Consider the following 57,671-nt stretch of genomic DNA (forward strand, 5'->3'; position numbering starts at 1 on the left):
CCGCCCCCGCCGTCTTCAACGCCGCCAACGAGGAGTGCGTGGACGCCTTCCTCGCCGGAAGGCTGCCGTTCAACGGAATCATGGATACGGTCACCCGAGTCGTCACCGAGCACGGCACCCCGGACCGGGGAACCTCGCTCACGGTGTCGGACGTCCTGGAAGCGGAGACCTGGGCAAGGGCCCGGGCCCGGGAACTCGCGGCGAAGGCAATCGCGGAGGCGCGCGCATGACCGTTCTCTTGTACGTACTGGGCCTGGTGCTGTTCGCCTTCGGCCTGCTCGTCTCCATCGCCTGGCACGAGCTCGGCCACCTCTCCACGGCCAAGCTGTTCGGCATCCGCGTGCCCCAGTACATGGTCGGCTTCGGCCCCACCATCTGGTCCCGCAAGAAGGGCGAGACCGAGTACGGCTTCAAGGCGATCCCCGCCGGCGGCTACATCCGCATGATCGGCATGTTCCCGCCCGGCAAGGACGGCAGGATCGAGGCCCGCTCGACCTCCCCGTGGCGCTCCATGATCGAGGACGCCCGCGAGGCCTCCTTCGAGGAGCTCCAGCCCGGGGACGAGGACCGGCTCTTCTACACGCGCAAGCCGTGGAAGCGCGTCATCGTGATGTTCGCCGGACCGTTCATGAACCTGGTCCTGGCCGTCGCGCTCTTCTTCGGCAGCGCCATGGCCATCGGCTTCGAGGCCCAGACCACCAAGGTGGCCGGCGTCCAGAAGTGCGTCATCCCGCAGTCCACCAAGCGCGAGGCCTGCCAGACCGGCGACCCGGTCTCGCCCGCCTTCGCCGCCGGCCTGAAGCAGGGCGACCGGATCCTCGCCTTCAACGGCACCCCCGTCGAGGACTGGAACACCCTCTCCGACCACATCCGCGACACCATCGGCCCCGCCACCATCACCGTCCAGCGCGGCGACCAGCGGATCGACCTGCACCCCACCCTCATCAAGAACGAGGTCTACAAGAAGGACGCCGACGGACGCGTCGTCCAGCCGCTGCAGACGGTCCCCGCCGGCTACCTGGGCTTCGCCTCCAAGACCGAGGTCACGCCGCTGACCTTCGGCCAGTCCGTCACCCGGATGTCCGACCAGCTGCAGGCCGGCGTCGAGTCCGTCATCGCGCTGCCCGGCAAGATCCCCGCCCTGTGGGACGCCGCCTTCGGCGGCGGCGAGCGCGCGCAGGACTCGCCGGTCGGCGTCGTCGGCGCCGCCCGCATCAGCGGCGAGCTGATGACCGTCGACGCGCCGCCCCAGACGATCCTCGTCTGGTTCATGAACCTGCTGGTCATGTTCAACGTGTCGCTGTTCCTGTTCAACATGCTCCCGCTGCTCCCGCTCGACGGCGGCCACATCGCCGGCGCCCTGTGGGAGTCGATCCGCCGCCACACCGCGCGGATCTTCCGGCGCCCCGACCCGGGCCCCTTCGACGTGGCCAAGCTGATGCCGGCCGCCTACGTCGTGGCAGGCGTGTTCGTCTGCTTCACGCTGCTCGTCCTCGTCGCCGACATCGTCAATCCGGTGAAGCTGACCTGAGCCGCACGCGGCCGGAACCCGTGCGGTGTCCGGCCGCCCGCCCGCGGGGCGGTAATCTCGAAGACCTGAGCCCGATGAACCACACCCTGGGGTTGTACAGCTGATGACCGCCATCTCTCTCGGAATGCCGTCCGTCCCGACCAAGCTGGCCGAACGGCGCAAGAGCCGCCAGATCCAGGTCGGATCGGTGGCCGTCGGCGGCGACGCCCCCGTGTCGGTGCAGTCCATGACGACCACCCGCACCTCGGACATCGGCGCCACGCTCCAGCAGATCGCCGAGCTCACCGCCTCCGGCTGCCAGATCGTGCGCGTGGCCTGCCCGACCCAGGACGACGCCGACGCCCTCGCGACCATCGCGAAGAAGTCGCAGATCCCGGTCATCGCCGACATCCACTTCCAGCCGAAGTACGTGTTCGCCGCGATCGACGCCGGCTGCGCCGCGGTCCGCGTCAACCCGGGCAACATCAAGCAGTTCGACGACAAGGTCAAGGAGATCGCCAAGGCGGCCTCCGAGACCCGGACCCCGATCCGCATCGGCGTCAACGCCGGCTCCCTCGACGCCCGCCTGCTCGCGAAGTACGGCAAGGCCACCCCCGAGGCGCTCGTCGAGTCCGCCCTCTGGGAGGCCTCCCTCTTCGAGGAGCACGGCTTCGGCGACATCAAGATCTCGGTCAAGCACAACGACCCGGTCGTCATGGTCAACGCCTACCGCCAGCTGGCCGCCGCCTGCGACTACCCGCTGCACCTCGGCGTCACCGAGGCCGGCCCGGCCTTCCAGGGCACCATCAAGTCCGCCGTCGCCTTCGGCGCGCTCCTCTCCGAGGGCATCGGCGACACCATCCGCGTCTCCCTCTCGGCCCCGCCGGTCGAGGAGGTCAAGGTCGGCAACCAGATCCTGGAGTCGCTGAACCTCAAGCCGCGCCGCCTGGAGATCGTCTCCTGCCCGTCCTGCGGACGCGCCCAGGTCGACGTCTACAAGCTGGCCGAGGAGGTCACCGCCGGCCTGGAGGGCATGGAGGTCCCCCTCCGCGTCGCCGTCATGGGCTGCGTCGTCAACGGCCCCGGCGAGGCCCGCGAGGCCGACCTCGGCGTCGCCTCCGGCAACGGCAAGGGCCAGATCTTCGTGAAGGGCGAGGTCATCAAGACCGTCCCCGAGTCGAAGATCGTCGAGACCCTCATCGAAGAGGCCCTCAAGATCGCCGAGCAGATGGAGAAGGACGGCGTCGCCAGCGGCGAGCCGACCGTCGCCATCGGCGTCTGACCACCGCGCTCCCGAGGCCCCTCCGCCCCCAGGGCGGAGGGGCTTCGCGCACCCCGGGCCGCGGGGGACGGGGGTAAAGTGCGGAGACCAGCAGAAACCGCACGGTGAGGCCCCCCTCGTGTTGACGCAGACCTCCACCCGGGTCCTCGAACCCGCCGACCTCGGCGCCGCGCTCGCCGTCCTGGAGAGCGCCCCCGTCGAGAACGCCTTCGTGACCGCCCGCGTCCAGATCGCCGGCCTCGACCCCTGGCGCCTCGGCGGCGAGATGTGGGGCTGGTACGCCGACGGGCAGCTGCGCTCGCTCTGCTACTCCGGCGCCAACCTGGTCCCCCTCTGCGCCACCCCCGAGGCCGTCCGCGCCTTCGCCGACCGCGCCCGCCGGGTCGGCCGCCGCTGCTCCTCGATCGTCGGCCCCGCCGAACCCACGGCCCAGCTCTGGCGGCTCCTGGAGCCCGGCTGGGGCCCCGCCCGTGACGTCCGCGCCCACCAGCCCCTGATGGTCGCCGAGGGGCCCTCCACCACCGTCGCCCCCGACCCGCTGGTCCGCCGGGTCCGCAAGGACGAGATGGAGGTGATCATGCCCGCCTGCGTCGCCATGTTCACCGAGGAGGTCGGGATCTCCCCGATGTCCGGCGACGGCGGCCTCCTCTACCAGGCCCGCGTCGCCGAGCTCGTCGGCTCCGGCCGCTCCTTCGCCCGCATCGAGGACGGCAAGGTCGTCTTCAAGGCCGAGATCGGCGCCGCCACCCGCCAGGCCTGCCAGATCCAGGGTGTCTGGGTCGCCCCCGAACACCGCGGCCGCGGCCTCTCCGAGACCGGCATGGCCGCCGTCCTCCAGTACGCGCTCGCCGACGTCGCCCCCCTGGTCAGCCTCTACGTGAACGACTACAACACCCCTGCCAGGGCCGCGTACCGCCGTGTCGGCTTCGACGAGGTCGGCGCCTTCATGAGCGTGCTGTTCTGAAGCACCCGCACGGCTTGTAGGGTGCGGCGCATGGATGACACGAAGGTCGTGATCGGGCCCGTCAATCTCGCCGCGCGCGTGGACGAGGCGCTCGACGTGCAGGCCCAGGCCTTCGGGCTCGAAGCGGACGAGATCGTCGTGCGCCGCCACATCGTGCTGCGCCACCTGCTCAACCCCGGCGCCTGCGCCTTCGGGGCGACCACGCCCGACGGCAGGCTCGTCGGCTTCGTGTACGGGATGCCCAACGACCGCACCCACTGGTGGTCCACGATCGTCGAACCGTATCTGCGCACCAGCGGCAGCCAGGGCTGGCTCGACGACTCCTTCGTCATCACCGAGCTGCACGTCCACCCGGCCTTCCAGGGCCGCGGCATCGGCCGCGAGCTGATCACCACCATCACCGACGGCTCCGAGCTGCCCCGCTCCATCCTCTCCGCCATCGACACCGACAGCCCAGCCCGCGGCCTGTACGCCTCCCTGGGCTACGTCGACCTCGCCCGGCAGGTCCACTTCCCCAGCGCGCCCCGCCCGTACGCGGTCATGGGCGCACCCCTGCCGCTCAGGCGCGGGAACTGATTTCACCGACCCGCCCCCGCCCGGCTAACCTCCTAGCCAAGACCCTTACCCGGCAGGAGTACGAGAACCATGGCCAACGCACCGGTCCAGCGCATGTCGAAGTTGATGGCGAAGACGCTGCGCGACGACCCGGCGGACGCCGAGGTCCTCAGCCACAAGCTGCTCGTCCGCGCGGGCTACGTCCGCCGCACCGCCGCCGGCATCTGGAGCTGGCTGCCGCTGGGCAAGAAGGTCCTCGCCAACGTCGAGCGCGTCGTCCGCGAGGAGATGGACGCCATCGGCGCCCAGGAGGTCTCCCTGCCGGCCCTGCTGCCCCGCGAGCCCTACGAGGCCACCGGCCGCTGGGACGAGTACGGCGCCGAGCTGTTCCGCCTCCAGGACCGCAAGGGCGGCGACTACCTCCTCGGTCCGACCCACGAGGAGATCTTCACCCTCCTGGTGAAGGACCAGGCGTCCTCCTACAAGGACCTTCCGGTCATCCTCTACCAGATCCAGTCGAAGTTCCGCGACGAGGCCCGCCCCCGCGCCGGCATCCTGCGCGGCCGCGAGTTCCTCATGAAGGACTCGTACTCCTTCGACACCGAGGACGAGGGCCTCGCGCACTCCTACGCCCTGCACCGCCAGGCGTACCAGCGCGTCTTCGAGCGCCTCGGCCTCGACTACCGCATCTGCGCCGCCACCGCGGGCGCGATGGGCGGCTCGAAGTCCGAGGAGTTCCTCGCCCCGGCCGAGGCCGGCGAGGACACCTTCGCCGACTGCCCGAACTGCGACTTCGCCGCCAACACCGAGGCGATCACCTACGCGCTCCAGGCCGTGGACGGCTCCGCGGTCCCGGCCGCCGAGGAGATCCCCACCCCCGACACCCCGACCATCGAGACCCTCGCCGCCTCCCTCGGCGTCCCGGCCTCCGCCACGCTGAAGAACCTCCTCGTGAAGGTCGACGGCGAGATCGTCGCCGTCGGCGTGCCCGGCGACCGCGAGGTCGACCTCGGCAAGGTCGAGGCCCACTTCGCCCCCGCGGCGGTCGAGATGGTCACCGAGGCCGACTTCGCCGAGCGCTCCGACCTGGTCCGCGGCTACGTCGGTCCGCAGGGCCTGGGGAAGGTGAAGTACATCGCCGACCCGCGCGTCGCCCCGGGCACGGCGTGGATCACCGGCGCCAACAAGGCCGGCACCCACACCAAGAACGTCGTCGCGGGCCGCGACTTCGAGGTCGAGGAGTACGTCGACGTCGTCGTCGTCCAGGACGGCGACCCCTGCCCGAAGTGCGGCACGGGCCTGAAGCTGGACCGCGCGATCGAGATCGGCCACATCTTCCAGCTCGGCCGCAAGTACGCGGACGCGCTCAAGCTGGACGTCCTCGGCCAGAACGGCAAGCCGGTCCGCGTGACCATGGGCTCCTACGGCATCGGCGTCTCCCGCGCCGTCGCCGCCCTCGCCGAGCAGACCGCCGACGACAAGGGCCTGTGCTGGCCCGCCGAGATCGCCCCGGCCGACGTCCACGTCGTCGCGGCCGGCAAGGCCCAGCAGATCGAGCTCGCCCTGGAGGTCTCCGACAAGCTGGCCGCCGCCGGCCTGCGCGTCCTCGTCGACGACCGCGCGGGCGTCTCCCCGGGCGTCAAGTTCACCGACGCCGAGCTCATGGGCGTCCCGAAGATCCTCGTCGCCGGCCGCCGCGCCGCCGAGGGCATCGTCGAGCTGAAGGACCGCCGCACCGGCGACCGCGAGGAGCTCCCGGTCGACGAGGCGATCGCCCGCCTGAGCGCCTGAGCGCCTGAGCCTCTGAGCCACAGGCCTCCGCCCCGCCGTTCCCCGGCGGGGCGGAGGCCTTTCAGTGCGGTCAGGGACCCCCGTCGCCCTTCTGCGGCACCGGCTCCACCGACGCCCCCGTCAGATCCTCGATCCCCTCCGCCGCGTCCGCCGCGCCCTTCAGGTACGCGTCGGAGGGCGGCAGCACCGCCGGTGGGGGCGGTGGTGCCGGCTGCGGCGCCTGCGCCTGCGCCTGTGTCTGCTTCTGCGCCTGTGCCGGCTCCGCCCCGCCGCCCGCGCGTTCCAGGAAGCGGAGGAGTTCGACCGGGATCGGCAGGACCAGGGTCGAGTTCTTCTCCGCCGCCACCGCCATCACCGTCTGCAGCAGCCGCAGTTGGAGCGCGGAGGGCGCGTCCTCCATCTGGTGCGCCGCCTCCGCCAGCTTCTTCGAGGCCTGCAGCTCCGCGTCCGCGTTGATCAGCCGGGCACGCCGCTCCCGGTCCGCCTCGGCCTGCCGGGCCATCGAGCGCTTCATCGTCTCCGGCAGCGAGACGTCCTTGATCTCCACCCGGTCGATCGCGACGCCCCAGCCCATCGCCGGGCTGTCGAGCATCAGCTCCAGGCCCTGGTTGAGCTTCTCGCGGTTGGACAGCAGGTCGTCGAGGTCGCTCTTGCCGATGATCGACCGCAGCGAGGTCTGCGCCATCTGCGAGACGGCGAACTTGTAGTCCTCCACCCGCACCAGCGCGTCCGCCGCGTCCACGACCTTGAAGTAGACGACCGCGTCGACCCGCACCGTCACGTTGTCCCGGGTGATGCCCTCCTGGGCCGGCACGGGCATGGTGACGATCTGCATGTTGACCTTGTGCATGCGCTCGACCAGCGGGACGATCATCTGGAAGCCGGGCTGGCGCTCCCTGTCGACGAGCCGCCCGAAGCGGAACACCACACCGCGCTCGTACTGTTTCACCACCCGCGCCGCGGCGCCCGCGTACACCGCGACCGCCGCCCCCGCCCCCACGACTGCCATCAACAGCTCTTGGATCATGACGGGCCCCCTAGAAAGGGTTACAAGAAGGGTATTCCCCTACAGCCAGCCCGCGAACTCCAGGAGCAGCTCCGCATCCGCCGTGCGCCCCGCGTCGAGCGCGCGCGTCGCGGACTCGACCGCCCGGAACAGCGTCCAGCCGCGCAGCCGCTCCCGGTCCATGTCCAGCGCGTCCGCCAGCTTGTTCACCCGCCGCCGGGCCGCCGAGGCCCCCGCCGACGCGGCCACCAGGTCCTCCACCCGGTCCCGCACCAGCCGCGCCAGGTCGAAGGCCCGCTCGCCCACCAGCGGCTCGGGGCCGACCGCGAGCCACGGCACCCGGTCACCCGCGAGGACCTTGCCCTGGCGGAAGCAGCCGTGCAGCAGCAGCGCCTCGGCGTCGCCCGCCAGCAGCTCCTCGCGGGCCGCGAGCGCGGCCGTCACCAGCGCGCCGGCCTCGTCGTCGGCTCGGTGCGCGGCCATCGCGGCGGCCTGCCGCCCGGTCCGCTCGGCGACCGACTCGAAGCCGTGGTCCGCGGGCGGCTCGACCCACAGCCGCCGGACGGTCCCGGCGGCCTCCAGGAGCGCCTTCGCCTCCGGCAGCGAGCGCAGCGAGACCTCGGGGTGCAGCCGCTCCAGGAGCAGCCCGCCCTCCTCGGTCCCGCCGAGCAGGCGCACCGCGCCCCAGCCGTTCCAGTGCGCGAGCGCGTCCCGCTCCAGGTCGGGGCGGGCGACGGCGGGCGCCAGCTTCAGGGCGGCCTGCGGGACGAGGACGACGAGGCTGCTCCGACCGCCGGGGGCCATCACCCGTTCGGCGACCAGACCGGCGTGCTCCAGCGCGTCGCGGGCGAGCTCGGGGAGCGTCCCGAGCCACTCGGCCGCGACGGCCTGCCCGTACGTCTCGCCGAGCGCCCGCACCAGTCGCTGCGGCGGTTCGAAACCCATGCGTGGCTTGTTCCTTCGTTTCCTCGGTGTCGGGCGGGTACTACGCCCGTTCGGCGAGCCCAGGAAAGGTTACGTCGCTGCCGCGCCAGCGGACGGCCCGGACCGCCGCCTCGCGCAGCGCGGCTGCCGCGTCCTTGCGCAGCGGCCCGTCGGCGGAGCGCACCAGATCGGAGTAGACCCCGGCGACCCGGTCCTCCAGGACGGCCGCGAGGCGTATGGCCGCGGCGGTGTCCGGGACGTCGAACGGCAGCTCGTACGCCGCGGCCGCGGCGACCGGCTCGCCGCCCAGGTCGCGGACGGTGCGGCGCAGCGCGTCCCGGCGGGCGCGGTGGCCCTCGTAGGCGGCGGTGGCCTCGGCGCGCCGGGCCTCGCCGACGCGGGCGCCGACGACCCCGTACCCGTACACGGCGGCGTGCTCGGCGGCGAGTGCCGCCTGGGCCGCGTCCAGCGCGGTCATCCGCGGCCCCCTTCGGTGAGCAGGTAGGCGTGGGCCGCGCCGGCGGCGGCGACGGAGGCGAGCAGCCGGGCGTACTCGGGCGGCGCCGTCAGGAGCGTGGCCGTGTGGGTGTCGGCGGTCGCCCGTTCGGCGGCGGCCAGTTCGGTGAGCGCGACCGCCGGATCGGCCGGTACGGGCGCGGGCGCGGCGGGGGAGTGGGGCGCTGCGGACGCCGAGGCCACGGAGGGCTTCGGGGCCGGTGCCGGGGGCGTGCCGCCCTCGCCGAGCGCCTTCACGTGGGCCGCGACCGAGTCCCGCAGCGGCGTGAGCCGGCCGGCCAGCGAGGGGTGCGCGGTGAGCACCGCGTCGTACCGGCCGAGCAGCGTGCGGCCGGTCGCCGCCGAGCGGGCGCGCAGCGCGGCCTCGGCGCGCGCGGCGCGTTCGGCGGCACTGGGCGGCTCGGGGCGCGTGTCGCCGGAGGAGGTGCAGCCGGTGAGCGCCGCAGCGCTGCCCGCCGCGCCCGCGGCCAGGAGCGCGCGCCTGCCGATGGTCTTCACGCCTTCTCCCTCACGCTCAGATATTCGAAGATCACCGCTGGCGAGCGTACCCGCGGCCCCCGGCCCGGTGGACGGCAACACCCTTCTGGACCGGATACCCTTTGGTCTGACACGCGACGAACCCACAACAGCACACGCGGCCGAGGAGTCACCCGGATGAGCACCACCCAGAGCGAACGGCTGCGCGGTCTTCTGGAGCCGCTCGTTCACGAGAAGGATCTCGACCTCGAGGAGATCGAGGTGTCCCGGGCCGGCCGCCGCGGACTGCTGAGGGTCATCGTCGATTCGGAGGAGGGCGTCGAGCTCGACGCCTGCGCCGAGCTGAGCCGCGTCATCTCCGAGAAGCTGGACGAGAGCGACGTGATGGGCGAGGGCGAGTACGTCCTCGAAGTCAGCTCCCCCGGCGCCGACCGCCCCCTGACCCAGCACCGCCACTACGTGCGCGCCATCGGCCGCCTGGCGAAGCTGCAGCTGGAAGAGGGGGGCGAGCTGGTCACCCGGATCCTCGCCGTGGACGAGGACGGGCTCGACACCGAGGTGCCGGGCGTGAAGGGCCGCAAGGCCACCGCCCGCCGGGTCGAGTTCTCCGAGATCACGAAGGCGCGTGTCGAGATCGAGTTCAACCGCAAGGACAAGAAGGAAGAGGAGGCGTAGCCGTGGACATCGACGTGAAGCTCCTGAAGGGCTTGGCACAGGAGAAGGAAATCTCCTTCGAGATGCTGGTCGAGGCGATCGAGTCGGCCCTCCTCATCGCCTACCACCGCACCCCCGACGCCCGCCGCCACGCGCGCGTGGAGCTGAACCGGGCCACCGGGCACGTGACGGTGTGGGCGAAGGAAGACCCGTCCGACCTGGAGGAGGGGCAGCAGCCCAAGGAGTTCGACGACACGCCGTCGGACTTCGGCCGGATCGCGGCGAGCACCGCCCGCCAGGTCATCCAGCAGCGCCTTCGGGACGCCGAGAACGACGTCACCTTCGGCGAGTACGCCCGCCGCGAGGGCGACATCGTGGCCGGCCAGGTGCAGCAGGGCAAGGACCCGAAGAACGTCCTCGTCAAGCTGGACGACAAGCTGGAGGCCATCCTTCCGGTGCAGGAGCAGGTGCCGGGCGAGGACTACACGCACGGTCTGCGGCTGCGCACGTACGTCGTCCGGGTGGCCAAGGGTGTCCGCGGTCCGTCCGTCACCCTGTCGCGCACCCACCCCAATCTGGTGAAGAAGCTCTTCGCCCTGGAGGTGCCGGAGATCGCCGACGGCTCGGTCGAGATCTCGGCCATCGCCCGTGAGGCCGGTCACCGCACCAAGATCGCCGTCCGTTCCACCCGTTCGGGCCTGAACGCCAAGGGCGCCTGCATCGGCCCGATGGGCAGCCGGGTGCGCAACGTCATGGCCGAGCTGCTCGGCGAGAAGATCGACATCGTCGACTGGTCGGACGACCCGGCCGAGATGGTGGCGAACGCGCTCTCCCCGGCGCGGGTCTCCAAGGTCGAGATCGTGGACCTGGCCGCCCGTTCCGCCCGGGTGACGGTGCCGGACTACCAGCTGTCGCTGGCGATCGGCAAGGAGGGGCAGAACGCCCGTCTGGCCGCCCGCCTCACCGGCTGGCGGATCGACATCCGTCCCGACACCGAGGTCTCGGACCCCCGGGACTGAGTCCGTATTTGGCCAACAGCTGTTCGATTTTTGCCCCGAACGGGTGAGGTCGGTACGGGGAGGTAGACTTAACGTGTCTGGCCGGACGCATGCCCGCGCGTGCCCTGAGCGAACCTGTGTGGGATGCCGGGAGCGAGCGGCCAAGAGCGACCTGCTGCGGATCGTGATGAATAAGGACGAGTGCGTCCCCGATCATCGCGGTACGCTGCCCGGCCGGGGTGCGTACCTGCACCCCGCCGTGGTCTGTCTCGACCTGGCGGTCCGCCGCCGAGCTTTCCCCAGGGCCTTCAAGGCCCCAGGGCCGCTCGACACGGCGGCACTCCGCCACCACGTCGAACAGGTGGCACCGCAGTGAACAAGAAGTACGGCACGGAATCCCGTGCGGTCAGGTACCTCGCGAGTTGGAAGTAGGTCGAGATTGCGATGAGCACTCGATGAGTACGCGATGAGTACGCCCATGAAGTAGCGACGGTCCGGCGGTAACCGGACCTAAAAGGAGCGAAGTGGCTAAGGTCCGGGTATACGAACTCGCCAAGGAGTTCGGAGTGGAGAGCAAGGTCGTCATGGCCAAGCTCCAAGAACTCGGTGAATTCGTCCGTTCGGCGTCCTCGACGATCGAGGCGCCGGTCGTGCGCAAGTTGACTGACGCTTTGCAGGGTCCCGGCGGCAACGCCGGCAAGACCGCTGCCAAGCCCGGCGCGCCCCGCAAGGCGGCGCCGTCCCCCGCGAAGCCCGCAGCGCCGTCCCCGGCCGCCGCGGCTCGTCCCGCTGCCCCCAAGCCCGGCGCCCCGGCCCCCAAGCCGGCCCCCGCCGCGCCTGCGGCGCCGGTCACTCCGGCCGCGCCCGCGAGCAGCACCCCCTCCGCGGCTCCGGCCGCCTCGGGCCCGCGTCCGGGTCCGAAGCCGGCCCCGAAGCCCGCGCCCGCCGCGCCGGCTCCGACCACCCCGGAGTTCACGGCCCCCCCGACGGCTCCGACGGCCCCGGCCGCCGGTCCCCGTGCGGGCGGTTCCGCCCCCGGCCCGCGTCCCGCCGCTGCCCGTCCGGGCCAGCAGGCGCCGCGTCCGGGTCAGCAGGCCCCCCGCCCCGGCCAGCAGTCCCCGCGTCCGGGCGGTCGCCCGGCCGGCCCGCGTCCGGGCAACAACCCCTTCACCTCCGGTGGCTCCACCGGCATGGCGCGCCCGCAGGCGCCCCGTCCGCAGGGTGGCGCTCCGCGTCCCGGCGGTGCCGGTGCTCCGGGCGGTGCCCCGCGTCCGCAGGGCCAGGGCGGCGTTCCCGGCGCCCCGCGTCCCCAGGGCGGCGCCGCGCGCCCGACCCCGGGTGGCATGCCTCGTCCGCAGGCTCCCCGTCCGGGCGGCGCGCCCGGCGGTAACCGTCCGAACCCGGGCATGATGCCGCAGCGTCCCGCTGCCGGCCCGCGCCCCGGTCCCGGCGGTCGTGGTCCCGGTGGTCCCGGCGGTCGTCCGGGCGGTCCCGGCGGCGGCGGTGGCGGTCGTCCCGGCTTCGCCGGTCGTCCGGCCGGTCCCGGCGGTGGCGGCGGCGGCTTCGCCGGTCGTCCCGGCGGTCCGGGTGGCGGCGGCGGTCGTCCGGGTGGTCCCGGCGGCGGTGGCGGCGGCTTCGGCGGTCGTCCCGGCGGCTTCGGTGGCCGTCCCGGCGGTCCGGGTGGCCGTGGTGGCACGCAGGGCGCCTTCGGTCGTCCCGGCGGTCCCGCGCGTCGTGGTCGCAAGTCGAAGCGTCAGAGGCGCCAGGAGTACGAGGCCATGCAGGCCCCGTCCGTGGGCGGCGTGATGCTCCCCCGCGGTGGCGGCGAGATCATTCGCCTGTCGCGCGGTGCGTCCCTCACCGACTTCGCCGAGAAGATCGGCGCCAACCCGGCGTCGCTCGTCGCGGTGATGATGAACCTCGGCGAGATGGTCACGGCGACGCAGTCGGTCACCGACGACACGCTCGTCATGCTGGCCGAAGAGATGAACTACGTCGTTCAGATCGTCAGCCCCGAGGAGGAGGACCGCGAGCTGCTCGAGTCCTTCGACATCGAGTTCGGCGAGGACGAGGGCGGCGAAGAGGCGCTCGTGTCCCGTCCGCCGGTCGTGACCGTCATGGGTCACGTCGACCACGGTAAGACCCGACTCCTCGACGCGATCCGCAAGACCAACGTGGTCGCGGGCGAGGCCGGTGGCATCACCCAGCACATCGGTGCCTACCAGGTCGGTACCGAGGTCAACGGCGAAGAGCGTCGCATCACCTTCATCGACACCCCGGGTCACGAGGCGTTCACCGCCATGCGTGCCCGTGGTGCGAAGTCGACCGACATCGCGATCCTCGTGGTGGCGGCCAACGACGGTGTGATGCCCCAGACGATCGAGGCGCTGAACCACGCCAAGGCGGCCGGTGTGCCGATCGTGGTCGCGGTCAACAAGATCGACGTCGAGGGTGCGGACCCGGTCAAGGTCCGTGGCCAGCTGACCGAGTTCGGTCTGGTGGCCGAGGAGTACGGCGGCGACACCATGTTCGTCGACATCTCCGCCAAGCAGGGTCTGCACATCGACTCCCTGCTGGAGGCCGTGGTCCTCACCGCCGACGCCTCGCTCGACCTTCGGGCCAACCCGAACCAGGACGCGCAGGGTATTGCGATCGAGTCCCACCTCGACCGTGGCCGCGGTGCCGTCTCGACCGTCCTCGTCCAGCGCGGAACGCTGCGCATCGGCGACACGATGGTCGTCGGCGACGCGTACGGCCGCGTCCGGGCGATGCTCGACGACAAGGGCAACAACGTCGAGGAGGCGACCCCGTCGACTCCGGTCCTGGTCCTCGGTCTGACCAACGTTCCGGGCGCCGGCGACAACTTCCTCGTCGTCGACGAGGACCGTACGGCCCGCCAGATCGCCGAGAAGCGCGCTGCGCGTGAGCGCAACGCCGCCTTCGCCAAGCGCGTCCGCCGGGTGTCCCTCGAGGACCTCGACAAGGTGCTCAAGGCCGGTCTGGTCCAGGAACTCAACCTCATCATCAAGGGCGACGCGTCCGGTGCGGTCGAGGCTCTCGAGTCCTCGCTGCTCCAGCTCGACGTCGGCGAAGAGGTCGACATCCGCATCCTGCACCGCGGTGTGGGTGCGGTCACCGAGTCCGACATCGACCTGGCCATGGGCTCCGACGCCATCGTCATCGGCTACAACGTCCGTGCGGCCGGCCGTGCCGCGCAGATGGCGGAGCGCGAGGGCGTCGACGTCCGGTACTACTCGGTCATCTACCAGGCGATCGAGGAGATCGAGGCGGCGCTCAAGGGCCTCCTCAAGCCGGAGTACGAAGAGGTCGAGCTCGGTACGGCGGAGATCCGCGAGGTCTTCCGCTCGTCCAAGCTGGGCAACATCGCCGGTGTCCTCATCCGCTCGGGCGAGGTCAAGCGCAACACCAAGGCGCGCCTCATCCGCGACGGCAAGGTCATCGCGGAGAACCTCAACATCGAGGGTCTGCGCCGCTTCAAGGACGACGTCACCGAGATCCGCGAGGGCTTCGAGGGTGGTATCAACCTCGGAAACTTCAACGACATCAAGATCGACGACGTCATCGCGACGTACGAGATGCGCGAGAAGCCGCGCGCCTGACGTACAGCGTTGATCCGGGGCCGGTCGGCGGAAGGAATTCCGTCGATCGGCCCCGGCCGTTCCGTGTACGGTTCTGATGTCCCTGCCAAGCGGTTGGCGGGGCCATGAACCCGAACCGGCGGGACATCCGGACATACATGTATGTGGGGACGCTGTCCTTCGATCTGCTCCTCGGCGACGTCCGGTCGCTGAAGGAGAAGCGCTCCGTCGTCAAGCCGATCGTCGCCGAGCTCCAGCGGAAGTTCTCCGTGAGCGTGGCGGAGGTGTCGGGCCAGAACCTCCATCGGCGGGCCGAGATCGGCGTCGCGATGGTGTCGGGCGACCAAGGGCATCTCAGCGACGTACTGGACCGGTGCGAGCGCCTGGTCGCCGCCCGGCCGGAGGTGGAACTGCTGTCGGTTCGACGCAGGCTCCACACCGACGAAGACTGAACTCAGCAAGCAAGGCAAGAAAGAGGAGAAGGACCAGTGGCCGACAACGCGCGGGCGAAGAAGCTGGCGGACCTCATCCGGGAGGTGGTCGCCGAGAAGCTGCAGCGCGGCATCAAGGACCCGCGCCTGGGTACGCACGTGACCATCACGGACACCCGCGTCACCGGTGACCTGCGGGAGGCCACGGTCTTCTACACGGTCTACGGCGACGAGGAGGAGCGGGCCAGCGCCGCCGCCGGCCTGGAGAGCGCCAAGGGCGTCCTGCGTTCGGCCGTCGGCCGGGCCGCGGGCACCAAGTTCACCCCGACGCTCACCTTCGTGGCGGACGCCCTCCCGGAGACCGCCAAGAACATCGAGGACCTCCTCGACCAGGCGAGGGCCTCGGACGCCAAGGTGCGCGACGCGTCCTCGGGCGCGACGTTCGCCGGTGGGGCGGACCCCTACAAGAAGCAGGGCGAGGACGAAGCCGCCGAATGAGCACCGCACAGAAGACGCCCGGCGGCGCCTCCCGGCCGGAGGCCACGGGAGGGCTTGTCATCGTCGACAAGCCGCCGGGCTTCACTTCGCACGACGTCGTGGCCAAGATGCGGGGGATCGCCAAGACCCGCCGCGTCGGCCACGCCGGCACGCTCGACCCCATGGCGACGGGCGTCCTCGTCCTCGGCGTGGAGCGGGCGACCAAGCTGCTCGGTCACCTCGCGCTGACCGAGAAGGAGTACCTGGGCACCATCCGGCTCGGGCAGACGACGATCACCGACGACGCCGAGGGCGAGATCACGGCGTCGGTCGACGCTTCGAAGGTCACCCGCGAGCAGATCGACGCCGGGGTCGCGGAGCTCACCGGCGCCATCATGCAGGTGCCGTCGAAGGTCTCGGCCATCAAGATCGACGGCAAGCGGTCCTACGCGCGCGTGCGCGGCGGCGAGGAGTTCGAGATCCCGGCCCGTCCGGTGACCGTCTCCTCCTTCCGCGTGTACGACGTGCGCGAGGCCACCGCGGAGGACGGCACCCCGGTCATGGACCTGGTGGTCTCCGTCGTCTGCTCCTCCGGCACGTACATCCGGGCGCTCGCCCGTGACCTGGGCGCCGGGCTCGGCGTGGGCGGCCATCTGACCGCCCTGCGCCGCACCCGGGTCGGCCCGTACAAGCTGGAGTCCGCGCGCACCCTGGAGCAGCTCCAGGAGGAGCTCACGGTCATGCCGGTCGCCGACGCGGCCGCGGCGGCGTTCCCGCGCTGGGACGTCGACGAGAAGCGGGCCCAGCTCCTGCTGAACGGCGTCCGCCTGGACATGCCGGAGTTCCCGCCGGGCGCGGTCGCGGTCTTCGGCCCGGGCGGCCGGCTGATCGCCCTCGTCGAGGCGCAGCGCGGCAAGGCGAAGAGCCTGGCCGTCTTCGGCTGAGCAGCGACTCCCTCGTGGGGCGGGCACGCGCGCGTGCCCGCCCCACGATCCCCCTCCGCCCGGTTCCTGTCCCGCCCGTGATCGCGTATTCACCCGTTCGGGCAGGCGCTTGAAGTGAACGGGGGGAGCGTGAGGGGGCGCGTTCGGTTCTGAGCTTTTCTCCGTGATCACCGTCGACCTACCGTCGCATCCATGGGGAGAGGGGACCTGGCGGAGCTGGTGCGGATCGAGGATCCGGCCGGCCGGCCGTGCGGCACCGGATTCCTCGCCGACCACCAGGGCACGGTGCTCACCGGCCACGAGGTGGTCGACGGCCGCACCGCACTCCTGCTGCGCACCCCCGACGGCCGCACCCTCCGGGTCGGCCCCGACGACCTCACCCTGCTGCCCGACAGCGGGCTCGCGCTCGTCCGCGCCGAGGGACTGACCGCCCGCCCCCTGCCCCTGGCCGCCCGCCAGGGCATCGAGCCCGGGACGTACGTACGGATCCCGGCGCACGGCTGGCGCGAGGCACGGGTCCTCGGCGGCACCGCGGGCCCCGCCCTCGAACTGGCCATCGGCACCGAGGGCGCCGAGGCCCTGCAGGCCGGCGGCCCGGCCGTCGGAGGCCCCGTCCTCGACCCCGTCACCGGAGCCGTCCTCGGCGTCCTCGGCACCGCCCTGCACGGCGACCGGCGCGCCGCCGGACACGCCCTGCCGATCCCCTGCCCGCCCTCCGCGGCCCCGTGGGCCCCCTCCGCTGCCTCCTCCCCGACTTCCTCCGCCCCGCCCCCGGCCCCGCCGCTCCCGCCCGCCGGTCCGCTCGCCGCGCTGCTGCTGCGCAACGCCGCCACCGTCCCCGCCTACGGCCGCGACCTCAACCTGGCCGGCGTCCTGGAGCTGACCGCCACCACCACCGGCACCCGCGAGGAGCTCCCGGCCGGGCGGGTCCGGGACGACGGCGAGTCCCTCGTGCTCGCCGTCGTCGGTGTGCCCGGCACCGGCCGCAGCACCGCCCTCGCGGGCCTCGCCGCCCGGCGCGCCCGGGGCCCGGCCCCGGCGCCCACCGTCTGGCTGCGCGGCGCCGACCTGCGGTCCGACGACCGCTCCGTGGCCGACGCGATCGGCCGGGCCCTCCACCGGGCCGGGCGCGTCGCCGCCGCCTCCGGCACCCCCGGCGACCCCGCGGGCGCCACCCCGGAGCAGGCCGCCGCCCTCGCCCGCGCCGCCCACCGGCCGCTCCTGGTCCTCCTCGACGGCCCCGAGGAGATGCCGCCGCTGCTCGCCCACCGCCTCCCCTCCTGGACGGCCGCCACCGAGCAGTGGCTGGCCGCCCACGGGGCCCGGCTGGTCACCGCCTGCCGTCCGGAGCACTGGGAGCAGGCCGGACCGCTGTACGTCACGGAGCCGAGGACCGTCGCCCTGGGCGGGCTCACCGAGGCGGCGGCGCGCGAGGCCCGGCGCCACCACGCCGTCCCCGACGACGGGATCGCCGAGGAGGACGCCCGGCACCCGCTGGCCCTGCGGCTCCTCGGCGAGATCCGCGCCGCCACCCGCGGCGAGGCCGCCGGCCGCCCCGGCCGGGACGAGGTCTTCGCCGCCCACCTCGCCCTGATGTGCCTGCGGGTCGCGGTGCGGATCGCCGCGGGCAACCGGCCCGTGGTGCGCGGGTCGGGGGTGCGGCGGCTCGCCGCGCGGGTCAGCGGCCAGGTCCACGAGGCCGCCCGCCGCTGCCTCGGCCCCGGGCAGGGCGAGCTGGACCGGGAGTCCTTCGAGGAGCTCTTCCCCTGGTCCACCGGCTGGGCCTCCGCCGTCCTCACCGAGACCCTGCTGGTCCCCGCGGGCCCCGGATACCGCTTCGCCCACGAGGAGCTCGCCGACTGGCTCCAGGGCGCCCACCTCGACATCGACCGCGCCCTCCACTCCCTGGTCCGCCAACCGGCCCCGCACGCCGGCCTGCCGGTGCCCCGCCACCGCATCGGCCCCGTCCTCCAGGCCCTCCACCACCTCCACCACGACCAGGGCCCGGAGGCCCTGTCGGCCCGGCTCGTCACGCTGGCGGACGCGCTCGCGGACTTCGCCGACGCGGGAGCGGCCGGCCCCGCCCGGGACCACGCCCGTGCCACGGGCCCCGTCGAGGCCGTCGAGGGCGTCTGGTGGGCCTCGCGGCTGCTCGCCGGAGCCCTGGACGGGATCCGCGACCTGAGGCCGTACCTGCCCGTCCTGCGCCGTCTCGCGGACCATCTCGGGTCGCGGCCCGGGGCCCAGGACGCCTTCCCCGCGTTCGGGGCCCGCTTCTGGGCGGGGCTGCGGCTGCCCGACGGGGAGCGGGTGGACCTGCTGCGGCGGCTGGTGCCCGCGGACCCGGCCCCCGGGGCGGGCGCCCCGCCCCGCTTCCTCGACGCCGTCGCCGGGCTGCTCGCGGCCGACCCGCGGGGCGTGCAGCCGCTGCTGTGCCGCTGGTTCGGGGACGAGCGGCCGCTGGCCGCCGCCCCCGGGGCCACCGTCGGCACCGCCGCGCAGGCCGTGCTGCACACCCACCGCGGGCTCGCCGTCGACGACCTGTGCGAGGCCCTGGTGGCCACCGCCCACCCGCTCGCCGAAGGGCTGCTCGGCGCGCTCGCCGAGGACGAGCCGGGCGCGCTCTGCCGGGCCGTCGACCGCTGGGCCCACGACGACGGGCGCCCCGAACGGCGCACGGCCGCCGCGGCGTACGGGCGGCTCGTCGCCCCGCGCCTCACGAGCGACGCCGAGCGGGCCACGCTGCGCTTCGCGGCCCTCGCCCTGCTCGCCCGGCCCGCCGACCGCGCCCTGCACGGGCCCGCGCTCGCCCTGCTCGTCCGCGACCCGGACTCCCGCGCCCGGCACCTGCCGCGCGCCCTCGCCGAGCCGTCCGTGCCCGTGGACGCGCTCGGCGCCGCCCTCACCACCCACCCCGAACCCGTCCTCGACGCCCTCCGCGGCCGCCTGCACGGCCACGAACCCGCGGCGGTCCTGCGGCTGCTCGCGGCCGTCCCCACGCCCCGTCTGGCGCGCCGCGCCGCCGAGCTCGTCGCCGAGTACGCCGAGCGGCACCCGGAGGGCGCCGCGCTGGTCGCGGCCTTCGTCGACACCCGGCTCGAAGAGGGGCCGGCGGCCCGCTGCGTGCTCCACCCCCTGGTCGTCCGGCTGCTCGCCGGGCCGCAGCCGGCCGTCCGCGCCGCCCTCGCCCCCGTCCTCGCCGCACCCGGCACCGGAGCCTCCCGTTTCCTGCGCGCCGAACTCCGTGAGGTCCTGTGCGCCGGGCCGCACGCCGTAACGAAGGTCACCTCACCCATGCCGATGCCGACGTGGCCGCATGCTCATGGCAGTCTTAGACCTGCGCCAACAGGCGTACACGCGGACTTGGGTACAGGCGGACGAGGAGCGGTCACAGTGCAGCGCTGGCGTGGCTTGGAGGACATCCCCCAGGACTGGGGGCGCAGCGTCGTCACCATCGGCTCCTACGACGGGGTGCACCGCGGGCACCAGCTGATCATCGGGCGGGCCGTGGAGCGCGCCCGCGAGCTCGGCATCCCCTCGGTCGTCGTCACCTTCGACCCGCACCCCTCCGAGGTGGTGCGCCCCGGCAGCCACCCGCCGCTGCTCGCCCCGCACCACCGGCGCGCCGAGCTGATGGCGGAGCTGGGCGTGGACGCGGTGCTCATCCTGCCGTTCACCTCCGAGTTCTCCCAGCTGTCCCCGGCGGACTTCATCGTGAAGGTCCTGGTCGACAAGCTGCACGCCAAGCGCGTCATCGAGGGCCCGAACTTCCGCTTCGGCCACCGGGCCGCCGGTAACGTCGACGTCCTGGCCGAGCTGGGCACCACGTACGACTACGACGTCGAGGTCATCGACCTGCGCGTGACCGGTGCGGCGGGCGGCGGGGACCCGTTCTCCTCGACGCTCACCCGGCGCCTGGTCGCCGAGGGCGACATGGCCGGCGCCGCCGAGATCCTGGGCCGCCCGCACCGCGTCGAGGGCATCGTCGTCCGCGGCGCCCAGCGCGGCCGCGAGCTGGGCTTCCCGACGGCCAACGTCGAGACCCTGCCGCACACCGCGATCCCGGCCGACGGCGTCTACGCGGGCTGGCTGACGGCCGCCGGCGAGCGGATGCCCGCCGCGATCTCGGTGGGCACCAACCCGCAGTTCGACGGCACGGAGCGGACCGTCGAGGCGTACGCGATCGACCGCGTCGGACTGGACCTGTACGGCCTGCACGTGGCCGTCGACTTCCTGGCGTACGTGCGCGGCATGCTCAAGTTCGACACCCTCGACGACCTGCTCGCGGCGATGGCCGACGACGTCAAGCGCAGCCGCGAGCTCACCGAGACGTACGACCGGGGCTGACGCCCTCGGCCGCCGGCCGACGAGCGCCTTCCCGGCCCGCGGACCGCACACGCCCCGGGACCGGGACACCGGCTCCCCGGGCCCGCGGACGCGGCCGCCCGGTGGGGCGCGGCGCGGCCGCCGACCGGGCGCACGGCCCCCCGCGCCGGCGCGCCCGTTCAGCCCCGCAGCGCCTCCCGTCCCGCCCAGTGGCAGGCCGCCGCCGGGTCCCCACCGCCGCCCAGGAGCGGGAGGTCCTCCGTACGGCAGCGGTCCGCGACCTCGGCGGCACGCCCCGCCGCGAGCACCTGGCAGCGGACGTGGAAGCGGCAGCCGGACGGGACGCGCGCCGGGTCCGGGGGCTCTCCGGTCAGCACCACGGGCTCGCCCCCGGACTCGGGCAGCACCGACAACAGCGCCTGGGTGTAAGGGTGCTGAGGATCCGTCAGGACGGACTCGACCGGGCCGGTCTCCACGATCCGGCCCAGGTACATCACCGCCACCCGGTCCGCGATGTTCCACGCGAGGCCCAGGTCGTGCGTCACGACCAGCGCCGACAGGCCCAGCTCGTCGCGCAGCCGCAGCAGCAGCGCCAGGATCTCGCCGCGCACCGACGCGTCCAGCGAGGCGACCGGCTCGTCCGCCACGATCAGCTCGGGTTCCAGGACCAGCGCGCCCGCGATGACCACCCGCTGCCGCTGCCCGCCGGACAGCTCGTGCGGATAGCGCAGCAGGAACCGCTCCGGCGGCCGCAGCCCCGCCCGGGACAGCGCCTCGCAGACCGCGGCCCGCTCGTCGCCCGCGTAGCCGTGGATGCGCAGCCCCTCCGCCACCGCGTCGTACACGGTGTGCCGCGGGTTCAGCGAGCCGCTCGGGTCCTGCAGCACCAGCTGGGCCCGCTTGCGGTAGGCCTTGAGCGCCTTCCCCGAGTACGCGAGCGGCGCCCCCGCGAACGCCACCCGGCCCCCGCTCGGCCGGACCAGGCCGAGCAGCGACCTGGCCAGCGTGGTCTTGCCGCACCCGGACTCGCCGACCAGGGCCACGATCTCGCCCGCGCCGATGTCGAGGTCCACCCCGTCCACCGCCCGCGCGGCCGGTCCGCCCCGCCGCCCCGGGAAGACGACCCGCAGCCCGCGCGCCGACAGCAGCGGCTCCGGCTCCGGCGTGCCCGTGCCCGCGCCCGTACCCGTGACCGTGCTCAAGTGGTGCTCCCCACGTGTACGCAGGCCGCCCGGCGCCCCGCGCCCGCGTCCCGCAGCTCCTGGTCCTGCTCCGCGCAGAGGTCCACCGCCACCGGGCAGCGGGGGTGGAAGGTGCAGCCGCCCGGCAGCCCCGCCGGGTCCGGCGGGTCGCCCGGCAGGCCGCGCGGGGCCCGCCGGGAGGCCGGGTCGCCGATGCGCGGGAACGCCCCGGACAGCGCCCGCCCGTAGGGGTGCGCGGCGGCCTCGTACACGGCCTTCGCCGGCCCCTCCTCGACGACCCGCCCCGCGTACATCACCGCGAGCCGGTCGCAGGTGTCGGCGAGCACGGCCAGATCGTGGCTGATCATCAGCAGCCCGATGTCCTGCTCGGCGACCAGCTGCTCGATCAGGCGCAGGATCTGGGCCTGGATCATCACGTCCAGCGCGGTCGTCGGTTCGTCCGCCACGATCAGCCGCGGATCGCAGGCCAGCGCCATCGCGATCATCACGCGCTGCCGCTGCCCGCCGGACAGCTCGTGCGGATAGGCGGCCGCCCGCGCGGCCGGCAGTCCCACGTGCTCCAGGAGCTCCCCGGCCCGGCGGCGGGCCGCCGCCGGAGTGGACCGGCCGTGCACGAGCAGCGGCTCGGCGATCTGGTCGCCGATCCGCCGGACCGCGTTCAGCGAGTGCATGGCGCCCTGGAAGACGATCGACGCGCCCGCCCAGCGCACCGCCCGCAGCCGCCCCCAGTTCATGGTGAGGACGTCCTCGCCGTCGAGCAGGATCTCCCCGGACATCCGCGCCGACGCGGGCAGCAGCCGCAGCAGCGCGAGCGCCATCGTCGACTTCCCGCAGCCGGACTCGCCGGCCACCCCCAGCTTGCTCCCGGCGGGCAGGCTCAGGTCGACCCCGCGCACGGCGGGGACGGCCGCCGCCCCCGACCCGTACGTCACGCTCAGGTTCCGTACCTCCAGAAGGGTCATCGACCCACCCCCAGCTTCGGGTTGAGCACGGCCTCCACGGCCCGCCCGCACAGCGTGAACGCGAGCGCGACCAGCGCGATGGCGATGCCGGGCGGGGCCAGGTACCACCAGTGGCCGGACGAGACGGCGCCCGCCTCCCGCGCGTCCTGGAGCATCCCGCCCCAGGAGACGACGGTGGGGTCGCCGAGCCCGAGGAAGGCCAGCGTCGCCTCGGTGAGGATGGCCGTCGAGATGCCGAGCGTGGTCTGGGCGAGCACCAGCGGCATGACGTTCGGCAGCACGTGCCGGGTCATCACGTGCCCGTGCCCGCCGCCGAGCGCGGTCGCCCGTTCGATGTACGGGCGGGACTCCACCGCGATGGTCTGCGCCCGCACCAACCGGGCCGTCGTCGGCCAGCTGGTCACGCCGATCGCGAGGACCACCGTCCACATCGAGCGGGACATCACGGTCGCCAGGACGATCGCGAGGACCAGCGTCGGCATCACCAGGAACCAGTCGGTGATCCGCATGACGACGGTGGAGAACCAGCCGCCGTAGTGCCCGGCGATGATCCCCACGAGGGTGCCGATGGCGACGGACAGGGTCGCCGCGAGCAGTCCGACGAGCAGCGAGATCCGCGCCCCCCACACCAGCAGCCCGAGCAGCGAGCGCCCGAACTGGTCGGTGCCCAGGGGGAACGCGGCGCTCGGCGGTTCCAGGGCCGTGCCCGGCGCGTTCGTCACCGACTGCACGTCGGCGCCGACGGTCAGCGGAGCGGTCAGCGCGAGCAGCGCGATCACGGCGAGCCCCAGCAGGCCGTAGAGGCCGGCCCGGTGGGCGCGGTAGGACTTCCAGAAGCGGGCGACGGTGCCGCGCCTGCGTTCCCAGGTCAGAGAGGTCATCGGCCCACCCGGGGGTCGAGCAGCGGATAGAGCAGGTCGGCGATCAGGTTCATCACGATCATCGCGCCGGCGAAGACCACGAACAGGCCCTGCACCAGCGGCAGATCGGGCACGCTCAGGCCCTGGTAGAACAGCCCGCCGAGCCCCGGCCAGGAGAAGACCGTCTCCACCAGGATCGAACCGGCGACCACGTGCCCGAGGTTGATGAAGACCATCGTCACCGTCGGCAGCAGCGCGTTCGGTACGGCGTGCCGGCGCCGTACGACGTCGTCGCGCAGCCCCTTCGCCCGCGCGGTGGTCAGGTAGTCGCCGCCCATCTCGTCGAGGAGCGAGGAGCGCATCACCAGGAGGGTCTGCGCATAGCCCACGGCGACCAGGGTCAGCACCGGGAGCACCATGTGGTGGGCCACGTCGAGCGCGTACGCGAAGCCGGTCTCGCCGGTGCCCGACTCCATGCCGCCGGTCGGGAAGAGCCCCGGGATCGGGCCCATGCCCACCGAGAACACGATGATCAGCAGCAGTCCGAGCCAGAACGACGGCACCGACCACAGGGTCAGCGCCACCCCGGTGTTGAGCCGGTCGCCGAGGCTGCCGTGGCGCCAGGCGGAGCGGGTGCCGAGCCACAGGCCGAGCGCCGAGTAGAGCACCACGGCCGTGCCGGTGAGCAGCAGGGTCGCGGGCAGCTTCTGGGCGATGAGCTCGCCGACCGGGGCGCGGAACTGGAAGGACGTGCCGAGGTCGCCGCTGAGCGCCTTGGCGCAGTAGTCGGTGAACTGCTGCCACACCGGCTGGTCGAGGCCGAACTGGTGGCGGAGCGTGGCCAGTTGCTCGGCCGAGGTCGGCAGCCCGTGGGTCATCGCCTTGACCGGGTCGCCGGGGATGATCCGGAAGAGGAAGAAGCTGGTGACCAGCACGGCGAGGAGGGAGACGGCCGCGCCGGCCACCTTCCCCGCCGCGTGGCGCAGATACGCGAGAGCGGTGGCGGACCGTGGTGCGCCGCCCTCCGTGGCGCGGACCGGTTCGGTCCGTGCCACGGAGGCGGGAGTGCTTGCGCTGGTCACGGGCTACTCGCGGTCGTCGGAGGTGGAGCGGCGGCGCATGCCCAGGAAGATCCCGATGCCGACGAGCACCACCACGGCGGCGCCGATCCCGACGATCACCCCGGTGGGGGAGGAGCCGGACGTCTCGTCGGAGGCCTGGGCGGCGGGTACGGCCGACCACCAGCTCCAGTAGCCGTCCTGGCCCCAGAGGTTCCCGGCCGCCTCGGGCATCGTCGTGATGGAGCGGATCTGGTCGGTGCGGTAGGCCTCCAGGGCGTTCGGGTACGCGATGACGTTCATGTACCCGGTGTCGTAGAGCCGCGCCTGCATCTGCTTGACCAGCGCGGACCGCTTGCCGGCGTCGTACTCGACGGCCTGCTGCGCGTACAGCGCGTCGAAGCGCGGGTCGCAGATGAAGTTGTCGGTGGCGCCGGAGTCCTTCGGGGTCGAGGGCAGCGCGCCGCAGGTGTGGATCGACAGGACGTAGTCCGGGTCGGGGTTGACCGACCAGCCGTCGAAGGCGAGGTCGTAGTCGCCCTTGACCCACGGGTCGGAGACGCTGTCGAGACACTCGACCTTCAGCCCGATGCCCAGCTTGCCCCACCACTCCTGGAGGTACTTGCCGATCGCCTTGTCGTTCGGGTCGGTGGCGTGGCACAGGATGCGGAAGTCGAGCGGCCTGCCGTCCTTGCCGACCCGCTTGCCGTCGCCGTTCTTCCGGTATCCGGCGGTGTCGAGGACCTGCGCGGCCCTGGCGGGGTCGTACCCGCGCTTCTGCCCGGCGGAGGGCTGCCAGAAGTACGAGCCGAACCGCGGCGGGATGTAGCCCTCGCCCTCGACGGCGTGGCCCTGGAAGACCTTGTCGACGAGGGTGGCGCGGTCCACGGCGAGGAAGAGCGCCTTGCGCACCTCCGGGTCGAGCAGCGCCTTGTTCCCGTTGCCGAAGGTCTTGCCGTCCTTGGCCCGGGCGCCCGGGTTGGTGGCCAGCGCGAAGAAGCGGCGGCCCGGGGCGTCGTTGACCTTGATGTCCTTCTGGGTCTTCAGCGCGTCGGCCTGGGCCGGCGTCAGGTTCGGTACGAAGGACACCTCGCCCTTCTGGAGGGCGGCGACGGCCGCGTCCCCGTCCTTGTAGTACTTGAAGACCAGCTCGTCGAACTTGGGCGCCCCGCGCCAGAAGTCCTTGTTGGGCTTCAGCTTGATGTACTGGTCGACCTTGTAGTCCGTGATGACGAACGGGCCGTTGCCGACGATCGGGAACTGCCGGTCGTTGTTGAACTTGGAGAAGTCGGAGACCTTCTCCCAGACGTGCTTGGGCACGATCGGCACGTCCAGCGCCGTCATCGTCGCCTGCGGCTGCTTCAGCTCGATGACGAGGGTCTGCGGGTCGGGCGCGCTGACCTTCTTGAAGTTGGCCGTGAAGCTGCCGTTGGCCGTCGCCGCGTTCGGGTCGGTCATCATCTTGTCGAAGGTCCACGCCGCGTCCTCGGCGGTGGCCTGCCGCCCGTCGGACCACTTCGAGTCCTTGCGGATCGTGTACGTCCAGGTGAGTTTGTCCGGCGAGGACTTCCACGCGGTCGCGAGGCCCGGGACGGTGCGCGCGTCCTTCGGGTCGTAGTTGGTCAGGTACTCGTAGGCCAGCCGGTGGATGCTGGTGGAGACCAGCTTCTGGGCCAGGAAGGGCGACAGGGAGTCGACGCTCTGCGAGACGGCGACGGTGAGCGTCGTGCCGGAGCCCGCCTTGCCGTCCTCCGCCCGCGCGGCCTGCGCCGCCTGCGGGACGGCCACGAGCGAGGCGGCGGCGACTCCGCCGGCGACGAGGAGACGGAGAGCTCTGCGGGTGGGTGCCGGACGGGGTGGAGCCTTCGTGACCATGACCATGGGACGTGACCTCGCGTCGGGATGCGTGCGTCGTGGGAAGTGCCGTGGATCTTGGGCTGACGATGGATGAAGCGAAGGTGTATCAGCGGTGGTCTGCCGTCGTCAACGATGTCTCAAACCCCGTGTGGGCTGCGGGAATGCCAAAAGGCCCCGTACCGGAACACCGGTTCGGGGCCTCATTGGTCTACTCCTGTGACGCCTTACTGCTGAGGGGCTGGCGGCGCCTGCGGAGGCTGCTGCTGCGGCCAGTTGGGCGGCGGGACCTGCCCCTGCGGGTCGGTCTGCGGCGGGAGCGGCTGCGCCGGCGGCTGCTGCCAGCCCTGCGGCACCGCGGGCTGGCCCGGCTGCGACCCGTACGCCTGTCCGGGTGCGGGCGGTGCTCCGTACGGCTGACCCGGCTGTCCCGGCTGCGGGTAGGGCTGACCCGGGTACGGCTGGCCCGGCGCGGGCTGCCCCTGCTGCGGGTAGGGCTGCTGGGGCGGGTACGGCTGACCGGGCATGGGCTGACCGGGCATCGGCTGGCCCGGGGCGGGCTGGCCCTGCACCGGCTGGCCCGGCATCTGGTGGCCGGGCATCGGCGGGGCCATGTGCGGGGGCAGCCCGCCCTGACCGTCGCCGGTCCACAGCCCCTGCGCCTGCTGGGCCCGTACGAAGTCCTCGGCCACCATCGCCGAGAGGTGGAAGTACGCCTCACGGGTCTTCGGCCGCATCATGTCGAGGTCGACCTCGGCGCCCGCGGCCAGGTGCTCGTCGAACGGCACCACGACCACCCCGCGGCAGCGGGTCTGGAAATGCTGCACGATGTCCTCGACCTTGATCATCTTGCCGGTCTCGCGGACCCCCGAGATGACGGTGATCGAACGCTGCACCAGCTCCGCGTACCCGTGCGCGGAGAGCCAGTCGAGGGTCGTGGAGGCGCTGGAGGCGCCGTCCACGGACGGCGTGGAGATGATGATCAGCTGGTCGGCCAGGTCGAGCACCCCGCGCATCGCGCTGTACAGCAGACCGGTGCCGGAGTCGGTCAGGATGATCGGGTACTGCTTGCCCAGGACGTCGATCGCCCGCCGGTAGTCCTCGTCGTTGAAGGTCGTCGAGACGGCCGGGTCCACGTCGTTGGCGAGGATCTCCAGGCCGGACGGCGCCTGCGAGGTGAAGCGGCGGATGTCCATGTACGAGTTGAGGTACGGGATCGCCTGCACCAGGTCGCGGATGGTCGCCCCGGTCTCGCGGCGCACCCGGCGCCCGAGCGTGCCGGCGTCCGGGTTGGCGTCGATCGCCAGGATCTTGTCCTGCCGCTCGGTGGCCAGGGTCGCGCCGAGCGCGGTGGTCGTCGTGGTCTTGCCGACGCCGCCCTTGAGCGAGATGACCGCGATCCGGTAGCAGGAGAGCACCGGCGTCCGGATCAGCTCCAGCTTCCGCTGCCGCTCCGCCTCCTCCTTCTTGCCGCCCAGCTTGAACCGGGCCGAAGCGCCGGGATTGCGGCTGGACTTGGCCTTCTGCTTGTTGTTGCGCAGCAGCCGGTCGGAGGAGAGCTCGACGGCCGCGTTGTACCCGAGCGGGGCACCCGGCACGGACCGCTCGCGCTGGTCGTGCGTCACGGGCGTGGGCCACGCGGCCCCGGTCCGGGGGTCGACCGGCGCGGGCGGCACGACGTAGTCGGGCGGCAGGCTCCCCGGCTGCGGGGCCTGCGGCGGCACGGGCGCGGGCGGGCCGTCCTGCGGCTGCGGCTGACCGGGGTGCGGGAAGCCGTAGCCCGCCTGCGGCGGCTGGGCCTGCCCGGGGAACGGCTGCGGCTGGCCCGGCTGCGGGAACCCGTAGCCGCCCTGCGGCGGCTGGGGCGCCTGCGGCGGTACGGGGGCGGGCGCGGGCTGGCCGCCCTGGGGCAGCGGCTGCGGCTGACCCGGGTGCGGGAAGCCGTACCCACCCTGCGGCGACGGGGCCTGCCCGGGGAAGGGCTGCGGCTGGCCCGGCTGCGGGAAGCCGTAGCCACCCTGCGGCTGCGGCTGCTCGCCGACCGGGGGCTGCGGGAAGCCGTAACCGCCCTGCGGCGGCTGCGGCGGCGCCGGGACCGGCGGCGCGGGCCAGGACGCGGCGGCGGGCAGCGGCGCGGCGGGCGGCTGCTCGGCCGGAGCCGTCTGTGCGGGCCACTGCGGCGCGGGCGCGGGCGTCGCGGGCTGGAACGAGGGCGGCAGCGGCGGCAGCCCGGTGCTCTGCGGCGGTACGGGAGCCGCGCCGGGCCCGGGCTGGGCGGGCGGCAGCCCGGGGCCGGGCAGGAGGTCCTGCGGCTCGGCGGGCGCGGGTGCGGCGGGCGGGAGGCCTTCGGAGGGCGTGGGCGCCACCGGCGGCAGGCCCTCGGAGGGCGCCGGCCGGACGGGCGGCGGACCGGCGACGAGGTCTTCGGGGGGCGTGGCGTCCCGCACGGCGGCCGGGGCGGGCTCGTCGGCGTCCTGGACCGGCGGGACGGCCTCGGCGACGGCGGGCTCCTGGGCCTCGGCCTCCGGCGCGGCCGCTGGCTCGGGCTCCGGGGCGGTGGCCGCGTCCTCGGCCGCCGCCACGGGCGTCTCGTCGGCACCGTCCGGCGCCGCCTCGGCGTCCGTCCTGACGGCCTCGCCGCTCGGAGCGGCCTCGTCCGGGGCCTCGGCGACCGGCTCCGCGGCGTCCGTGACCGGCTCCGGGACGTCCGTGCCCGTTGTCACCGGCTCAGGCGCTGCCGCCGCGGCCTCGGGCGCCCCGTTCGTGTCCATGGACGCGACGGGTGCGGCGACGGGTGCGGCGGCGGGCGTGGCGACCGGGGTCTCGGCCGGGGCCGGCTGGCCCGCGGCCTGGTCGCGCTCCGCCATCTCGCGCTTCAGCGCGGCGGGGGAGAAGCGCATGGTCGCACCGCTCTCCACGTCGCCACCGCCGAACGGCGCGGGTGCCACGGGCTCGACGTGTGCGGGTGAGACGGGTGCGGGCGGGATCGGGGCGGGAGCGACCGGCGCCACGGGCGCAGGCATCGGAGCCGGAGCCGGAGCCGGAGCCGGAGCCGGAGCGGGGGCCGGAATCGGTGCGGCGGGCGGGGGCGTAGGCGTCCAGGTCGGCTCGAAGCCGCCGCCCGTCGGGAGGCCGGGCACCGCGACCGGCGCGCCGGTCGGCGGGGGAGGCGTGGGCGCGCCACCGGTCGAACCGCCCGACGCGTTCTGGGTGTACCAGGCCGGAGGGGTGTAGTCGATGGTGAACTCACCCGTCATCTCGGCGGCGTCCGCGTCGGACTGATCGTCGACGGGCGGGTTCCAACCCCCGTTGATCTCGTCCCGATCGCCGTTCACTTTGCCTCCTGGTGTGGTCGCGCACCCTTGTGCCGTCGTGGGCGGGCCTTTCCCACCCTAAACGCCAACCGTGCCCGTCGGGCAGGGCCGACGGCCCCCCGCCGCGCCCCGCGCGGAACACGCCCGGGCCCCAAGTGACCCACGCGTACCGGAGCGTGAAACCCCCGGTGAATCAAACCCATATATAAACGGACAGCTTGGGCTGTTTCGCCAGCCCGTCCCGCCCTCGTCGGACGCTCAGTCCATCCGCCGCGCGCTGCCCAACAATCCGGTCTCGGCGTCCGTCGCCTGCGTCATCACGAACTGGCGGTCGTTCGGCGTGCACCACAGGGTCACGCCGTCCGCGAGCGTCGACAGGGCTTCCGACTCGGAGCGCTGCAGGCCCATGATGCGCCCGATCTGCGTGGCCTCGTCAGGGGAGACCCGCTGGACCCCGACCAGTGAGGACTTCTCCAGGAGCCGCGGGGCCACCGGGCTCAGATAGGGGAGCAGGGTCACGACGGACTGCCAGGGCCCGGACACGACCCGGCCGCGCGGCGGCCGCATGCCGCAGTCGCGGATGACGACCACGGGGCTGCCTGCCGAGGCGCCCTGGGGCGGGACCCGGCCCACGTCGTGCAGGGTGATGCAGGGCTGTCCGCCGCCCGCCGCCTGGGCGAGCGCCGTCCACGCCTGCCCGCGGCCGGTCTCCACGGCGATGCGCGCGCCGGTGGCCGCCGCCCGCAGCGCCAGCACCTGCGCGGTCCACAGACCGCCGATGAGCGTGACGTCGTACGGACTCGGCCGGTTGATGCCGAGCACGGCGGGCCGGCCCTCGGCGTCGACGCCGACGACCAGGCCGTCGTCGCCCACCGGCAGGGCCAGCGCCCCGAGTTGGTCGAGGGGGACGGAGTGGCGGTCCCGGCGCGGCCCGATCAGGCCGAAGCCGAAGCGGGGCTTGGTGCCCCGCCCCGTACGCCGTCCGGCACCGCGCGCACCGCTGCCGGCGGCCCGCCGCGCGGGCGCCCCGGCCGGGCGTCCGCCGGACACCCCGGGACCCGCGGCGCCGGGCATCCCCGGCACACCGCCGCCCGCCACGGGGCCCTGCCCCATCGGCTGGCCCGCCATCTGCCCGGGCTGACCCACCGGCTGACCCGCCGGCCGGCCCGAGGCCGATCCGTTCGTCGGAGTCGTCATCAGCGCGCACCCCCCAGCGGCAGCGTCGCCAGCATGCCCGGGACCTGTTCGCGGTCGAGCCGCACCAGCCCCGTCTTCACGCCGCGCGCCGCGCGCTCCAGTTCGTGCCGGGCGGCCACCAGTTCCTCGTCGCTGCGCCCGGTGATCCGTACGTGTCCGGTGACCGTCACCTCCTGACGGTCACCGCCGCTCAGCGTCAGACTGAACGTCGTCGCCAGCGCGGGCAGCGAGGTCAGCAGCGCCACCAGCTGGGGCATCGAGGCCCCCGCGCCGCCCGCGCCGCCCAGCTGGGGCCAGCGGCCCACCCAGTACGTCGTGTGCCGCCGGTCGTCCACGCGCCAGGTCCGCGCCGTCTCCTGGGTCCGCCGCGCCTGCGCCTGCCCGCGACCCGCCTGCGCTATCGCCATCGGGCTGGCGCAGGTCGAGGTGGCGAGCGCGGCGGTGAGCTCCTGCTCGGTGAGGACGGTGGCCCGGAACCCGGCGCCGGCCAGTCGGCTCGCCAGCTGGTCCACCGCCCGCACGAGGCACTTCTGCGCGCCCTCGACGCCGCCGCCGCGCGCCTCCACCGCCTCCGGGCACAGCTCCGGGTCCAGCTTGAGCGCGATCCAGGTGATGCGCAGCGCGGGCGAACCCGTCTGCGCCTGCAGCGGCGCGTAGTTGCGGGTGGCCATCGCCTGTGCGGGCAGGTGCGGCGCGGGCGCCGGCTGGGTGTGCTGCACGATCTGCGCCGACTCCAGTCGGATGCCGTCCACCGACAGCACGTCGCGGACGAGCCCGACCGGCAGCGGCCGCGCCGAGCGGTCCGGCCGCAGCGCCGTGGCCTCGGACTCGACCCGCACCACCGCCGTGAGGAAGGTGCCGTCGCCGATCATCCCGACCGGACGCCGGTCGCGGTCGCTGTACGCGTAGGTCCGCAGTGCCGGGTCGCACTCGACGACCGGGGCGAGCCCCGGCTCGGTGCCCTCCGGCACGGTCAGGGAGCCCGCCCGACGGGTCCGGGCGCGCAGTGCGAGGAAGGTGGAGAGCCACTCCGGCAGCGAACGCCGGTGCCTGCGCACCACGGCGAGCAGCACGAGCAGCGCCGCGACCACGCCCGCGGGGACCAGCATCAGCTTGTCGACGACGGCGGCCACGAGCAGCAGAGCCGCCGCGACCTCGATCAGTACGAGCTGTTGCAATCGGAACGCACCGAAGTGTCCCGGACGCGCCTGGAGGCGCGGTGAGACCGAGGACGGAACGGACGAACCGGGCCCCGGAGAAGGGGAGACGGAGGGCGTGGAAGAGGACGCGGCGGCAGAAGGCCGCGCCCGCGTCGCGGAAGCCATGATGGAGAATCCCCCTCAATTCATCCCGATCGCCCTGGCCGGCCAGGCCATTGGCGGCTGGATCACCCTACCCGCCCCACGAGCACGGGCGGACAGCAGGCATAGTAGGGGGCCGGTCCGACGGCCGGGGCCCGGGCGCCATGCTCCCCGGACTCCCGAGCGGAGACTGCGCCTGACGAAAATGGGGACTCATGGCATCACGGCGGGACGAGCTCAACGCGTACACCTTTGCGAAGAAGCGCACGGTCGCGGCATTCCTCCAACCCTCTCCCTCGGGTACGGAGGAGGGGGCGCCCAGGCCGCTGCGCGCGGTCGTCCCCGGCCTGATCATCGGCGCGCTGGTGGTCGCCGGATTCGGTGCCTGGGGGATGTTCAAGCCCACGGCGCCCAAGGGCTGGGACAAGCCCGGCACCAAGGTGATCGTCGGCAAGCAGTCGACCACCCGCTACGTGGTGCTCACCACCGGCGAGGGCAAGGGCCGCAAGACCCTGCTCCACCCGGTGCTCAACCTGGCCTCCGCCCGACTCCTCCTCAACCCGGACGACTTCCAGGTCATCCAGGTCGACGACAAGGAGCTCGACAAGGGCAAGCCGCCGCGCGGTCCGATCCTCGGCATCCCGTACGCCCCGGACCGCCTGCCCGCCGCCGAGGACGCGGGCACCGCCAAGCGCTGGGCCGTGTGCGAGCAGCCCGGCGGCGGCAACGGCGGCGGCGTGCAGAAGGCCACCTTCCTCTTCGCCGAGCGCGACCTCGGGCGCACGGACGACAAGTACAAGCTGGGTCCGGGCCAGGTCCTGTACGTGAAGGGGCAGAAGGAGAGCGCCCAGTACCTCGTCGACCACACCGGCACCAAGTACCGGGTCAACGAGAAGGCGCCGAACCTCACCACCGCCCTCTTCGGCGTCAACCGGCAGCCCCAGCAGGTGACCGACGACTGGCTGGCCACCCTGAAGACCGGCACCCCGGTCGACTTCCCGCAGATCCCCGGAACGATCGGCACCGACGCCGGCGTCAACGGCGGCCTCACTCAGGCCCAGGACCAGGTCGGCATGGTGCTGCTCGCCCAGACCGGCTCCGGCCCCCAGCACTACGTCGTGCTCCAGGGCAAGGTGCAGCCGGTCAGCGCCTTCACCGCCTGGCTGCTCATCAACTCCCCGCAGACCGCGGACCTCCACATGAACGGCTCGCCCAGCGGCGTCAGCCTGGGCCAGCTCAGCCCCGACGCCGCTCCCTTCGCCGCCGACCGCCGCTGGCCCGAGCGGAAGCCCGACCAGGCCAACTCCGTCGGCGGCCCGAACGCCCGCGACACGATCTGCTCGGTGCTGCAGAGCGTCGGCGACAAGGGGCAGACGACCCTGACGACATGGGCGGGCACCAAGTACCCCGCCGACATCACCGCCGGCGGCACCAGCACGTACGTCACCCCCGGCACCGGGCTGCTCTACACCCAGATCCAGGGCCGGCAGTCCGCGCCCGGCGGCTCGCTCTTCCTCGTCACCGACACCGGGCTGCGCTACGCGGTGCAGGCCAACGGAGACAGCGACAAGGGCCGTTCCGACATCGGCGCGGCGCACCAGCAGCAGACCGACGGACGCCCGGAACCCTCCGACGCGCAGAAGCGTCTCGGCTACGAGAAGGTCACTCCGGTGCTCGTCCCGATGGAGTGGTCGGAGTTCCTGTCCAAGGGCCCGCGCCTCGACACCAACAGCGCGCGCCAGCCGCAGGGTTCGTGAGGGAGGTGGAGCGGATGACGACGTACCGCACGGGGGCGCTGCTCGCCGCGACGACCCTCGCCGGCCTGCTCGCGGTGCCGCCCGCCGCGTACGCCGAGGGGATCCAGCGGCCGGCCGGTCTGGACGGCAGCGGCGAGTGCACGTTCCCGATGAAGAAGCAGATCGAGGGCATCCCCTGGTCGCTCCAGCGGGTGCTGCTCGACGAGCTGTGGCAGGGCAACAAGGGCAAGGGCGTCCGGGTCGCGGTCATCGACACCGGCGTCGACGACGTCAACCCGCAGCTGAAGGGCGCGGTGGACGCCAAGGCGGGCAAGGACTACCTGAAGCCCGACAAGGAGAACCCCGGCCCCGGCGACGACAAGCGCGGCAAGACCGACGGCACCGTGGACGAGGTCGGTCACGGCACCAAGGTCGCCGGGATCATCGCCGCCCGTTCCCGCACGGGCACCGGCTTCGTCGGCCTGGCCCCCGAGGCCACGATCATCCCGATCCGACAGAACGACGAGAAGAACAGCGGCAAGTCCGACACGATGGCCCAGGCGATCGACTACGCGGTCCTCAAGGGCGCGCACGTCATCAACATCTCCCAGGACACCACCCAGCCGCTCGGACCGGACTCCGCCATGGCCAAGGCGGTCGCGCGGGCGATCGCCGCGAACGTGGTGGTCGTCGCCTCCGCGGGCAACGACGGCGTCGACGGCAAAGACAAGAACACCTACCCCGCGGCCTTCCCCGGGGTCCTCGCCGTCGCCTCCTCGGACCGCGACAACGAACGCGCCGCGTTCTCCCAGTCCGGCCCCTTCGTCGGGGTCGCCGCACCCGGCGTCGACATCGTCTCGACCGTCCCGGGCGGCGGCCAGTGCGTCGACAACGGGACCAGTTTCTCCGCCCCGTACGTCTCCGGCGTCGCCGCCCTGCTGCGGGCCAAGCACCGGGACTGGACCGCTGCGCAGATCGTGACCAGGATCGAGCAGACCGCGGTCCGCTCGGTCAACGGGCGTGACAGGCACGTGGGTTGGGGCGTCGTCGATCCGGTGCGGGCGCTCGCCGACGGAGCCGACGACACGGCCCCGCCGAGCAGCCCGACGCCGGACCCGGGACCGCCGAGGCCGCCGGCGCCCGAACCGGCCCACATGGCGATGTCGGAGACTCCCCAGGAGCGCTCCGAACGGCTCGCCACCTATGCGTTGGGGATCGGCGCGGTCCTGGTGGCCGTGGTCGCCGGCGCCGCCGCCGTGATCCGCGACAGCCGTCGCCGGAGACCGGTCCGGTGAGCCAAGTATCCGGTGGGTACTTTGCAGTTGGAACTACCGTCCCCAATGGCTAGAGTGACGGTCGGGGGCACGGTAGTGCGATCCCAGCACGGGGGCGGCATCAAGAGATACCCGTCCGTATCGCGATCGGAAGGCCCGGCGGCCTGACCGCCGCTCGCCACCGTAGGAAGAAGGGGCAAGATGTCGAAAGACCTGAACGTAACCAGTGCCGAACAAGTCAAGCTGGCCGGCCGGATCCAGGACTTCCACGACGAGCTCCAGGCTCGCATCACCTCCCTCAACGGCGTCGTGGACCGCATCCAGGCGGGCTGGCAGGGCGCCGCGAGCAAGGAGTACGACCGGGTCCAGAACGACCTGAACCTGCGTCTGCGCAACATGCGCGTCGAGCTCGTGAAGCTGGAAGAGGTCATGCGCATGAGCGCCGACGGCTTCACGCAGGAGGAGGAGGACCGCATCCGGTCCTTCCGCAAGATGGACGACACCACGGCCGGCCAGAGCGCCATCCTCGGCATGGCCTGAGCCTCGCCCTCCTCCCGCGTCTCAACACTCCAGGAGCCACGAAGATGACTACTGCGGTCAATTACGACACCGTGACCCAGGCGGCGGGCGACGTCCGCCTGACCTCCAGCCAGCTCAGCCAGAAGCTCGAGGACCTCATGGCCGAGGTCAACCGCGTCGCCTCCAACTGGGACGGCGAGGCGAAGGTCGCGTACCGCGAGAGCCAGGACCGCCTGACCAAGGACATGGCGGCCATGAACCAGGACCTGGCGCGCATCGCCCAGCTCCTCGACGAGTCGGTCGTCGGCTACCGGGACACCGACAAGGGCAACGCGGCCCGCTTCCGCATGATGATGTGATCCCGCGTCAGTGACGCCTGAGGGGGTGGCCCGTTCTCACGGGCCACCCCCTCACGCATGTCCGGCTCCCACTACCGCAGGTCGAACTCGCCGTCCCGCGCGCCGAGCACGAACGCGTCCCACTCGGCCTTCGTGTACCGCAGCACGGTCTCCTTGTCGAGCGAGGAGCGCATCGCCACCCCGCCGCCCGGCAGATACGCGATCTCGACCCGCTCCTCGTCCGGACTGGTCCCCGGCGCCCCCTGCCACTCGACACCGGAGATGTCGAGGGCGTAGAGCTCTTCCTTCACGCGTTCCCTGTCCTGGGCGTCAGCCATCGGCGCGTTCCTTGTCTGTGCTGATCAGTACGGTGCAACCCTGCCGACCACCCTAGCGACGCCCCCGTCCCCGTACACCGGAAACCGGAAGCACGGCCCCCGTCACGTCCGGTCCGGCATCCATCCCAGCTGGACCAGCGGCGCCCCGCGCTTGCGGGAGACGAAGGTGCCGCGGCCCGGAGGCATCTTCCTGGCGCGGACGTTGCCGAGGATGTCGCCCTCGCCGTGGTCGCCGGAGAGGATCACGCCCTGCGCGCCGAGCTCCTTCGCGCGCTGCATGAACGGCTCGTACATCGCGCGGGAGGCGCCGGCCGCGTTGCGGGCCACGATGAAGCGGATGCCGACGTCGCGCGCGAACGGCAGGTTCTCCACCAGGACCTGGAGCGGGTTGCCCGAGTTCGTCGCGACCAGCTCGAAGTCGTCGATCAGGACGAAGAGCTGCGGACCCGTCCACCAGCTGCGGTCGCGCAGCTGCTGCGGGGTGATGTCCGGCTTCGGGGCGCGCTTGGTCATCACCGTGTTGATGGCGTCCATGTGCATCTGCATGGCCGAGGCCATCGGCGCGTACTCCAGCAGGTGCGAGGGCGCCACCGCCTCCAGCATCGTGCGCCGGTAGTCGCCGACGACGATCCGGGCCTGCTCCGGGGTGTACCGCTCGCACAGCTGCTTGGCGATCAGACGCAGCAGCGCCGTCTTGCCGGACTCGCTCTCGCCGAAGATGAGGAAGAACGGGTCCGTCTCGAAGTCGACGAACACCGGCTCCAGGTTCGTCTCGTCGATGCCGATCGCGATGCCGTGCTGCGGGTACTCGAAGCCCTTCGGCAGCTGCTCCGCCGGCAGCCGGCGCGGCAGCAGCCGCACGGCCGGGGCCGCGGCACCCGTCCAGGCGGCCTTCGCGGCCTGGACGAACGCGGCCGTGCCGTCGGACAGGTCCACCGCCGAACTCGCCCCGTCGATCCGCGGCAGCGCCCCCATGAAGTGCAGCTTCTCCGGCACCTGACCGCGCCCGGGCACGCCCGGCGGCACGTTGGCCGCGACCTTGCGGTCGAACTCGGAGTCCATGACGTCACCGAGCCGCAGCTCCAGACGCCCCAGCATCTGGTCCTTGAGGGCCGCCCGCACCTCCATGTAACGGGCCGCGGTGATCACCACGTGGATGCCGTAGCCCAGACCCCGCGCCGCGAGGTCCGAGACGACCGGCTCCAGCATGTCGTAGTCGTTGCGGAAGCCGCCCCAGCCGTCCACGACCAGGAACACGTCGCCCCAGGCCTCGCCGGGCAGCTCGCCGGCCGCGCGCTTGCGCCGGTAGGTGGCGATGGAGTCGATGTTGTTGGCGCGGAAGAACTCCTCCCGCCGGTTGAGCACGCCCATCACCTCGGCGACCGTACGCCGCACCCGCTCCGGGTCGAGCCGGGACGCCACACCGCCGACGTGCGGCAGATCGGCCAGCGAGGACAGGCCGCCACCGCCGAAGTCCAGGCAGTAGAACTGCACCTCGGCCGGCGTGTGCGTGAGCGCGAACGACGACACGAGCGTGCGCATCAGCGTCGACTTCCCGGACTGCGGACCGCCGACCACCATCATGTGGCCCGCCGCACCCGAGAAGTCCCGGTACAGCACCTCGCGCCGCTGCTCGAAGGGCTTGTCGATGAGACCCAGTGGCACCGTGAGACCGCCGGGGCGGCTGTACTCCGTCGCCGTGAGCCCCCGGTCCGCGGTCTGCGCGAGCCCCGGCAGCAGGTGGTCGAGCGTCGGCGCCTGGTCGAGCGGCGGCAGCCACACCTGGTGGGCCGGCACGCCCTGCCCCTCCAGCCGGCGCACGATCACGTCGAGGACGGTGTCCGCGAGCGCGTCGTCCTCCTCGGCGCGCTGCGCCGTCAGGTACGCCGGGTCGGGCGCCGCGTAGACCACGGGCACCGGCGAGGCCGTGAACAGCGCGGGCCGCCGCTCGATCGGCAGCTGCCCGGCCTCCAGCCGCGGACCGCCCGTACGGTACGTCCCCGAGACGTACGCCGCCTTGAAGCGGGTCATCTCGTCCGTGCCGAACTTCAGATAGCCGGAACCCGGCACCGACGGCAGGTGGTACGCGTCCGGCACGCCGAGCGCCGTGCGCGACTCCGCCGCGGAGAAGGTCCGCAGACCGATCCGGTACGACAGGTACGTGTCCAGGCCGCGCAGCTTGCCCTCCTCCAGGCGCTGCGAGGCCAGCAGCAGATGCACGCCCAGCGAACGCCCGATGCGGCCGATCTGGATGAACATGTCGATGAAGTCAGGCTTGGCGGTGAGGAGTTCGGAGAACTCGTCGATCACCAGGACCAGCGAGGCCAGCGGCTCCAGCGGAGCACCCGCCGCCCGCGCCTTCTCGTAGTCGTGGATGTTCGCGTAGTTGCCCGCCGACCGCAGCAGCTCCTGACGCCGCTGCAGCTCGCCGCGGATCGCGTCACCCATGCGGTCGACCAGCGTCAGGTCGTCCGACAGGTTGGTGATGACCGCCGCCACGTGCGGCATCTGCGACATGCCCGCGAAGGTCGCGCCGCCCTTGAAGTCCGCGAGGACGAAGTTCAGCGTCTCCGAGGAGTGCGTCACCGCGAGCCCCAGCACCAGCGTGCGCAGCAGCTCCGACTTGCCGGAACCCGTCGCACCCACGCACAGGCCGTGCGGGCCCATGCCCTCCTGCGCGGCCTCCTTCAGGTCCAGCATGACCGGCTGCCCGTCCTCGCCGACACCGATCGGCACCCGCAGCCGCTCGGCGACCGACCGCGGCCGCCAGGTGCGCGCCACGTCCACCGAGGCCGCGTCGCCCAGGTTCAGCAGGTCCGTGAAGTCCAGGTTCGCCAGCAGCGGCTCGTCGTCGTCCCCGCCGCCCATCCGCAGCGGCGCCAGCTGCCGGGCCAGCGCCTCGGCGGCCGGCAGCGACATGCCGTCCGGCACTCCCTCGTACGCGAAGCCGCCGCCCGACTCCAGGCGCAGCCGCCCCGGCCGCACCACCACGGACAGGCCGCCGCGCTGCTCGTCGAGCTCACCGGAGACCACCTCGACGATGGTCACGCCCTGCAGGCCCTCGGCCGCCGCCAGCAGCGAGTCCGGGGGCACCAGACCACCGCGTGGTGCATGGGAGTCCAGCACCACCACCACGTGCGGCTGGTCGAGCACCGGCTGGTTGTCCCGGCTGAACCGCGGCCGCCCGTCCAGGCGCGAGCGGATCAGCTGCTCCAGCTCGCCCAAATCGTCGCCGAACAGGCGCTTGGTGCCCGCCCCGTCGACCGTCCCCGGCACCTGGGTGTGCGGCAGCCACTTCGTCCAGTCCCAGCGCTCCTGCGCACCGCGCGCCGCCACCACGGCCAGCATCAGGTCGTCGGGGGAGTGCAGCGTCACCAACTGCGCCACCAGACCGCGCGCGGCGGACTGCGCCGACTCCGGATCGCCGGAGATCGTCACGTGGTAGAACGCCCGCATCGACACCGCCATCGGCAGCCCGTCCAGGGTGCCGTGCACGGCGAGGAACTGCTGCATCGCGCCCGCGCACAGGGGCTCCAGCTCGTCCACCGGCGCCGTGTCCGGCGCCACCAGCGGGGTCGCCAGCTGCTGAGCGCCCAGCCCGATCCGCGCCTGCGCGAAGTCGTGGTCGCCGACCCGCCGTTCCCAGACCCGCGAGCCCTCGGCGACCACCGACCACAACTGCTCGGGCGCCGGGTGCAGATACAGTTGCGCGTCCCGCTGACGACGGGCCGTCCGGCGCACCGTACGCCGGGTCTGCGCGAGGTATTTGAGGTAGTCCCGCCGCACATCGGCCATTTGCCCCTGCGTACCGCGGCGGAATCTCACGAACTGGGCGATCGCCATCGCGACCGTCGACGCCAGCATCAGGACGCCCATGATGCGCATGATCGGCGACGGCGTCATGAAGAAGAACACCACGGACGAGCCCATGCCCAGCATCGGGAGGAGCTGCATCAACGCGGACTCCTGCTGTCCCCGCGGAAGTTCCGGCGGAGACTCCAGGACCAGTTCCTCACCGGGTACTTCCGGAGGAAGGGACCTCGGCGGGCGTTTGACGACGATCTGGCTCACCGGCGCATCAATCCCTCGTTACGGGCGGGCTCGTGAGGGAGTCACCGCAACTGCGCCCCCGTCGGCTGTGTTCCATGCGGTCTCCCCCGTGAGTGCAGGATCCTACTTGCAGCCACCCCCACCGGTCCCCGGTAGGGTGGCGCCGCAGTGTGCGCAACCGCGAATCAGGGGGTCCAGAAACGTGAGTACGACCGCAGCGACCGGCTTCTGCCGCGTCACCGTCGTGGCGCCCGACAGCCGTATCGACGTCGCACTCCCCGAGGACATCGCCGTCGCCGACGTCCACCCGGAGATCCTCCGGCTCACCGGGCAGACCCAGCCGGTCGGCGCCCCCACCGGCTACCACCTGGTCCGGCGCGACGGCTCCGTCCTCGACGGCGCCCGCTCGCTCGCCGCGCAGCAGGTCCTCGACGGCGAGGTGCTCTCGCTGCGCCCCTTCGCGCAGTCGCTGCCGCCCGCCGTCTTCGACGACGTCTCCGACGCCGTCGCCTCCGCCGTCACCCGCGACCGCCACCTGTGGAGCGACGACCTGCTGCGCGGCGCCGGACTCGTCGGCGGCGTGCTGCTCCTCGTCCTCATGGGCTTCGTGCTCTGGTTCGCCGACCCGCTCCGGCACGACATGCACAGCCTGCCCGGCGTCATCGCGGGCGCCGCCGGCCTGCTGCTCACCGCCTTCGCCGGCGTCCGCGCCCGGGTCTACGGCGACCGCGCCACCGCCGTCGCCCTGGGCCTCGGCGCACTGCCGCTGCTGCTCATCGCCGGCTCCGGCATCATCGCCCCCGACGCGGGGCAGGGCCCCGGCCGGCTCCAGTTCCTGCTCGGCTGCGTCACCGTCCTGGTCGCCGCCGTCGCGCTCGTCGCCCTCACCCCGAGCGGCGACGCCCCCTTCGTCGCGGCCACCTTCCTGGCCACCGTCGGCACCCTCGCCACCTTCGTGGCGATCATGACGGAGTCCTCCGCCACCGAGACCGCCGCCGTCTGCGTCCCCGTGGCCATCGGCCTGGTCGCCTTCCTGCCCGGCCTCTCGGCCCGCTTCGCCCGCCTGCCCATCGGCTACGCCTCCCCGCGCAGCGCCTCCGAGGACGAGTTCCTGGCCGACCCGCACCACGCGGCCCACGAGGAGGCGCAGCCCGTCGACGGCGAGCGCATCGCCCTGCAGGCCCGCCGCGGCCACGAGATGCTGCTCGGCCTGGTCGGCGGCTGCGCGGCCGTCGTCGTCGGCTCCGCCGCGGTCCTCGGCTTCGCCGGGAACGTCTGGGGACAGCTCCTCGCACTGGCCGCCGGCCTCGCGATGCTGCTGCGCGCCCGGCTCTTCCGCTACACCTCGCAGGTCGCCTGCGTCCTGGTCGCCGGCCTCGCCGCCATCGCCCTGCTGATCCTCGGCCTCTCCCTGAACCCGCCGGTCGACCTGGTCAAGGACCTCGTGATGTACGGGGACCGCGGCGGCCTGGACGTCCGCACGATCTGGCTGACAGCGGCCGTCGCCGCCGGTGCCGCCCTGGTCACCGCGATCGGCCTGATCATCCCGAGGAAGGGCCTCTCGCCCTTCTGGGGCCGCCTGCTCGACCTGACCGAGGGCTTCGTCCTGCTCTCCCTGGTCCCGCTCTGCCTCGCCGTGCTCGACGTGTTCATGGCAGCGCGGTCGCTGACCAGCTAGTGACCGCCGGTCACCGGGACCGGGTCACCCGAACGGCCTCACCGGCGAGCTGGTACGCTGTGTGACGGCCGTTTGTGTACGCGCTCCCGGAACCACCCCGCTTCAGGACGATCTCGTCCCAGGGCGGGCTCGGGGAGCAGCGCTCATCGGACCTTCGCTCGCGAGTCACGGAAGATTCCCCTGAGATCCAGACCAGGGGCACTCGTGGGCGCACGAACACCAAGAGGAGATCCGCGTGGCTCTCGACGCCGCTGTCAAGAAGCAGATCATGACCGAGTTCGGCACCAAGGAGGGCGACACCGGCTCCCCCGAGGTCCAGGTCGCGATGCTGTCCCGCCGCATCTCGGACCTGACCGAGCACCTCAAGACCCACAAGCACGACCACCACTCCCGTCGTGGTCTGCTGATCCTGGTCGGCCAGCGCCGCCGCCTGCTGCAGTACCTGGCCAAGAAGGACATCCAGCGCTTCCGTGCGCTGGTCGACCGCCTCGGCATCCGCCGCGGTGCGGCCGGCGGCGCCAAGTAAGCAGCCGTGAAGGGAGCGGTTCCCACTTTCAGGGGGCCGCTCCCTTTGCTGTACGTGCGAAAGGTGCACAGCGGCCCGTAGGCTGGTGACACAACCGCACGCACAACAGCACAGACGAAGAGCGAGGAGCCGCCTGCTCGCCGCCGGTCCTCGGTAGTGGCCCCCGGGCAAGAGCCCCGGGAGCTTCGATCGAAGACCGGCCCGCACCCGGCACGCTCCTCAGCCTCCGTCGACACCGTCCCCGGCCACACGGGCCGAAGGACGCAAAGACGAACACGTAGGAGAAACCGCTAGTGGAGAACGAGACCCACTACGCCGAGGCCGTCATCGACAACGGCACCTTCGGCACCCGCACCATCCGCTTCGAGACCGGCCGTCTGGCCAAGCAGGCCGCCGGCTCCGCCGTCGCCTACCTGGACGACGACACGATGGTCCTCTCTGCGACCACCGCCTCGAAGCGCCCCAAGGACCAGCTCGACTTCTTCCCCCTCACGGTGGACGTCGAGGAGCGGCAGTACGCGGCCGGCAAGATCCCCGGCTCCTTCTTCCGCCGCGAGGGCCGGCCCTCCGAGGACGCGATCCTCACCTGCCGCCTCATCGACCGGCCGCTGCGCCCCTCCTTCAAGAAGGGCCTGCGCAACGAGATCCAGATCGTCGAGACGATCATGGCGCTCAACCCCGACCACCTGTACGACGTGGTCGCGATCAACGCCGCCTCCGCGTCCACGATCCTGGCGGGCCTGCCCTTCTCCGGCCCCATCGGCGCCACCCGCGTCGCCCTGATCAAGGGCCAGTGGGTCGCGTTCCCGACGCACACCGAGCTCGAGGACGCCGTCTTCGACATGGTGGTCGCCGGTCGCGTCCTGGAGGACGGCGACGTCGCGATCATGATGGTCGAGGCCGAGGCCACCGAGAAGACCATCGAGCTCGTCAAGGACGGCGCCGAGGCGCCGACCGAGGAGGTCGTCGCCGCCGGTCTCGAGGCCGCGAAGCCCTTCATCAAGGTCCTCTGCAAGGCCCAGTCGGACCTCGCCGCCAAGGCCGCCAAGCCCACCGGCGAGTTCCCGGTCTTCCTGGACTACCAGGACGACGTCCTGGAGGCGCTCACCGCCGCCGTCAAGGGTGAGCTCACCAAGGCGCTCACCATCGCCGGCAAGCAGGAGCGCGAGGCCGAGCTCGACCGCATCAAGGAGATCGCCGCCGAGAAGCTACTCCCGGCCTTCGAGGGCCGCGAGAAGGAGATCGGCGGTGCCTACCGCGCGCTGACCAAGAAGCTGGTCCGCGAGCGCGTCATCAAGGACAAGGTCCGCATCGACGGCCGTGGCCTCACGGACATCCGTACGCTCGCGGCCGAGGTCGAGGCCATCCCGCGCGTGCACGGCTCGGCGCTGTTCGAGCGTGGCGAGACCCAGATCCTGGGCGTCACCACCCTCAACATGCTCCGCATGGAGCAGCAGCTGGACACCCTCTCCCCGGTGACCCGCAAGCGCTACATGCACAACTACAACTTCCCGCCGTACTCCGTCGGCGAGACCGGCCGCGTGGGCTCGCCCAAGCGCCGCGAGATCGGCCACGGCGCGCTCGCCGAGCGCGCCATCGTGCCGGTGCTGCCGACCCGCGAGGAGTTCCCCTACGCGATCCGCCAGGTGTCCGAGGCCCTCGGCTCCAACGGTTCGACGTCCATGGGCTCGGTCTGCGCCTCCACCATGTCGCTGCTGAACGCCGGTGTGCCGCTCAAGGCCGCCGTCGCCGGTATCGCCATGGGTCTGATCTCCGAGGAGATCGACGGCCAGACGCACTACGTCGCCCTCACCGACATCCTCGGTGCGGAGGACGCCTTCGGCGACATGGACTTCAAGGTCGCCGGCACGAAGCAGTTCGTGACCGCGCTCCAGCTCGACACCAAGCTGGACGGCATCCCGGCCTCCGTCCTGGCCGCCGCGCTGAAGCAGGCCCGCGACGCGCGTCTGCACATCCTCGACGTGATGAACGAGGCGATCGACGTTCCGGACGAGATGTCCCCGAACGCGCCGCGCATCATCACCGTCAAGATCCCGGTGGACAAGATCGGTGAGGTCATCGGCCCCAAGGGCAAGATGATCAACCAGATCCAGGAGGACACCGGCGCCGAGATCACGATCGAGGACGACGGCACCATCTACATCGGTGCCCAGCAGGGCTCGCAGGCCGAGGCCGCCCGCGCCACGATCAACGGCATCGCCAACCCGACCATGCCGGAGGTCGGCGAGCGCTACCTGGGTACGGTCGTCAAGACCACCACCTTCGGTGCCTTCGTCTCCCTGCTCCCGGGCAAGGACGGCCTGCTGCACATCTCGCAGATCCGCAAGCTGGCCGGTGGCAAGCGCGTGGAGAACGTCGAGGACGTGCTCGCGATCGGCTCCAAGGTCCAGGTCGAGATCGCCGAGATCGACCAGCGCGGCAAGCTGTCCCTGATCCCCGTGATCGCGGACGAGGACGGCGCCGCCGACGACAAGGGCGACACCGACCAGTGACGTCCCGTAGTCCCCGCGCGACGGCCCGCCCCTCCTCGGAGGGGCGGGCCGTCGCCCGTACCCAAACGCTTCTCCCGGGCAAGGACGGCATCGGCACGGTCCGCCGCACCACCCTGCCCGGCGGCCTCCGGATCGTCACCGAGACCCTCCCGTCGGTGCGCTCCGCCACCTTCGGCATCTGGGCCCACGTCGGCTCCCGCGACGAGACCCCGACGCTCAACGGTGCCACCCACTACCTGGAACACCTCCTCTTCAAGGGCACCCACCAGCGGTCCGCCCTCGACATCTCGGCCTCGATCGACGCGGTCGGCGGCGAGATGAACGCCTTCACGGCGAAGGAGTACACCTGCTACTACGCCCGGGTCCTCGACACCGATCTGCCGCTGGCGATCGACGTCGTCTGCGACATGCTCACGGGCTCGCTCATCCTCGACTCCGACCTGGACGCCGAACGCGGTGTGATCCTCGAAGAGATCGCGATGACCGAGGACGACCCCGGCGACATGGTGCACGACCTGTTCGCGCAGACCATGTTCGGCGACACCCCGCTCGGCCGCCCGGTCCTCGGCACCGTCGACACGATCAACGCGCTCACCCGGGACCAGGTCGCCCGCTTCTACAAGAAGCACTACGACCCGACCCACCTGGTCGTCGCCGCCGCCGGCAACGTCGACCACGCCACGGTGGTACGCCAGGTCCGCCGCGCCTTCGAGAAGGCCGGCGCCCTCACCCGTACCGACGCCACCCCGATCGCCCCGCGCGACGGGCACCGCACCCTGCGCACCGCGGGCAGGGTCGAGCTGCTCGGCCGCCGGACCGAGCAAGCCCACGTGGTCCTCGGCATGCCGGGCCTGGCCCGCACCGACGAGCGCCGCTGGGCGCTCGGGGTGCTCAACACCGCCCTCGGCGGCGGCATGTCCTCCCGCCTCTTCCAGGAGGTCCGGGAGAAGCGCGGGCTGGCCTACAGCGTGTACTCGTACACCTCGGGCTTCGCCGACTGCGGCCTCTTCGGGGTGTACGCGGGCTGCCGCCCCAGCCAGGTCCACGACGTGCTGCGGATCTGCCGGGACGAGCTCGACAAGGTCGCCACCGACGGGCTCACGGACGACGAGATCGCCCGCGCCATCGGGCAGCTCTCCGGCTCGACCGTGCTCGGCCTGGAGGACACCGGCGCGCTGATGAACCGCATCGGCAAGAGCGAGCTGTGCTGGGGCACCCAGATGTCGGTCGACGACATGCTCACCCGGATCGCGGCGGTCACCCCCGACGAGGTACGGGAAGTGGCCCGCGACGTACTGGAGCAGCGGCCCTCGCTCGCGGTGATAGGCCCGCTGAAGGACAAGCAGGCGGACCGCCTCCACCAAGCGGTCTCCTGACCCTCTCGTCATGTAAGGAACCAGAGCTATGAGCAAGCTGCGCGTGGCGGTCCTCGGAGCCCAGGGCCGTATCGGCTCCGAGGCGGTCAAGGCCGTCCAGGCCGCCGAGGACATGGAACTGGTCGCGGCCCTCGGCCGCGGCGACAAGCTGGAGACCCTGGCCGAGGCGGACGCCCAGGTCGTGGTCGAGCTGACCACGCCCTCCTCGGTCATGGAGAACCTCGACTTCTGCGTGCGCCACGGCATCCACGCGGTCGTCGGGACCACCGGCTGGAACGAGGAGCGCCTCGCGCAGCTGGACGGCTGGCTCGCCGCCGCTCCGGGGACCGGTGTCCTGATCGCCCCGAACTTCTCCATCGGAGCGGTCCTCACCATGAAGTTCGCGCAGATCGCCGCGCCGTACTTCGAGTCGGTCGAGGTCGTCGAGCTGCACCACCCGCACAAGGTGGACGCCCCTTCGGGCACCGCGACCCGCACCGCCCAGCTGATCGCCGCGGCCCGCGCCGAGGCCGGCCTCGGCGCCCAGCCGGACGGGACGACGAGCGGCCTGCCGGGGGCGCGCGGCGCGGACGTGGACGGCGTGCCCGTCCACGCCGTACGCCTGCGGGGCCTGCTGGCCCACCAGGAGGTGCTGCTGGGCGGCGACGGCGAGACCCTGACGATCCGTCACGACTCCCTGCACCACTCCAGCTTCATGCCGGGCATCCTGCTGGGCGCCCGCCGGGTGGTCACCACCCCGGGCCTCACGTTCGGCCTGGAACACTTCCTGGACCTGGGCTGACGACATGGGCGGAAAGATCACGTACGTCTTCCTCGCCACCGTCCTCGTCCTCGTCTTCGGCGTGGTGGGGATGGAAGGCGTCCTGCTGCTGCTGACGGGTGAGCCGGCCGCGATGGGCATGGGCGCCGTGGCGTTCCTGCTCCCGCTGGTGGGCGCCTGGTTCCTGTGGAAGAACACCCGCTTCGCGCGCCGGGCCAACCGCCTCGCCGCGGAGCTGGAGGCCGAGGGCGGGCTGCCCGTCGACGAGCTGAGGCGCACTCAGGGCGGCCGCGTCGACCGGGATTCGGCCGACGAGGTCTTCGAACGGCGCAAGGCCGAGACGGAGGACACGCCGGACGACTGGCGCTGCTGGTTCCGGCTCGCGGTGGCGTACCACGACGCCCGCGACACCCCGCGCGCCCGCCAGGCGATGCAGCGGGCGATCACGCTGCACGAGACCGCTTAGGACCTGTTCAGGGGCCGCCTCCGGGCGGCCCCTCGTCGCCTCTAGCGGGCGGCGGACCCCGAGTACTCCGCGTTCCACGCCTCGACCGTGTCGGCGGCGCGGTCGAAGGCCTCGACGCGCGAGAGGAAGTCCGAGTTGTGGTCGGTGAGCAGCTGCGTCTGCTCACCACCGTGACGGACGAGCATGAGGGCCTGGCCCTGGACGGTGCGGGGGAGTCCCAGCCAGCGCACCGGCTGCTGCGCGGTGCGCACCTCGGAGACCTTGGGCCACGGCACGGTCCGGGTCGCGAGGAAGGTGACCTGACGCAGGCCCGCCCGGCTCACCCACACGCCCATGCGCAGCAGGCGCAGGGAGGCGAGGATGATCAGCGCGGCGACACCGAAGGTGAACGCGGCGCCGCCGAGCGCTCCGGCGACGGCGATGATGACGGCGGCCAGCAGCACGAACGAGGCGAGCAGCAGCGCGAGCGCCGCCATGCCCACTCGCCACGGTCCGGGCCGGTACGGACGACGCCACTGGTCGTGGTCGTCGAACGGCAGCGCGATGTCGTCGGTCGCGTCGAAAGCACGGTCGGCCGTCAGAAAGGGCAGGGGCACGACAGGTCCTCACTCACAAGCACGTTCGGTGGGCTGTGCCCGGTGAGGCTACCTCAGCGCCCGTCGGAAGCCTCGGACTGCTGTCGTTGAGCGCCCGAGCTCCCCGACTCGAGGGAGGGCATTCCGAGGATCAGCGATCCGACGAGGCCTGCCACCACGGTCAGCCCGATCAGCGTACGGCCCAGCACCTGCGAGGGAGTGGCACGCTCGCGAGGCGGCGGAGTGACGTTACTGCGGAAGCGGTCGGACTCCGCGACGAACGCGAACGGGACGGCCTCTCGCCGGCGCAACATCAGGGTCACTCTCCTCGGGCTCGGTGGTGATGGTGTCTGTCACAGGTACAGACGAGCGAATCGACGTTTAGGTGCCCTTTTTCATCAAAGCGGCCGAATCTCATCCTTGGGTAGGACGTGGCTAGAGTGGGCGACTGCAACAGCCCGACTGGAAGGACCGCCGGTGACCGACACACCCACCGAGAACCAGAAGATCGACTTCCGGAGCGACGTCACCGTCGATCTGGTCAAGAGCGCTGCCGGCGACTCGGACGTGCTCTGGGCGGCGCGGGTGTCCACGGCGGGCGAGCAGTCGCTGGAAGAGCTCCAGAAGGACCCGGAGCGCTCCAAGGGCCTGATCAACTACCTGATGCGGGACCGCCACGGCAGCCCCTTCGAGCACAACTCGATGACCTTCTTCATCAGCGCCCCGATCTTCGTCTTCCGCGAGTTCATGCGGCACCGGGTGGGCTGGTCGTACAACGAGGAGTCGGGCCGCTACAGGGAGCTCGAGCCGGTCTTCTACGTCCCGGACGCCTCCCGCAAGCTGGTCCAGGAGGGCCGCCCGGGCAAGTACGTCTTCGTCGAGGGCACCGAGGCCCAGCACGAGCTCGTCGGCCGCTCCATGGAGGACTCGTACCGCCAGGCGTACGCGACCTACCAGGAGATGCTGGCCGCGGGCGTCGCCCGCGAGGTCGCCCGTTCGGTCCTCCCGGTGGGTCTCTACTCCTCGATGTACGCCACCTGCAACGCGCGCTCCCTGATGCACTTCCTCGGTCTGCGCACCCAGCACGAGCTCGCCGCGGTGCCCTCGTTCCCCCAGCGGGAGATCGAGATGGTGGGCGAGAAGATGGAAGAGCACTGGGCCAAGCTGATGCCGCTGACCTACGCGGCCTTCAACAAGAACGGCCGTGTGGCCCCATAGAGCACATAAGTACGAACTTCTCCCGCGAAGTGTCCGTATTGCGACGTTTCACGAAGTTCATCTAGGCTGATCAAACGGACCCGGCACTGCTTGAACCCCCGAGCAGGCAGTGCCGGGCTCCCTTTCTCACGTCCCCCTAGGGGACACCCGGCGCTGAGCAGCGAGTAGCGTGTTACCCATGGCTCCGATCTCCACTCCGCAGACCCCCTTCGGGCGGGTCCTCACCGCCATGGTCACGCCCTTCACGGCGGACGGCGCACTCGACCTCGACGGTGCCCAGCGACTTGCCACCCACCTCGTGGACGCCGGCAACGACGGCCTGGTCGTCAACGGCACCACCGGCGAGTCCCCCACCACCACCGACGCGGAGAAATCGCAGCTCGTACGGGCCGTCCTGGAAGCGGTAGGGGACCGGGCCCACGTCGTCGCCGGCATCGGCACCAACGACACCCACCACACGCTGGAGCTCGCCCGCGCCGCCGAGCGCGACGGCGCACACGGCCTGCTCGCCGTCACGCCGTACTACAACAAGCCCCCACAAGAGGGCCTGTACCGGCACTTCTCGGCCATCGCCGACGCCACCGAGCTCCCCGTGATGCTCTACGACATCCCCGGCCGCAGCGGCGTCCCGATCGACACCGAGACGATCGTCCGGCTCGCCGAGCACCCCCGGATCGTCGCCAACAAGGACGCCAAGGGCGACCTCGGCCGCGCCAGCTGGGCCATCGCCCGCAGCGGCCTCGCCTGGTACTCCGGCGACGACATGCTCAACCTTCCGCTGCTCTCCGTGGGCGCCTGCGGCTTCGTCTCCGTGGTCGGCCACGTGGTCACCCCGGAACTCCGCGCCCTCCTGGAGGCCTACCTGGCCGGCGACGTCCAGAAGGCCACCGAGATCCACCAGCGGCTGCTCCCGGTCTTCACCGGCATGTTCCGCACCCAGGGCGTCATCACCACCAAGGCCGCGCTCGCCCTCCAGGGCCTCCCGGCCGGCCCCCTGCGGCTCCCGCTGGTCGAGCTCAGCGACCAGGAGTCCGCTCAGCTCAGGCTGGACCTCGCCACCGGCGGGGTAGAGCTCTGACGACAGACTTCACAACTGAAGACCCGTAACTGAACACAAACAGCAAGTGCACGAATGTCATGCGCGCCACGTGCCCGAGCCGGTACGTGGCGTGTGTGGTGAGGAGAGACTTTTGAGCCATCCGCATCCTGAACTCGGCACCCCGCCGAAGCTGCCCAAGGGCGGCCTGCGTGTCACCCCGCTCGGTGGGCTGGGTGAAATCGGCCGAAACATGACGGTCTTCGAGTTCGACGGCCGTCTACTGATCGTCGACTGCGGCGTCCTCTTCCCCGAGGAGGAGCAGCCGGGCGTCGACCTGATCCTGCCCGATTTCACCACCATCCAGGACCGCCTCGACGACATCGAGGGCATCGTCCTGACGCACGGCCACGAGGACCACATCGGTGGCGTGCCGTACCTGCTCCGGCTGAAGCCGGACATCCCGCTCATCGGCTCCAAGCTGACCCTCGCCCTCATCGAGGCGAAGCTGCAGGAGCACCGCATCCGCCCCTACACCCTCGAGGTGTCCGAGGGCGACCGCGAGCGGCTCGGCCCCTTCGACTGCGAGTTCATCGCCGTCAACCACTCCATCCCCGACGCGCTGGCCGTCGCCATCCGCACCCCCGCGGGCATGGTGGTCCACACCGGCGACTTCAAGATGGACCAGCTGCCGCTGGACAACCGCCTCACGGACCTGCACGCGTTCGCGCGCCTGAGCGAAGAGGGCATCGACCTTCTCCTCACGGACTCGACGAACGCCGAGGTCCCGGGCTTCACGGCGCACGAGCGGGACATCTCCAACGTCCTGCGCAACGTCTTCGCCAACGCCCAGAAGCGCATCATCGTGGCCAGCTTCGCCAGCCACGTGCACCGCATCCAGCAGATCCTGGACGCCGCCCACGAGTACGGCCGCAGGGTCGCCTTCGTCGGCCGCTCCATGGTCCGCAACATGGGCATCGCCCGCGACCTCGGCTACCTGCGGGTCCCCGCCGGCCTGGTCGTGGACGTGAAGACGCTGGACGACCTGCCGGACGACGAGATCGTGCTGGTCTGCACGGGTTCCCAGGGCGAGCCGATGGCCGCGCTGTCCCGGATGGCCAACCGCGACCACCAGATCCGGATCGTCCCCGGCGACACGGTCATCCTGGCCTCGTCCCTCATCCCGGGCAACGAGAACGCGGTCTACCGCGTGATCAACGGCCTGACCCGCTGGGGCGCCAACGTCGTCCACAAGGGCAACGCCAAGGTCCACGTCTCGGGCCACGCCTCGGCCGGCGAGCTGCTGTACTTCTACAACATCTGCAAGCCGAAGAACCTCATGCCGGTCCACGGCGAGTGGCGCCACCTGCGCGCCAACGCCGAGCTCGGCGCCATGACGGGTGTCCCCAAGGACCACATCGTCATCGCCGAGGACGGCGTCGTCGTCGACCTGGTCGACGGCCGCGCCCGCATCACCGGCAAGGTCCAGGCGGGTTACGTGTACGTCGACGGCCTCTCGGTCGGCGACGTCACCGAGTCCTCCCTGAAGGACCGCCGCATCCTCGGCGAAGAGGGCATCATCTCGGTCTTCGTGGTGGTGGACTCCTCCACCGGCAAGATCGTGAGCGGCCCCAACATCCACGCCCGGGGCTCCGGCATCGAGGACGCCGCGTTCGACGCGGTCCTCCCGAAGGTCGGCCAGGCCCTGAACAAGTCCGCCCAGGACGGCGTGATGGAGCCGCACCAGCTCCAGCAGCTGATCAGGCGCACGGTCGGCAAGTGGGTGTCGGACACCTACCGCCGCCGTCCGATGATCCTCCCGGTGGTCGTGGAGGTCTGACGGACCGGCACACACCTGGAGCGGGGCGCCTCGATTTGCATCGGGGCGCCCCGCTCCAGTACGTTTACGGCTCCGCCAGATCGGGAACCGCCGAGCGCCACAGTGCGCCGGTACGGAAACCGGGAGGCGGGAAAACCGGCTCAGAACTTCTGATAAAGTCGGAACACGCCGGAAGGCCCCGAGAAAAACAAATCGGGACCGGAAAGCACCGAGGAAATCGGATCGGAAAGATCTGATAGAGTCGGAAACGCAAGAACGAAGGAAGCGCCCGGAGGAAAGCCCGAGAGGGTCAGTACAAAGGAAGCGTCCGCACCTTGAGAACTCAACAGCGTGCCAAAAATCAACGCCAGATTAGTTGATACCCCGTCCATCTTCGGATGGTCGAGGTTCCTTTGAAAAAGTCCACCCCACGGGGTGGCACACAGCGAGGACGCTGTGAACAGTCGGCCACATTCCGGCATGACTGTTCCGCTCAACGCGAGTGTAGAGCCGGATTACCGGCAAACATTCACGGAGAGTTTGATCCTGGCTCAGGACGAACGCTGGCGGCGTGCTTAACACATGCAAGTCGAACGATGAAGCCCTTCGGGGTGGATTAGTGGCGAACGGGTGAGTAACACGTGGGCAATCTGCCCTTCACTCTGGGACAAGCCCTGGAAACGGGGTCTAATACCGGATAACACCGGCCTCTGCATGGGGGCTGGTTAAAAGCTCCGGCGGTGAAGGATGAGCCCGCGGCCTATCAGCTTGTTGGTGAGGTAACGGCTCACCAAGGCGACGACGGGTAGCCGGCCTGAGAGGGCGACCGGCCACACTGGGACTGAGACACGGCCCAGACTCCTACGGGAGGCAGCAGTGGGGAATATTGCACAATGGGCGAAAGCCTGATGCAGCGACGCCGCGTGAGGGATGACGGCCTTCGGGTTGTAAACCTCTTTCAGCAGGGAAGAAGCGAAAGTGACGGTACCTGCAGAAGAAGCGCCGGCTAACTACGTGCCAGCAGCCGCGGTAATACGTAGGGCGCAAGCGTTGTCCGGAATTATTGGGCGTAAAGAGCTCGTAGGCGGCTTGTCACGTCGGGTGTGAAAGCCCGGGGCTTAACCCCGGGTCTGCATCCGATACGGGCAGGCTAGAGTGTGGTAGGGGAGATCGGAATTCCTGGTGTAGCGGTGAAATGCGCAGATATCAGGAGGAACACCGGTGGCGAAGGCGGATCTCTGGGCCATTACTGACGCTGAGGAGCGAAAGCGTGGGGAGCGAACAGGATTAGATACCCTGGTAGTCCACGCCGTAAACGTTGGGAACTAGGTGTTGGCGACATTCCACGTCGTCGGTGCCGCAGCTAACGCATTAAGTTCCCCGCCTGGGGAGTACGGCCGCAAGGCTAAAACTCAAAGGAATTGACGGGGGCCCGCACAAGCAGCGGAGCATGTGGCTTAATTCGACGCAACGCGAAGAACCTTACCAAGGCTTGACATATACCGGAAAGCATTAGAGATAGTGCCCCCCTTGTGGTCGGTATACAGGTGGTGCATGGCTGTCGTCAGCTCGTGTCGTGAGATGTTGGGTTAAGTCCCGCAACGAGCGCAACCCTTGTCCTGTGTTGCCAGCATGCCCTTCGGGGTGATGGGGACTCACAGGAGACCGCCGGGGTCAACTCGGAGGAAGGTGGGGACGACGTCAAGTCATCATGCCCCTTATGTCTTGGGCTGCACACGTGCTACAATGGCCGGTACAAAGAGCTGCGATGCCGCGAGGCGGAGCGAATCTCAAAAAGCCGGTCTCAGTTCGGATTGGGGTCTGCAACTCGACCCCATGAAGTCGGAGTTGCTAGTAATCGCAGATCAGCATTGCTGCGGTGAATACGTTCCCGGGCCTTGTACACACCGCCCGTCACGTCACGAAAGTCGGTAACACCCGAAGCCGGTGGCCCAACCCCTTGTGGGAGGGAGCTGTCGAAGGTGGGACTGGCGATTGGGACGAAGTCGTAACAAGGTAGCCGTACCGGAAGGTGCGGCTGGATCACCTCCTTTCTAAGGAGCACAGTACCGATTGCAGGCAAACGTTCTGCACGGTCAGCTCATGGGTGGAACGTTGATTAGTTGGCGCGATTCTTCAGAGTCTCCTGTTAGTACTGCTTCGGCGTGGAACACGGGAAGGACCGAGAGGGTCGCGCTTGGCACGTTGTTGGGTATCTGAGGGTACGGCCGGTTGGTCGAACCTTCGCGATGCCGGCCCCAGTGAACTCACCGTGTAGATGGTGGGGTGATGGGTGGCTGGTCGTTGCTTGAGAACTACACAGTGGACGCGAGCATCTGTGGCCAAGTTTTTAAGGGCGCACGGTGGATGCCTTGGCACCAGGAACCGATGAAGGACGTGGGAGGCCACGATAGTCCCCGGGGAGCCGTCAACCAGGCTTTGATCCGGGGGTTTCCGAATGGGGAAACCCGGCAGTCGTCATGGGCTGTCACCCATGCCTGAACACATAGGGCATGTGGAGGGAACGAGGGGAAGTGAAACATCTCAGTACCCTCAGGAAGAGAAAACAACCGTGATTCCGGGAGTAGTGGCGAGCGAAACCGGATGAGGCCAAACCGTATGCGTGTGAGACCCGGCAGGGGTTGCGCATGCGGGGTTGTGGGATCTCTTTTTCACAGTCTGCCGGCTGTGAGACGAGTCAGAAACCGTATGGATAGGCGAAGGACATGCGAAAGGTCCGGCGTAGAGGGTAAGACCCCCGTAGCTGAAATTCATGCGGCTCGTTTAAGAGACACCCAAGTAGCACGGGGCCCGAGAAATCCCGTGTGAATCTGGCGGGACCACCCGCTAAGCCTAAATATTCCCTGGTGACCGATAGCGGATAGTACCGTGAGGGAATGGTGAAAAGTACCGCGGGAGCGGAGTGAAATAGTACCTGAAACCGTGTGCCTACAAGCCGTGGGAGCGTCGGACATAGCTTGCTATGTCTCGTGACTGCGTGCCTTTTGAAGAATGAGCCTGCGAGTTTGCGGTGTGTTGCGAGGTTAACCCGTGTGGGGAAGCCGTAGCGAAAGCGAGTCCGAATAGGGCGATTCAGTAGCACGCTCAAGACCCGAAGCGGAGTGATCTAGCCATGGGCAGGTTGAAGCGGAGGTAAGACTTCGTGGAGGACCGAACCCACCAGGGTTGAAAACCTGGGGGATGACCTGTGGTTAGGGGTGAAAGGCCAATCAAACTCCGTGATAGCTGGTTCTCCCCGAAATGCATTTAGGTGCAGCGTCGTGTGTTTCTTGCCGGAGGTAGAGCACTGGATAGGCGATGGGCCCTACCGGGTTACTGACCTTAGCCAAACTCCGAATGCCGGTAAGTGAGAGCACGGCAGTGAGACTGTGGGGGATAAGCTCCATGGTCGAGAGGGAAACAGCCCAGAGCATCGACTAAGGCCCCTAAGCGTACGCTAAGTGGGAAAGGATGTGGAGTCGCAGAGACAACCAGGAGGTTGGCTTAGAAGCAGCCACCCTTGAAAGAGTGCGTAATAGCTCACTGGTCAAGTGATTCCGCGCCGACAATGTAGCGGGGCTCAAGCGTACCGCCGAAGTCGTGTCATTGCAGCAATAGGGCCAACGCCCGCTGTGATGGGTAGGGGAGCGTCGTGTGCCGGGTGAAGCAGCCGCGGAAGCGAGTTGTGGACGGTTCACGAGTGAGAATGCAGGCATGAGTAGCGATACACACGTGAGAAACGTGTGCGCCGATTGACTAAGGGTTCCTGGGTCAAGCTGATCTGCCCAGGGTAAGTCGGGACCTAAGGCGAGGCCGACAGGCGTAGTCGATGGACAACCGGTTGATATTCCGGTACCCGCTTTGAAACGCCCAATATCGAGCCCATTAATGCTAAGGCCGTGAAGCCGCCCTGGAGCCTTCGGGCAAAGGGGAGTGGTGGAGCCGCTGACCCAAGGTGGTAGTAGGTAAGCGATGGGGTGACGCAGGAAGGTAGTCCAGCCCGGGCGGTGGTAGTCCCGGGGTAAGGGTGTAGGCCGTGTGGTAGGCAAATCCGTCACACATTAAGGCTGAGACCTGATGCCGAGCCGATTGTGGTGAAGTGGATGATCCTATGCTGTCGAGAAAAGCCTCTAGCGAGTTTCATGGCGGCCCGTACCCTAAACCGACTCAGGTGGTCAGGTAGAGAATACCGAGGCGTTCGGGTGAACTATGGTTAAGGAACTCGGCAAAATGCCCCCGTAACTTCGGGAGAAGGGGGCCACGTCTGGTGATCGGATTTACTCCGTGAGCTGGGGGTGGCCGCAGAGACCAGCGAGAAGCGACTGTTTACTAAAAACACAGGTCCGTGCGAAGCCGTAAGGCGATGTATACGGACTGACGCCTGCCCGGTGCTGGAACGTTAAGGGGACCGGTTAGCTCTGTTTCGACAGGGCGAAGCTGAGAACTTAAGCGCCAGTAAACGGCGGTGGTAACTATAACCATCCTAAGGTAGCGAAATTCCTTGTCGGGTAAGTTCCGACCTGCACGAATGGCGTAACGACTTCTCGACTGTCTCAACCATAGGCCCGGTGAAATTGCACTACGAGTAAAGATGCTCGTTTCGCGCAGCAGGACGGAAAGACCCCGGGACCTTTACTACAGTTTGATATTGGTGTTCGGTTCGGCTTGTGTAGGATAGGTGGGAGACTTTGAAGCCGTGACGCCAGTCATGGTGGAGTCGCCGTTGAAATACCACTCTGGTCGTGCTGGATGTCTAACCTCGGTCCGTGATCCGGATCAGGGACAGTGTCTGATGGGTAGTTTAACTGGGGCGGTTGCCTCCCAAAGGGTAACGGAGGCGCCCAAAGGTTCCCTCAGCCTGGTTGGCAATCAGGTGTTGAGTGTAAGTGCACAAGGGAGCTTGACTGTGAGACCGACGGGTCGAGCAGGGACGAAAGTCGGGACTAGTGATCCGGCGGTGGCTTGTGGAAGCGCCGTCGCTCAACGGATAAAAGGTACCCCGGGGATAACAGGCTGATCTTCCCCAAGAGTCCATATCGACGGGATGGTTTGGCACCTCGATGTCGGCTCGTCGCATCCTGGGGCTGGAGTCGGTCCCAAGGGTTGGGCTGTTCGCCCATTAAAGCGGTACGCGAGCTGGGTTTAGAACGTCGTGAGACAGTTCGGTCCCTATCCGCTGTGCGCGTAGGAATATTGAGAAGGGCTGTCCCTAGTACGAGAGGACCGGGACGGACGAACCTCTGGTGT

The 57,671-nt window shown here is 71.0% G+C and carries 44 protein-coding genes, 2 rRNA genes and 1 pseudogene (2 of these 47 cut by a window edge); 30 read left to right on the forward strand and 17 right to left on the reverse strand.

Annotated elements, in window-relative coordinates; genetic code table 11:
• The 6 genes from dxr to OG309_RS27515 form a co-directional block, all read left to right on the forward strand.
• Positions 1–230: the final stretch of a 1-deoxy-D-xylulose-5-phosphate reductoisomerase gene (gene dxr, locus OG309_RS27490; protein WP_329424706.1), read on the forward strand. 1,021 nt of this gene lie to the left of the window's left edge; the window shows 230 of its 1,251 coding nt (coding positions 1,022–1,251); its start codon lies off the left edge, out of view; it ends in the stop codon at positions 228–230.
• Entirely contained in the window at positions 227–1,531 is a 1,305-nt protein-coding gene (locus OG309_RS27495) for a M50 family metallopeptidase (RefSeq protein WP_329424708.1), read from the forward strand. The genes dxr and OG309_RS27495 overlap by 4 nt, the downstream gene beginning before the upstream one ends.
• Positions 1,532–1,634: 103 nt before the next feature.
• Positions 1,635–2,792, forward strand: coding sequence for a flavodoxin-dependent (E)-4-hydroxy-3-methylbut-2-enyl-diphosphate synthase (ispG, locus tag OG309_RS27500; protein WP_329424710.1), 1,158 nt, complete (start codon positions 1,635–1,637; stop codon positions 2,790–2,792).
• A 118-nt stretch (positions 2,793–2,910) separates the two neighbouring features.
• On the forward strand, positions 2,911–3,756 hold the full coding sequence (locus tag OG309_RS27505; protein ID WP_329424712.1) for a GNAT family N-acetyltransferase: 846 nt from the start codon (positions 2,911–2,913) through the stop codon (positions 3,754–3,756).
• A 30-nt stretch (positions 3,757–3,786) separates the two neighbouring features.
• Entirely contained in the window at positions 3,787–4,332 is a 546-nt protein-coding gene (locus tag OG309_RS27510; protein WP_329424714.1) for a GNAT family N-acetyltransferase, read from the forward strand.
• 69 nt (positions 4,333–4,401) lie between these two features.
• Entirely contained in the window at positions 4,402–6,102 is a 1,701-nt protein-coding gene (locus tag OG309_RS27515) for a proline--tRNA ligase (RefSeq protein ID WP_329424715.1), read from the forward strand.
• Positions 6,103–6,172: 70 nt separating this feature from the next.
• Here OG309_RS27515 and OG309_RS27520 read toward each other — a convergent pair whose 3' ends face one another.
• The 4 genes from OG309_RS27520 to OG309_RS27535 are packed head-to-tail and all read right to left on the reverse strand — an operon-like array spanning position 6,173 to position 9,046.
• Complete coding sequence (locus OG309_RS27520) at positions 6,173–7,129, reverse strand: slipin family protein (protein WP_329424717.1); 957 nt, start codon at positions 7,127–7,129, stop codon at positions 6,173–6,175.
• 39 nt (positions 7,130–7,168) lie between these two features.
• The gene (locus OG309_RS27525; RefSeq protein ID WP_329424719.1) at positions 7,169–8,053 is read right to left on the reverse strand and encodes an aminoglycoside phosphotransferase family protein; all 885 of its coding nucleotides are present in this window, start codon (positions 8,051–8,053) and stop codon (positions 7,169–7,171) included.
• A 40-nt stretch (positions 8,054–8,093) separates the two neighbouring features.
• Positions 8,094–8,510 (reverse strand): ferritin-like domain-containing protein, encoded by a 417-nt coding sequence (locus tag OG309_RS27530; protein WP_329424721.1) that lies wholly within the window; start codon positions 8,508–8,510, stop codon positions 8,094–8,096.
• Positions 8,507–9,046 carry a hypothetical protein gene (locus OG309_RS27535; RefSeq protein ID WP_329424723.1) on the reverse strand — a complete coding sequence of 180 codons (540 nt, stop codon included), beginning with the start codon at positions 9,044–9,046 and terminating at the stop codon, positions 8,507–8,509. The genes OG309_RS27530 and OG309_RS27535 overlap by 4 nt, the downstream gene beginning before the upstream one ends.
• A gap of 156 nt (positions 9,047–9,202) precedes the next feature.
• Here OG309_RS27535 and rimP point away from each other — a divergent pair, with 156 nt between their 5' ends.
• The 9 genes and pseudogenes from rimP to OG309_RS27580 all read left to right on the forward strand — a co-directional run bounded on the left by rimP (position 9,203) and on the right by OG309_RS27580 (position 20,475).
• Positions 9,203–9,700: a ribosome maturation factor RimP gene (gene rimP / locus OG309_RS27540; protein WP_329424725.1), complete on the forward strand. Its 498-nt coding sequence runs from the start codon at positions 9,203–9,205 to the stop codon at positions 9,698–9,700.
• A 2-nt stretch (positions 9,701–9,702) separates the two neighbouring features.
• Entirely contained in the window at positions 9,703–10,698 is a 996-nt protein-coding gene (nusA, locus tag OG309_RS27545; RefSeq protein ID WP_329424727.1) for a transcription termination factor NusA, read from the forward strand.
• 73 nt (positions 10,699–10,771) lie between these two features.
• Positions 10,772–11,053, forward strand: a complete 282-nt coding sequence (locus OG309_RS27550; RefSeq protein WP_329424729.1) for a YlxR family protein — start codon at positions 10,772–10,774, stop codon at positions 11,051–11,053.
• Positions 11,054–11,201: 148 nt separating this feature from the next.
• Positions 11,202–14,297: a translation initiation factor IF-2 gene (gene infB, locus OG309_RS27555; protein WP_329424731.1), complete on the forward strand. Its 3,096-nt coding sequence runs from the start codon at positions 11,202–11,204 to the stop codon at positions 14,295–14,297.
• A 137-nt stretch (positions 14,298–14,434) separates the two neighbouring features.
• Positions 14,435–14,728, forward strand: coding sequence for a DUF503 domain-containing protein (locus OG309_RS27560; protein WP_329424733.1), 294 nt, complete (start codon positions 14,435–14,437; stop codon positions 14,726–14,728).
• A gap of 36 nt (positions 14,729–14,764) precedes the next feature.
• A complete protein-coding gene (gene rbfA, locus OG309_RS27565) occupies positions 14,765–15,205 on the forward strand; it encodes a 30S ribosome-binding factor RbfA (protein WP_329424735.1) in 441 nt (146 codons plus the stop codon).
• Positions 15,202–16,128 (forward strand): tRNA pseudouridine(55) synthase TruB, encoded by a 927-nt coding sequence (truB, locus tag OG309_RS27570; protein ID WP_329424737.1) that lies wholly within the window; start codon positions 15,202–15,204, stop codon positions 16,126–16,128. The genes rbfA and truB overlap by 4 nt, the downstream gene beginning before the upstream one ends.
• Before the next feature lie 192 nt (positions 16,129–16,320).
• Positions 16,321–16,764 (forward strand): annotated as a pseudogene (locus OG309_RS27575) (trypsin-like peptidase domain-containing protein); the annotation flags it as partial.
• A gap of 2,757 nt (positions 16,765–19,521) precedes the next feature.
• Positions 19,522–20,475: a bifunctional riboflavin kinase/FAD synthetase gene (locus OG309_RS27580; protein ID WP_329428564.1), complete on the forward strand. Its 954-nt coding sequence runs from the start codon at positions 19,522–19,524 to the stop codon at positions 20,473–20,475.
• A gap of 158 nt (positions 20,476–20,633) precedes the next feature.
• Here the strand turns inward: OG309_RS27580 and OG309_RS27585 are convergent, their stop codons facing one another.
• From OG309_RS27585 to eccE, 8 genes are all read right to left on the reverse strand, one after another.
• Entirely contained in the window at positions 20,634–21,656 is a 1,023-nt protein-coding gene (locus OG309_RS27585; protein WP_329424739.1) for an ABC transporter ATP-binding protein, read from the reverse strand.
• Positions 21,653–22,618, reverse strand: coding sequence for an ABC transporter ATP-binding protein (locus OG309_RS27590; RefSeq protein ID WP_329424740.1), 966 nt, complete (start codon positions 22,616–22,618; stop codon positions 21,653–21,655). The genes OG309_RS27585 and OG309_RS27590 overlap by 4 nt, the downstream gene beginning before the upstream one ends.
• Complete coding sequence (locus tag OG309_RS27595) at positions 22,615–23,499, reverse strand: ABC transporter permease (protein WP_329424741.1); 885 nt, start codon at positions 23,497–23,499, stop codon at positions 22,615–22,617. Before OG309_RS27595 ends, OG309_RS27590 begins: the two co-directional genes overlap by 4 nt.
• The gene (locus OG309_RS27600) at positions 23,496–24,560 is read right to left on the reverse strand and encodes an ABC transporter permease (protein ID WP_402546712.1); all 1,065 of its coding nucleotides are present in this window, start codon (positions 24,558–24,560) and stop codon (positions 23,496–23,498) included. Before OG309_RS27600 ends, OG309_RS27595 begins: the two co-directional genes overlap by 4 nt.
• Before the next feature lie 3 nt (positions 24,561–24,563).
• A complete protein-coding gene (locus tag OG309_RS27605; protein ID WP_329428565.1) occupies positions 24,564–26,411 on the reverse strand; it encodes an ABC transporter substrate-binding protein in 1,848 nt (615 codons plus the stop codon).
• A gap of 206 nt (positions 26,412–26,617) precedes the next feature.
• Positions 26,618–29,725 (reverse strand): SCO5717 family growth-regulating ATPase, encoded by a 3,108-nt coding sequence (locus tag OG309_RS27610; protein ID WP_329424745.1) that lies wholly within the window; start codon positions 29,723–29,725, stop codon positions 26,618–26,620.
• Between the two features lie 237 nt (positions 29,726–29,962).
• Complete coding sequence (locus tag OG309_RS27615; RefSeq protein WP_329428567.1) at positions 29,963–30,778, reverse strand: hypothetical protein; 816 nt, start codon at positions 30,776–30,778, stop codon at positions 29,963–29,965.
• Positions 30,779–30,900: 122 nt separating this feature from the next.
• Positions 30,901–32,226, reverse strand: coding sequence for a type VII secretion protein EccE (eccE, locus tag OG309_RS27620; protein ID WP_329424747.1), 1,326 nt, complete (start codon positions 32,224–32,226; stop codon positions 30,901–30,903).
• A gap of 191 nt (positions 32,227–32,417) precedes the next feature.
• Between eccE and eccB the strand changes: the two genes are divergently transcribed.
• From eccB to OG309_RS27640, 4 genes are all read left to right on the forward strand, one after another.
• Positions 32,418–33,959: a type VII secretion protein EccB gene (gene eccB / locus OG309_RS27625; protein WP_329424749.1), complete on the forward strand. Its 1,542-nt coding sequence runs from the start codon at positions 32,418–32,420 to the stop codon at positions 33,957–33,959.
• A 14-nt stretch (positions 33,960–33,973) separates the two neighbouring features.
• A complete protein-coding gene (gene mycP, locus OG309_RS27630; RefSeq protein WP_329424751.1) occupies positions 33,974–35,233 on the forward strand; it encodes a type VII secretion-associated serine protease mycosin in 1,260 nt (419 codons plus the stop codon).
• A 180-nt stretch (positions 35,234–35,413) separates the two neighbouring features.
• Positions 35,414–35,752 (forward strand): WXG100 family type VII secretion target, encoded by a 339-nt coding sequence (locus OG309_RS27635; RefSeq protein WP_329424753.1) that lies wholly within the window; start codon positions 35,414–35,416, stop codon positions 35,750–35,752.
• Between the two features lie 44 nt (positions 35,753–35,796).
• A complete protein-coding gene (locus OG309_RS27640; protein ID WP_329424755.1) occupies positions 35,797–36,090 on the forward strand; it encodes a WXG100 family type VII secretion target in 294 nt (97 codons plus the stop codon).
• Between the two features lie 71 nt (positions 36,091–36,161).
• On the opposite strand, the gene OG309_RS27645 is transcribed toward OG309_RS27640, so the two are convergent.
• Together OG309_RS27645 and eccCa are read right to left on the reverse strand one after the other, a co-directional pair.
• Positions 36,162–36,407 carry a DUF397 domain-containing protein gene (locus OG309_RS27645; RefSeq protein WP_329424757.1) on the reverse strand — a complete coding sequence of 82 codons (246 nt, stop codon included), beginning with the start codon at positions 36,405–36,407 and terminating at the stop codon, positions 36,162–36,164.
• 102 nt (positions 36,408–36,509) lie between these two features.
• Positions 36,510–40,478, reverse strand: a complete 3,969-nt coding sequence (gene eccCa / locus OG309_RS27650; protein WP_329424759.1) for a type VII secretion protein EccCa — start codon at positions 40,476–40,478, stop codon at positions 36,510–36,512.
• Positions 40,479–40,659: 181 nt separating this feature from the next.
• Between eccCa and eccD the strand changes: the two genes are divergently transcribed.
• The 6 genes from eccD (at position 40,660) to OG309_RS27680 (ending at position 47,776) form a co-directional block, all read left to right on the forward strand.
• Positions 40,660–42,135 carry a type VII secretion integral membrane protein EccD gene (eccD, locus tag OG309_RS27655; protein WP_329424761.1) on the forward strand — a complete coding sequence of 492 codons (1,476 nt, stop codon included), beginning with the start codon at positions 40,660–40,662 and terminating at the stop codon, positions 42,133–42,135.
• Between the two features lie 235 nt (positions 42,136–42,370).
• On the forward strand, positions 42,371–42,661 hold the full coding sequence (gene rpsO, locus OG309_RS27660; protein WP_329424763.1) for a 30S ribosomal protein S15: 291 nt from the start codon (positions 42,371–42,373) through the stop codon (positions 42,659–42,661).
• A 293-nt stretch (positions 42,662–42,954) separates the two neighbouring features.
• On the forward strand, positions 42,955–45,174 hold the full coding sequence (locus OG309_RS27665) for a polyribonucleotide nucleotidyltransferase (RefSeq protein ID WP_329424765.1): 2,220 nt from the start codon (positions 42,955–42,957) through the stop codon (positions 45,172–45,174).
• On the forward strand, positions 45,171–46,550 hold the full coding sequence (locus OG309_RS27670) for a M16 family metallopeptidase (RefSeq protein ID WP_329424767.1): 1,380 nt from the start codon (positions 45,171–45,173) through the stop codon (positions 46,548–46,550). The genes OG309_RS27665 and OG309_RS27670 overlap by 4 nt, the downstream gene beginning before the upstream one ends.
• 28 nt (positions 46,551–46,578) lie before the next feature.
• On the forward strand, positions 46,579–47,331 hold the full coding sequence (dapB, locus tag OG309_RS27675; protein ID WP_329424768.1) for a 4-hydroxy-tetrahydrodipicolinate reductase: 753 nt from the start codon (positions 46,579–46,581) through the stop codon (positions 47,329–47,331).
• A gap of 4 nt (positions 47,332–47,335) precedes the next feature.
• A complete protein-coding gene (locus OG309_RS27680) occupies positions 47,336–47,776 on the forward strand; it encodes a hypothetical protein (protein WP_329424769.1) in 441 nt (146 codons plus the stop codon).
• A gap of 41 nt (positions 47,777–47,817) precedes the next feature.
• Here the strand turns inward: OG309_RS27680 and OG309_RS27685 are convergent, their stop codons facing one another.
• Together OG309_RS27685 and OG309_RS27690 are read right to left on the reverse strand one after the other, a co-directional pair.
• Positions 47,818–48,372, reverse strand: a complete 555-nt coding sequence (locus tag OG309_RS27685; protein ID WP_329424771.1) for a hypothetical protein — start codon at positions 48,370–48,372, stop codon at positions 47,818–47,820.
• 53 nt (positions 48,373–48,425) lie between these two features.
• Positions 48,426–48,665, reverse strand: coding sequence for a hypothetical protein (locus OG309_RS27690; RefSeq protein ID WP_329428569.1), 240 nt, complete (start codon positions 48,663–48,665; stop codon positions 48,426–48,428).
• A gap of 163 nt (positions 48,666–48,828) precedes the next feature.
• Between OG309_RS27690 and thyX the strand changes: the two genes are divergently transcribed.
• From thyX to OG309_RS27705, 3 genes are all read left to right on the forward strand, one after another.
• The gene (gene thyX, locus OG309_RS27695) at positions 48,829–49,569 is read left to right on the forward strand and encodes an FAD-dependent thymidylate synthase (protein WP_329424773.1); all 741 of its coding nucleotides are present in this window, start codon (positions 48,829–48,831) and stop codon (positions 49,567–49,569) included.
• Between the two features lie 178 nt (positions 49,570–49,747).
• Positions 49,748–50,647 (forward strand): 4-hydroxy-tetrahydrodipicolinate synthase, encoded by a 900-nt coding sequence (gene dapA, locus OG309_RS27700; RefSeq protein WP_329424774.1) that lies wholly within the window; start codon positions 49,748–49,750, stop codon positions 50,645–50,647.
• A 112-nt stretch (positions 50,648–50,759) separates the two neighbouring features.
• Positions 50,760–52,445: a ribonuclease J gene (locus OG309_RS27705; RefSeq protein ID WP_329424775.1), complete on the forward strand. Its 1,686-nt coding sequence runs from the start codon at positions 50,760–50,762 to the stop codon at positions 52,443–52,445.
• 140 nt (positions 52,446–52,585) lie between these two features.
• Here OG309_RS27705 and OG309_RS27710 read toward each other — a convergent pair whose 3' ends face one another.
• A complete protein-coding gene (locus tag OG309_RS27710) occupies positions 52,586–52,816 on the reverse strand; it encodes a hypothetical protein (RefSeq protein ID WP_329424777.1) in 231 nt (76 codons plus the stop codon).
• Positions 52,817–52,952: 136 nt separating this feature from the next.
• Between OG309_RS27710 and OG309_RS27715 the strand changes: the two genes are divergently transcribed.
• Together OG309_RS27715 and OG309_RS27720 are read left to right on the forward strand one after the other, a co-directional pair.
• Positions 52,953–54,478: ribosomal RNA gene (locus OG309_RS27715) — 16S ribosomal RNA — on the forward strand.
• A gap of 286 nt (positions 54,479–54,764) precedes the next feature.
• Positions 54,765–57,671, forward strand: a 23S ribosomal RNA gene (locus tag OG309_RS27720); it runs 211 nt beyond the window's last position.
• Together the 16S and 23S rRNA genes form the textbook arrangement of a ribosomal RNA operon.

The organism is Streptomyces sp. NBC_01268 (genome assembly GCF_036240795.1).
Classification (GTDB): Bacteria; Actinomycetota; Actinomycetes; order Streptomycetales; family Streptomycetaceae; genus Streptomyces.

What these genes read in the sequence shown, in the direction of transcription:
- OG309_RS27495 (WP_329424708.1), top strand. Translation starts at nt 227, where the DNA reads ATGACCGTTCTCTTGTACGTACTGGGCCTGGTGCTGTTCGCCTTCGGC.
- ispG (WP_329424710.1), top strand. Translation starts at nt 1,635, where the DNA reads ATGACCGCCATCTCTCTCGGAATGCCGTCCGTCCCGACCAAGCTGGCC.
- OG309_RS27510 (WP_329424714.1), top strand. Translation starts at nt 3,787, where the DNA reads ATGGATGACACGAAGGTCGTGATCGGGCCCGTCAATCTCGCCGCGCGC.
- OG309_RS27515 (WP_329424715.1), top strand. Translation starts at nt 4,402, where the DNA reads ATGGCCAACGCACCGGTCCAGCGCATGTCGAAGTTGATGGCGAAGACG.
- OG309_RS27520 (WP_329424717.1), bottom strand. Translation starts at nt 7,129, where the DNA reads ATGATCCAAGAGCTGTTGATGGCAGTCGTGGGGGCGGGGGCGGCGGTC.
- OG309_RS27525 (WP_329424719.1), bottom strand. Translation starts at nt 8,053, where the DNA reads ATGGGTTTCGAACCGCCGCAGCGACTGGTGCGGGCGCTCGGCGAGACG.
- OG309_RS27530 (WP_329424721.1), bottom strand. Translation starts at nt 8,510, where the DNA reads ATGACCGCGCTGGACGCGGCCCAGGCGGCACTCGCCGCCGAGCACGCC.
- rimP (WP_329424725.1), top strand. Translation starts at nt 9,203, where the DNA reads ATGAGCACCACCCAGAGCGAACGGCTGCGCGGTCTTCTGGAGCCGCTC.
- OG309_RS27560 (WP_329424733.1), top strand. Translation starts at nt 14,435, where the DNA reads ATGTATGTGGGGACGCTGTCCTTCGATCTGCTCCTCGGCGACGTCCGG.
- truB (WP_329424737.1), top strand. Translation starts at nt 15,202, where the DNA reads ATGAGCACCGCACAGAAGACGCCCGGCGGCGCCTCCCGGCCGGAGGCC.
- OG309_RS27590 (WP_329424740.1), bottom strand. Translation starts at nt 22,618, where the DNA reads ATGACCCTTCTGGAGGTACGGAACCTGAGCGTGACGTACGGGTCGGGG.
- OG309_RS27595 (WP_329424741.1), bottom strand. Translation starts at nt 23,499, where the DNA reads ATGACCTCTCTGACCTGGGAACGCAGGCGCGGCACCGTCGCCCGCTTC.
- OG309_RS27605 (WP_329428565.1), bottom strand. Translation starts at nt 26,411, where the DNA reads ATGGTCACGAAGGCTCCACCCCGTCCGGCACCCACCCGCAGAGCTCTC.
- OG309_RS27615 (WP_329428567.1), bottom strand. Translation starts at nt 30,778, where the DNA reads ATGCCCGGCGCCGCGGGTCCCGGGGTGTCCGGCGGACGCCCGGCCGGG.
- eccE (WP_329424747.1), bottom strand. Translation starts at nt 32,226, where the DNA reads ATGGCTTCCGCGACGCGGGCGCGGCCTTCTGCCGCCGCGTCCTCTTCC.
- eccB (WP_329424749.1), top strand. Translation starts at nt 32,418, where the DNA reads ATGGCATCACGGCGGGACGAGCTCAACGCGTACACCTTTGCGAAGAAG.
- mycP (WP_329424751.1), top strand. Translation starts at nt 33,974, where the DNA reads ATGACGACGTACCGCACGGGGGCGCTGCTCGCCGCGACGACCCTCGCC.
- OG309_RS27635 (WP_329424753.1), top strand. Translation starts at nt 35,414, where the DNA reads ATGTCGAAAGACCTGAACGTAACCAGTGCCGAACAAGTCAAGCTGGCC.
- OG309_RS27640 (WP_329424755.1), top strand. Translation starts at nt 35,797, where the DNA reads ATGACTACTGCGGTCAATTACGACACCGTGACCCAGGCGGCGGGCGAC.
- OG309_RS27645 (WP_329424757.1), bottom strand. Translation starts at nt 36,407, where the DNA reads ATGGCTGACGCCCAGGACAGGGAACGCGTGAAGGAAGAGCTCTACGCC.
- dapB (WP_329424768.1), top strand. Translation starts at nt 46,579, where the DNA reads ATGAGCAAGCTGCGCGTGGCGGTCCTCGGAGCCCAGGGCCGTATCGGC.
- OG309_RS27680 (WP_329424769.1), top strand. Translation starts at nt 47,336, where the DNA reads ATGGGCGGAAAGATCACGTACGTCTTCCTCGCCACCGTCCTCGTCCTC.
- OG309_RS27690 (WP_329428569.1), bottom strand. Translation starts at nt 48,665, where the DNA reads ATGTTGCGCCGGCGAGAGGCCGTCCCGTTCGCGTTCGTCGCGGAGTCC.
- dapA (WP_329424774.1), top strand. Translation starts at nt 49,748, where the DNA reads ATGGCTCCGATCTCCACTCCGCAGACCCCCTTCGGGCGGGTCCTCACC.
- OG309_RS27710 (WP_329424777.1), bottom strand. Translation starts at nt 52,816, where the DNA reads ATGGACGGGGTATCAACTAATCTGGCGTTGATTTTTGGCACGCTGTTG.